Annotated in this window: 54 protein-coding genes and 3 tRNA genes (2 of these 57 running past the window's edge); 17 read left to right on the forward strand and 40 right to left on the reverse strand. The window is 68.0% G+C overall.

The features are described 5' to 3' along the window. From AC731_RS02710 to AC731_RS02785, 16 genes are all read right to left on the reverse strand, one after another. Positions 1 to 248: the 5' end (the start) of a sigma-54 interaction domain-containing protein gene (locus tag AC731_RS02710; RefSeq protein WP_048709084.1), read on the reverse strand. It extends 853 nt beyond the left edge of the window; the window shows 248 of its 1,101 coding nt (coding positions 1–248); it begins with the start codon at positions 246 to 248; its stop codon lies off the left edge, out of view. Positions 249 to 482: 234 nt separating this feature from the next. After that, positions 483 to 1,436, reverse strand: a complete 954-nt coding sequence (locus AC731_RS02715; RefSeq protein WP_048709085.1) for a hypothetical protein — start codon at positions 1,434 to 1,436, stop codon at positions 483 to 485. Further along, complete coding sequence (locus AC731_RS02720; protein ID WP_048709087.1) at positions 1,433 to 1,948, reverse strand: thioredoxin family protein; 516 nt, start codon at positions 1,946 to 1,948, stop codon at positions 1,433 to 1,435. Before AC731_RS02720 ends, AC731_RS02715 begins: the two co-directional genes overlap by 4 nt. 51 nt (positions 1,949 to 1,999) lie before the next feature. Beyond that, complete coding sequence (soxX, locus tag AC731_RS02725) at positions 2,000 to 2,500, reverse strand: sulfur oxidation c-type cytochrome SoxX (RefSeq protein WP_048709088.1); 501 nt, start codon at positions 2,498 to 2,500, stop codon at positions 2,000 to 2,002. Positions 2,501 to 2,513: 13 nt separating this feature from the next. Beyond that, positions 2,514 to 3,491: a sulfur oxidation c-type cytochrome SoxA gene (soxA, locus tag AC731_RS02730; protein WP_048709089.1), complete on the reverse strand. Its 978-nt coding sequence runs from the start codon at positions 3,489 to 3,491 to the stop codon at positions 2,514 to 2,516. 27 nt (positions 3,492 to 3,518) lie between these two features. Further along, the gene (gene soxZ / locus AC731_RS02735; RefSeq protein WP_048709091.1) at positions 3,519 to 3,836 is read right to left on the reverse strand and encodes a thiosulfate oxidation carrier complex protein SoxZ; all 318 of its coding nucleotides are present in this window, start codon (positions 3,834 to 3,836) and stop codon (positions 3,519 to 3,521) included. Positions 3,837 to 3,854: 18 nt separating this feature from the next. Beyond that, positions 3,855 to 4,316, reverse strand: a complete 462-nt coding sequence (gene soxY / locus AC731_RS02740; protein WP_048709092.1) for a thiosulfate oxidation carrier protein SoxY — start codon at positions 4,314 to 4,316, stop codon at positions 3,855 to 3,857. Positions 4,317 to 4,541: 225 nt separating this feature from the next. Continuing rightward, the gene (locus AC731_RS02745) at positions 4,542 to 5,228 is read right to left on the reverse strand and encodes an RBBP9/YdeN family alpha/beta hydrolase (RefSeq protein ID WP_048709093.1); all 687 of its coding nucleotides are present in this window, start codon (positions 5,226 to 5,228) and stop codon (positions 4,542 to 4,544) included. A gap of 8 nt (positions 5,229 to 5,236) precedes the next feature. Then, positions 5,237 to 5,452, reverse strand: a complete 216-nt coding sequence (locus tag AC731_RS02750) for a TOBE domain-containing protein (protein WP_048709096.1) — start codon at positions 5,450 to 5,452, stop codon at positions 5,237 to 5,239. An 18-nt stretch (positions 5,453 to 5,470) separates the two neighbouring features. Further along, positions 5,471 to 6,490 (reverse strand): sulfate ABC transporter substrate-binding protein, encoded by a 1,020-nt coding sequence (locus AC731_RS02755; protein WP_062450042.1) that lies wholly within the window; start codon positions 6,488 to 6,490, stop codon positions 5,471 to 5,473. Between the two features lie 547 nt (positions 6,491 to 7,037). Continuing rightward, positions 7,038 to 7,113 (reverse strand) — tRNA-His (locus AC731_RS02760). A gap of 43 nt (positions 7,114 to 7,156) precedes the next feature. Further along, positions 7,157 to 7,233: transfer RNA gene (locus tag AC731_RS02765), tRNA-Arg, on the reverse strand. Between the two features lie 27 nt (positions 7,234 to 7,260). Continuing rightward, positions 7,261 to 7,337, reverse strand: a tRNA-Pro gene (locus tag AC731_RS02770). Between the two features lie 58 nt (positions 7,338 to 7,395). Continuing rightward, on the reverse strand, positions 7,396 to 8,667 hold the full coding sequence (locus AC731_RS02775; protein ID WP_048709099.1) for a hypothetical protein: 1,272 nt from the start codon (positions 8,665 to 8,667) through the stop codon (positions 7,396 to 7,398). Continuing rightward, on the reverse strand, positions 8,664 to 8,882 hold the full coding sequence (locus AC731_RS02780) for a DUF2249 domain-containing protein (protein ID WP_048709101.1): 219 nt from the start codon (positions 8,880 to 8,882) through the stop codon (positions 8,664 to 8,666). Before AC731_RS02780 ends, AC731_RS02775 begins: the two co-directional genes overlap by 4 nt. After that, the gene (locus tag AC731_RS02785; RefSeq protein WP_004253227.1) at positions 8,879 to 9,334 is read right to left on the reverse strand and encodes a hemerythrin domain-containing protein; all 456 of its coding nucleotides are present in this window, start codon (positions 9,332 to 9,334) and stop codon (positions 8,879 to 8,881) included. The genes AC731_RS02780 and AC731_RS02785 overlap by 4 nt, the downstream gene beginning before the upstream one ends. 150 nt (positions 9,335 to 9,484) lie before the next feature. On the opposite strand from AC731_RS02785, the gene AC731_RS02790 reads away from it, so the two are divergent. Then, positions 9,485 to 10,708, forward strand: a complete 1,224-nt coding sequence (locus AC731_RS02790) for an MFS transporter (RefSeq protein WP_048709103.1) — start codon at positions 9,485 to 9,487, stop codon at positions 10,706 to 10,708. A 16-nt stretch (positions 10,709 to 10,724) separates the two neighbouring features. On the opposite strand, the gene AC731_RS02795 is transcribed toward AC731_RS02790, so the two are convergent. After that, positions 10,725 to 11,963, reverse strand: coding sequence for a BaiN/RdsA family NAD(P)/FAD-dependent oxidoreductase (locus AC731_RS02795; protein WP_048709105.1), 1,239 nt, complete (start codon positions 11,961 to 11,963; stop codon positions 10,725 to 10,727). A gap of 135 nt (positions 11,964 to 12,098) precedes the next feature. Between AC731_RS02795 and AC731_RS02800 the strand changes: the two genes are divergently transcribed. Together AC731_RS02800 and AC731_RS02805 are read left to right on the forward strand one after the other, a co-directional pair. Further along, positions 12,099 to 15,806 (forward strand): DUF748 domain-containing protein, encoded by a 3,708-nt coding sequence (locus tag AC731_RS02800; protein WP_048709107.1) that lies wholly within the window; start codon positions 12,099 to 12,101, stop codon positions 15,804 to 15,806. Between the two features lie 106 nt (positions 15,807 to 15,912). Next, positions 15,913 to 16,971 (forward strand): toll/interleukin-1 receptor domain-containing protein, encoded by a 1,059-nt coding sequence (locus AC731_RS02805; protein WP_004253239.1) that lies wholly within the window; start codon positions 15,913 to 15,915, stop codon positions 16,969 to 16,971. A 54-nt stretch (positions 16,972 to 17,025) separates the two neighbouring features. Here the strand turns inward: AC731_RS02805 and AC731_RS02810 are convergent, their stop codons facing one another. The 8 genes from AC731_RS02810 to AC731_RS02845 all read right to left on the reverse strand — a co-directional run bounded on the left by AC731_RS02810 (position 17,026) and on the right by AC731_RS02845 (position 24,146). Beyond that, positions 17,026 to 17,547, reverse strand: coding sequence for a DUF3617 domain-containing protein (locus AC731_RS02810; protein ID WP_004253241.1), 522 nt, complete (start codon positions 17,545 to 17,547; stop codon positions 17,026 to 17,028). 142 nt (positions 17,548 to 17,689) lie between these two features. Beyond that, complete coding sequence (gene sufT / locus AC731_RS02815) at positions 17,690 to 18,259, reverse strand: putative Fe-S cluster assembly protein SufT (RefSeq protein ID WP_004253244.1); 570 nt, start codon at positions 18,257 to 18,259, stop codon at positions 17,690 to 17,692. Between the two features lie 29 nt (positions 18,260 to 18,288). Next, the gene (gene sufU / locus AC731_RS02820) at positions 18,289 to 18,744 is read right to left on the reverse strand and encodes a Fe-S cluster assembly sulfur transfer protein SufU (protein ID WP_004253246.1); all 456 of its coding nucleotides are present in this window, start codon (positions 18,742 to 18,744) and stop codon (positions 18,289 to 18,291) included. A 17-nt stretch (positions 18,745 to 18,761) separates the two neighbouring features. After that, entirely contained in the window at positions 18,762 to 20,042 is a 1,281-nt protein-coding gene (locus AC731_RS02825; protein ID WP_048709110.1) for a cysteine desulfurase, read from the reverse strand. After that, the gene (gene sufD / locus AC731_RS02830) at positions 20,039 to 21,364 is read right to left on the reverse strand and encodes a Fe-S cluster assembly protein SufD (RefSeq protein ID WP_048709112.1); all 1,326 of its coding nucleotides are present in this window, start codon (positions 21,362 to 21,364) and stop codon (positions 20,039 to 20,041) included. Before sufD ends, AC731_RS02825 begins: the two co-directional genes overlap by 4 nt. Further along, the gene (gene sufC / locus AC731_RS02835; RefSeq protein WP_004253254.1) at positions 21,361 to 22,140 is read right to left on the reverse strand and encodes a Fe-S cluster assembly ATPase SufC; all 780 of its coding nucleotides are present in this window, start codon (positions 22,138 to 22,140) and stop codon (positions 21,361 to 21,363) included. The genes sufD and sufC overlap by 4 nt, the downstream gene beginning before the upstream one ends. A 21-nt stretch (positions 22,141 to 22,161) precedes the next feature. Next, positions 22,162 to 23,646 carry a Fe-S cluster assembly protein SufB gene (gene sufB, locus AC731_RS02840; protein WP_048709115.1) on the reverse strand — a complete coding sequence of 495 codons (1,485 nt, stop codon included), beginning with the start codon at positions 23,644 to 23,646 and terminating at the stop codon, positions 22,162 to 22,164. A gap of 20 nt (positions 23,647 to 23,666) precedes the next feature. Then, complete coding sequence (locus AC731_RS02845; protein ID WP_004253259.1) at positions 23,667 to 24,146, reverse strand: SUF system Fe-S cluster assembly regulator; 480 nt, start codon at positions 24,144 to 24,146, stop codon at positions 23,667 to 23,669. Between the two features lie 144 nt (positions 24,147 to 24,290). On the opposite strand from AC731_RS02845, the gene AC731_RS02850 reads away from it, so the two are divergent. Together AC731_RS02850 and AC731_RS02855 are read left to right on the forward strand one after the other, a co-directional pair. Next, positions 24,291 to 24,479, forward strand: a complete 189-nt coding sequence (locus tag AC731_RS02850) for a hypothetical protein (protein ID WP_004253261.1) — start codon at positions 24,291 to 24,293, stop codon at positions 24,477 to 24,479. Then, positions 24,472 to 25,014: a sterol desaturase family protein gene (locus AC731_RS02855; RefSeq protein WP_048709116.1), complete on the forward strand. Its 543-nt coding sequence runs from the start codon at positions 24,472 to 24,474 to the stop codon at positions 25,012 to 25,014. The genes AC731_RS02850 and AC731_RS02855 overlap by 8 nt, the downstream gene beginning before the upstream one ends. A 28-nt stretch (positions 25,015 to 25,042) precedes the next feature. Here the strand turns inward: AC731_RS02855 and AC731_RS02860 are convergent, their stop codons facing one another. Further along, positions 25,043 to 25,426: a DUF423 domain-containing protein gene (locus AC731_RS02860; RefSeq protein ID WP_048709117.1), complete on the reverse strand. Its 384-nt coding sequence runs from the start codon at positions 25,424 to 25,426 to the stop codon at positions 25,043 to 25,045. A 138-nt stretch (positions 25,427 to 25,564) separates the two neighbouring features. Between AC731_RS02860 and AC731_RS20310 the strand changes: the two genes are divergently transcribed. Together AC731_RS20310 and AC731_RS02865 are read left to right on the forward strand one after the other, a co-directional pair. Beyond that, positions 25,565 to 25,690, forward strand: a complete 126-nt coding sequence (locus tag AC731_RS20310; protein WP_257721759.1) for a hypothetical protein — start codon at positions 25,565 to 25,567, stop codon at positions 25,688 to 25,690. Further along, positions 25,687 to 27,129, forward strand: a complete 1,443-nt coding sequence (locus AC731_RS02865) for an MATE family efflux transporter (protein ID WP_048709120.1) — start codon at positions 25,687 to 25,689, stop codon at positions 27,127 to 27,129. The genes AC731_RS20310 and AC731_RS02865 overlap by 4 nt, the downstream gene beginning before the upstream one ends. 18 nt (positions 27,130 to 27,147) lie before the next feature. Here the strand turns inward: AC731_RS02865 and dtd are convergent, their stop codons facing one another. After that, a complete protein-coding gene (gene dtd / locus AC731_RS02870; protein WP_048709121.1) occupies positions 27,148 to 27,597 on the reverse strand; it encodes a D-aminoacyl-tRNA deacylase in 450 nt (149 codons plus the stop codon). Between the two features lie 84 nt (positions 27,598 to 27,681). Then, a complete protein-coding gene (locus AC731_RS02875; protein WP_004253274.1) occupies positions 27,682 to 28,953 on the reverse strand; it encodes a bifunctional O-acetylhomoserine aminocarboxypropyltransferase/cysteine synthase in 1,272 nt (423 codons plus the stop codon). 173 nt (positions 28,954 to 29,126) lie between these two features. On the opposite strand from AC731_RS02875, the gene AC731_RS02880 reads away from it, so the two are divergent. The 3 genes from AC731_RS02880 to AC731_RS02890 all read left to right on the forward strand — a co-directional run bounded on the left by AC731_RS02880 (position 29,127) and on the right by AC731_RS02890 (position 31,333). Further along, entirely contained in the window at positions 29,127 to 30,317 is a 1,191-nt protein-coding gene (locus tag AC731_RS02880; protein ID WP_048709123.1) for a class I SAM-dependent rRNA methyltransferase, read from the forward strand. Positions 30,318 to 30,429: 112 nt separating this feature from the next. Continuing rightward, positions 30,430 to 30,918: a hypothetical protein gene (locus AC731_RS02885; protein ID WP_048709125.1), complete on the forward strand. Its 489-nt coding sequence runs from the start codon at positions 30,430 to 30,432 to the stop codon at positions 30,916 to 30,918. Between the two features lie 31 nt (positions 30,919 to 30,949). After that, the gene (locus tag AC731_RS02890; protein WP_048709126.1) at positions 30,950 to 31,333 is read left to right on the forward strand and encodes a hypothetical protein; all 384 of its coding nucleotides are present in this window, start codon (positions 30,950 to 30,952) and stop codon (positions 31,331 to 31,333) included. Positions 31,334 to 31,349: 16 nt separating this feature from the next. Here the strand turns inward: AC731_RS02890 and AC731_RS02895 are convergent, their stop codons facing one another. Next, positions 31,350 to 31,985 (reverse strand): pyridoxamine 5'-phosphate oxidase family protein, encoded by a 636-nt coding sequence (locus AC731_RS02895; RefSeq protein ID WP_048709128.1) that lies wholly within the window; start codon positions 31,983 to 31,985, stop codon positions 31,350 to 31,352. Between the two features lie 93 nt (positions 31,986 to 32,078). On the opposite strand from AC731_RS02895, the gene pdxR reads away from it, so the two are divergent. Continuing rightward, positions 32,079 to 33,527, forward strand: a complete 1,449-nt coding sequence (gene pdxR / locus AC731_RS02900) for a MocR-like pyridoxine biosynthesis transcription factor PdxR (RefSeq protein ID WP_048709130.1) — start codon at positions 32,079 to 32,081, stop codon at positions 33,525 to 33,527. 21 nt (positions 33,528 to 33,548) lie between these two features. On the opposite strand, the gene AC731_RS02905 is transcribed toward pdxR, so the two are convergent. The 4 genes from AC731_RS02905 to AC731_RS02920 are packed head-to-tail and all read right to left on the reverse strand — an operon-like array spanning position 33,549 to position 39,527. Further along, the gene (locus tag AC731_RS02905) at positions 33,549 to 35,021 is read right to left on the reverse strand and encodes an efflux transporter outer membrane subunit (RefSeq protein ID WP_048710523.1); all 1,473 of its coding nucleotides are present in this window, start codon (positions 35,019 to 35,021) and stop codon (positions 33,549 to 33,551) included. A gap of 11 nt (positions 35,022 to 35,032) precedes the next feature. Next, complete coding sequence (locus AC731_RS02910) at positions 35,033 to 38,116, reverse strand: efflux RND transporter permease subunit (protein ID WP_048709131.1); 3,084 nt, start codon at positions 38,114 to 38,116, stop codon at positions 35,033 to 35,035. Positions 38,117 to 38,131: 15 nt separating this feature from the next. Beyond that, on the reverse strand, positions 38,132 to 39,295 hold the full coding sequence (locus tag AC731_RS02915; RefSeq protein WP_048709134.1) for an efflux RND transporter periplasmic adaptor subunit: 1,164 nt from the start codon (positions 39,293 to 39,295) through the stop codon (positions 38,132 to 38,134). Beyond that, positions 39,288 to 39,527 (reverse strand): RNA recognition motif domain-containing protein, encoded by a 240-nt coding sequence (locus tag AC731_RS02920; protein WP_004253299.1) that lies wholly within the window; start codon positions 39,525 to 39,527, stop codon positions 39,288 to 39,290. Before AC731_RS02920 ends, AC731_RS02915 begins: the two co-directional genes overlap by 8 nt. Before the next feature lie 222 nt (positions 39,528 to 39,749). Between AC731_RS02920 and AC731_RS02925 the strand changes: the two genes are divergently transcribed. Then, positions 39,750 to 40,478, forward strand: coding sequence for a hypothetical protein (locus tag AC731_RS02925; RefSeq protein WP_048709136.1), 729 nt, complete (start codon positions 39,750 to 39,752; stop codon positions 40,476 to 40,478). 29 nt (positions 40,479 to 40,507) lie between these two features. Here the strand turns inward: AC731_RS02925 and AC731_RS02930 are convergent, their stop codons facing one another. From AC731_RS02930 to AC731_RS02945, 4 genes are all read right to left on the reverse strand, one after another. Beyond that, positions 40,508 to 41,710 carry a GGDEF domain-containing protein gene (locus tag AC731_RS02930; protein ID WP_048709137.1) on the reverse strand — a complete coding sequence of 401 codons (1,203 nt, stop codon included), beginning with the start codon at positions 41,708 to 41,710 and terminating at the stop codon, positions 40,508 to 40,510. A 278-nt stretch (positions 41,711 to 41,988) separates the two neighbouring features. Beyond that, the gene (locus AC731_RS02935) at positions 41,989 to 43,086 is read right to left on the reverse strand and encodes an NADH:flavin oxidoreductase/NADH oxidase (RefSeq protein ID WP_048709139.1); all 1,098 of its coding nucleotides are present in this window, start codon (positions 43,084 to 43,086) and stop codon (positions 41,989 to 41,991) included. 59 nt (positions 43,087 to 43,145) lie between these two features. Next, the gene (locus AC731_RS02940; RefSeq protein WP_048709141.1) at positions 43,146 to 44,303 is read right to left on the reverse strand and encodes an iron-containing alcohol dehydrogenase; all 1,158 of its coding nucleotides are present in this window, start codon (positions 44,301 to 44,303) and stop codon (positions 43,146 to 43,148) included. Between the two features lie 79 nt (positions 44,304 to 44,382). Next, positions 44,383 to 44,970 carry a TetR/AcrR family transcriptional regulator gene (locus AC731_RS02945; RefSeq protein ID WP_048709143.1) on the reverse strand — a complete coding sequence of 196 codons (588 nt, stop codon included), beginning with the start codon at positions 44,968 to 44,970 and terminating at the stop codon, positions 44,383 to 44,385. Positions 44,971 to 45,099: 129 nt separating this feature from the next. Between AC731_RS02945 and AC731_RS02950 the strand changes: the two genes are divergently transcribed. Then, entirely contained in the window at positions 45,100 to 46,275 is a 1,176-nt protein-coding gene (locus AC731_RS02950) for an MFS transporter (protein ID WP_048709145.1), read from the forward strand. Between the two features lie 25 nt (positions 46,276 to 46,300). Here AC731_RS02950 and AC731_RS02955 read toward each other — a convergent pair whose 3' ends face one another. From AC731_RS02955 to AC731_RS02965, 3 genes are read right to left on the reverse strand one after another with little or no spacing between them, the layout of a single operon-like run. After that, on the reverse strand, positions 46,301 to 47,440 hold the full coding sequence (locus AC731_RS02955) for an ABC transporter permease (RefSeq protein WP_048709147.1): 1,140 nt from the start codon (positions 47,438 to 47,440) through the stop codon (positions 46,301 to 46,303). 12 nt (positions 47,441 to 47,452) lie between these two features. After that, complete coding sequence (gene rbbA / locus AC731_RS02960) at positions 47,453 to 50,233, reverse strand: ribosome-associated ATPase/putative transporter RbbA (protein ID WP_156480632.1); 2,781 nt, start codon at positions 50,231 to 50,233, stop codon at positions 47,453 to 47,455. Positions 50,234 to 50,250: 17 nt separating this feature from the next. Further along, positions 50,251 to 51,318 carry an HlyD family secretion protein gene (locus AC731_RS02965; RefSeq protein ID WP_048709151.1) on the reverse strand — a complete coding sequence of 356 codons (1,068 nt, stop codon included), beginning with the start codon at positions 51,316 to 51,318 and terminating at the stop codon, positions 50,251 to 50,253. A 228-nt stretch (positions 51,319 to 51,546) separates the two neighbouring features. Between AC731_RS02965 and AC731_RS02970 the strand changes: the two genes are divergently transcribed. The 4 genes from AC731_RS02970 to AC731_RS02985 all read left to right on the forward strand — a co-directional run. Next, on the forward strand, positions 51,547 to 52,686 hold the full coding sequence (locus AC731_RS02970; RefSeq protein ID WP_048709153.1) for an ABC transporter permease: 1,140 nt from the start codon (positions 51,547 to 51,549) through the stop codon (positions 52,684 to 52,686). Continuing rightward, complete coding sequence (locus tag AC731_RS02975; protein ID WP_048709155.1) at positions 52,683 to 53,498, forward strand: ABC transporter ATP-binding protein; 816 nt, start codon at positions 52,683 to 52,685, stop codon at positions 53,496 to 53,498. The genes AC731_RS02970 and AC731_RS02975 overlap by 4 nt, the downstream gene beginning before the upstream one ends. Before the next feature lie 86 nt (positions 53,499 to 53,584). Next, a complete protein-coding gene (locus AC731_RS02980) occupies positions 53,585 to 54,529 on the forward strand; it encodes an MlaD family protein (protein ID WP_048709158.1) in 945 nt (314 codons plus the stop codon). Next, positions 54,526 to 54,715, forward strand: the beginning of a protein-coding gene (locus AC731_RS02985) for an ABC-type transport auxiliary lipoprotein family protein (protein ID WP_048709159.1). Its footprint extends 485 nt past the window's final position; 190 of the gene's 675 nt are visible here — the first part of the coding sequence; the start codon lies at positions 54,526 to 54,528; its stop codon lies off the right edge, out of view. Before AC731_RS02980 ends, AC731_RS02985 begins: the two co-directional genes overlap by 4 nt.

Consider the following 54,715-nt stretch of genomic DNA (forward strand, 5'->3'; position numbering starts at 1 on the left):
CAATTGACCGCCACGAAGGGGCCGTTGCGTCCGCTCTGCGCGTGGATATGGCGTGCCACCAGCTCCTTGCCGGTACCGGTTTCGCCGATGATCAGGACGTTGGCCTCGGTCGGCGCGATCAGCTCGACCTGGCGCAGCAGGCGGAGCGACTTGATGTCATGGAAGATCAGCGCCTTGGCGCGGATCGAGAGCGCACCTTGCCCTGCGTTGGGCAAGGTCAGCAGCTTTGCGGTGTTTGACTCGTGCATGTGTTTCTCATGTGCTGAGGGATCCCTGCGCCCCTGGCAGGGACTGGATTCCGGCTCCGGGCGACAAGCGCCGGAGGGCGGAAAGGCATTGCGCAGCACGAGCTTATTCAGGGCAGGTTGAAACCGGAACGAAGGATTTCTGCTTTGGTTTCCACGATGGTGTCGATGCCGCGATCTGCGCCTTGCATGCGATCACTGTATGTCCGGGCAATGGGTGGCGGCCCGTCGTAACGTTCAGTTCGGGCTCGCTTGGCGCAAGTGATCGCGTTCCATCTCCAGGAGCAAGATCTCGTGCTGAACGACCCTGAACGCCGCTTGGGCCAGCACCGTGCCGGTCATGGCGCGGTACATCGACAGCGTCGGGTCGGCTCCGCTTCGAGCAAGATCCAGCACGGCCTCGGCGGCCGCAAGTTCGGCTGCCGCCGCGGGAAGACCGTGCGTCCGCAGCGTGTCGATTCGATGCGTCAGCGTCGCCAGTTGCACCGTCAGTTCCAACCTGATGGCCGTGGCCCCTTGCTCGAGCGCCGAAAGGCAGGATGCGCGATGGCGTGCGTCGTCCGGGGATGCGTGTTGCCACCAGCGTTTCAGCGTCTCGACGGCGGCCAACTTGGGGTGCGCGTCAGAGAGTGCTGGGGTAATTGGAGCCGCATCGGCTGCCGTTGAAGGATGCGCCAGCTGGCTGGGTGGCGCGTCTTCCATCCCGACTCGTTCGGCAAGCCGCAGGAGCGCCCGCCGCAGGTCGGTGAGTGTCAGTTCGCGATGTGCGAGCGCGTGCTGATAGTCCGCAAAAGCGCGAGCGAGGGCAGCTGATGCGGCCAGGTCGGAGGGCGTCGATTCTCCACCGAGCCGTTGCCAGGCCGCGTGCGTCTCGGCAACCGACTCCCGCGCTGCGAGTAGCACATCTTCCTTTTGCAGGGCGGTTACGAAGTGTCGTGCGACGTCGAGGGTGTGCTGCTGTCGCGCAAAGCGTTCGGCATGACTGAGGATCGATGCCTCGGCGGCAGGGGGGACACAGCGGTTAGGCACGATCTGGTCCGCTTCAAGCATGGTGACCGGGTTATGTGCGCGGAGGGGCCGCTGCCCTGCGGCGTGCACGGCGTTCTCGAGTGTGAATGGCGTATCAGCGAGGGCAACTGGCGATGCCGCCGCCGTGAGCGCGAGGAGAACGAAGGTTCTGACCCGCTTCATTTCTCACCCCGTCGGCGGGCCTTGTAATGCGAGAAGCTCCCTGAAGTTGCAGCGCCGGATGCGGCGTAGTCGGCAAACAACAGGTACTCATCCGCATTGATGGGGGCGCCGGGCAGCCGCGCAAGCTCGGTTCCATCCACGCTCAATGCAATCGAGTAGGGCGTGCCATAGGCCTTCGAGAGGCGTGCGTAGTCGCGTTCGGTGAGTGTCTGGCCGCTGGGTGACACGATCTCGTCGAGGCTGTCAGACTCGATGCGGATGATGTTGAAGTGTTCTCTGAAGGCGTCCTGCACGGCCACCTGGTTGATCACCGTGTCGTGCATGCGCTTGCAATAAGGGCATTCATCCAGCTCGAAAACGAGCAGGATGCCTCGCTTGCCCTCCCCGCGCGCGGTCTCGAGTTCGGCGCGCAGATCCCCGAAGCTGGTCTGAAAGAAGTGCTGCCCGGGATCGCGAACGGCTTGGGACTTTGCGTGCTGCGGCACCAGCATGGCGCCCAGCAGCAGCGCCATCAGGCAGAAACGTTGAAGAGCAGTGCGTGCCATGCTGGTGTGTCCCCGTGGTCAGCGTTGATGGATGAAGACCATGACGTCGAGGATCTCGTCCTCCGTGAGGACGCTGTTGGTGCCGAACAGCGGCATGTGTGCATCAGGGTTGAAGACACGGGTGTCCCAGATGCGCTGGTAGGTGTATTCCAGCGAAGGCGCACGCGAAGCGTAGTCCTCCAGGCTGGGGCCCACGGTTCCGCCCTTGTGCCCCGGCAGACTGTGGCACGTTGCACAGTTGCCCCAGCGGACGTCCAGGGCGATCTTTTCTCCCCGCTTGGCGTCGCCCTTCAGCGCTCCCTTGAAGCTGACCTTTTGCACCGCAGGCGGCGGCAGTTGTCCGCAAGGCAGCTCCTCGCTATGGCAGGGGTAGAGGGGCAGGAACTCGGTCAGCATCGGCGTACCCGGGATCCATTTCTCCCGGATGGCTTTCAGGCGCTCATCGGCCGCGGCTAGATGCGGCTGGAGCAGCGCCGCCGCAAGCGCCAGCGTGGCCATTCGCTTGAGTTTCTTGGTCATGGAGTGTTCTTCCTCACTGCTCGAGGTAATCGGTGTCCAGGTTGTACTGCTGGGTCGGAATGCTCATGGGGTAGCCGTTGGCGCTGGCTTTCAGGAACACCTCGATGGCCGTCATGCTCGGACTGCCTTCCTTGCCCTGGTGCATGCGCGAGAGCTGCTGGCAGGACCGGATCTGGTGCTGCAATGTAAATACGTGCGCCAGATCGTCACCCGGCAGTGCGTACGGGAAGTGGTAGATCGGATACTGCGCGGCGTCGCCAAAGAAGGTCGTCGGACGTTGCCCGCGCAAGTAGTTTCCGACCGAGGGCGGGGTGTGGCAGCTGGCGCAGGCGTAATGGAACTGGCCGGTGCGCTTGAAGAACAGGTCACGGCCCTTCAGGTATGCCGCCTTGAGCGGTCCCTCGGAGGCGACATCGACGTCCACGACGGCGCCGTCGGAGAGTGAAGCCACGTACATGTCCAGCACGGAGTTCGCCCGTGTATCGACACGCCAGTCCTGCTGTCCCAGGCGTTCGGTGGCGCATGCTTCGATCTGTGTCGGACCGACTACGACGCGGCCGAGGCGCGTGTTGAACTTGGGCAGTCTTGCGTACACGCCCTTGAGCTTCTCGCCGTTGTCGCCATGGCAGGAGGCACAGGATTGACCGTCGGCATTCTTGCGGTGGAACACCTCCCGCCCTTCGTCGATCACCAGCTCGGCATCGAGACTTTTCGTCAGCCAGCGGAAGTCCTTGAAGTTGATTTCGTGCGACTGCTTGCCGGCGGCGCGCGCCGCGGCTATCGCTGCGGCGTCCTTCCAGTTCTCATAGGTGTCTGAGTAGCGGCCGTCGCCCGAGACGTGAGGAACGGCCTTGTCGCGTCCGGGCCAGTAGTCATGCTGTACGGATGGCGCTTGACCGGCGGAGGTGGGCTGCGCCACGGCGATGCTGGTCGTAGCCCACAATGCGGCCACGAGGCCCGTCCGTGCCGCCAGCAGTGTCAGTTTCTGCATTCTCGTTTTTCTCCCTGAAGCAGCGGCTCAGACGACCGGAAAGTCGCCGGCGTCGCTCTTGCCCTGGTTGTCTCGCCAGCGGATGCCGATCACGTCGCCGGTCTTGACACTTCGCAACTCGAAAGACACCAGTGGATTGGTCGACACCGCCTGCCCGCACTCGAGGCTGACGGCCGTCTTGCCGTTGAGGGTGACCTCGACCTCCTCGATGAAGTGCGCCGGAAGGCGGGCGCCGGTCTTCGGATCGTTGCGCTCGATCAGCATCGGATGGGCGATCAGGGTACGAACCGTGGCGACGCCGTTGTCGCCGAGTTGAATGCGGGCCTTGATGCTTGGGGTCGTCATGTGCTTTCTCCCTGTGTGTCAGCCGCCGCAGCCGCCGACGCTGACCTGGATGTGCCGGGTGCTGCTGTAGAGCTTGCCGTCCGCTCGAGCGATGACGACCACGTCCTGCGTCTTGCCGAGCTTGACGCGCAGGCTGAGCGGCGGCGCGGTGAGCTCGGTCAGCTTGTAGGCGGCCGTCAGCGCCCACGGATTGCCGGTGGCGAAAACGGCGACGTAGTCGATGTTCTCGAGCGTCGAGCGGATGGTGAGCGGGACTGCCGTGCCGTTCTCGGCGATATCGGGTGCGATGAGGGTCAGCGCTTCGCTCGGCTGCACCTCGGCATCAGGGAACAGCGCGGCAAGGGCCTCCTGGGTGGTCTTCGCTTCGAAGGCAGCCGCTACCCGCGCATTTGCCGTGGCTGGGGTTAGCCCGGCGAGCGCACCCAGGAGCGGCAGCAGGCTGGCGCCTGTCAGATTGCGGATCGCGTCTCGTCTTTTCATGTCAGGTTTCCTTGTGTGCGGTGTGCTGTCGTGGTGTCATGCAGTAGTAGCGGAGCACTATAAGAATCTGATGAACGCAATAGAACTAATTAATTCTGCGTTCGAAATCAGGAATTGCGATAAGGCTTAACGTGAAGCCGACGTCGCCGGCAGGGGGGGCGCCGGTCTGGCGCGGTGCCTCAGGCGCAAGCGTGCGAGATCACGAATCCGCTGCCCATCGACCGCTTAAGGTCGAACCAACGCGCGCACCTGTCCGTTCATGGCCCGCCGGGTCTGATGGCGCAGTCTTGCCAGCACTCCGTTGCGCCCGCGTCGCGGTTCTGCGCGCGGTGGAAGGGGGCCGAGCGGAACATCGGCCGCGGTCGCACGCAATTGCGCCAGCAGCGTCAACACCAAGGGCCACGCGCCATGGCCCGAATCGACATTGATGTGTCCGGCGCGGCCGACATCGACGAGGTGGCTGCCCCAGCGTTCCGCCCAGCGTCGCGCTGCGTCGAAGCCGAGCCAGGGATCGCTGCGGCTGGCCACGAGAATGCTGGGGCAGTTGAAGCTCGTCGCCGGCAGATGTTCTGCGACGCTGGCGCCGGCCTGCTGATCCCGCCGCAGGCCGAGCAGGTCGAAACGCTCCGGGTCCGCGGGGGCCACCAGGAGCAGACCGGCGACCTTGTGCGGGCGGTCTGCCGCGGCGACCACGCTCGCCAGGCAGCCGAAGCTGTGCGCCACGATCCACACCGCCCCCGGCGCCTCGTCGATCTCGCGTCGGACCTCACCAGCCCAGCGGGCGAGCAGGGGGTCCTCCCAGTCGATGCCGCTGACGCGACGCGCTTCGGGAACCTCCTGCTCGAGCCAGGTCTGCCAGTGCCCGGCACCGCTGCCGCGGTAGCCGGGGACGATGAGTACCGTCTGGCGCACGAGCCGCCTCAGAGCGTCGCGATCGATACTTCGGTGGACTTCACCAGCGCCACGACTTCGGAACCGGGCTTGAGCCCAAGTTCGTCGACCGAGCGTGTGGTGATCACCGAGGTGACGATGCCCGAGGAGGTTTCGACATCTACTTCGCTGACGACGTCGCCGCGGATGATTTCCTTCACCCGCCCGCGGAACTGGTTTCGTACATTGATTGCCTGGATGGCCATGCTTTTTCTCCGTTCTGCTTACTTGGCGTAGATCTGGTCGAACACGCCGCCGTCGGCGAAGTGCTTCTTCTGCACGGTCTGCCAGCCGCCGAGGTCGTCGATGGTGATCAGGCTCACCTTGGGGAAGCGGGCGACGTCGGCCGGGTCGGCATGCTCGGGTTTGATCGGGCGGTAGTAGTGCTTCGCGGCGATCTTCTGGCCGACCGACGAGTACAGGTACTCGAGATAGGCCTGGGCGACCTTTTCGGTGCCGCGCTTCTTCGCCACGCCGTCGACGACCGTGACCGGCGGTTCGGCGAGGATCGAGATCGATGGCACGACGATCTCGAACTTGTCCGGCCCCAGCTCGTTGATCGACAGGAAGGCCTCGTTCTCCCACGCCAGCAGCACGTCGCCGATGCCGCGCTGGACGAAGGTGTTGGTGGCGCCGCGGGCGCCGGAGTCGAGCACCGGCACGTGCTTGAGCAGTTCGGTGACGAAGGTCTGCGCGGTCTGCTCGTTGCCGCCGGGCTGCTTGAGCGCGTAGCCCCAGGCGGCGAGGTAGTTCCAGCGTGCGCCGCCCGAGGTCTTCGGGTTGGGCGTGATGACCTCGACACCCGGCTTGACCAGGTCGCCCCAGTCCTTGATGCCCTTGGGGTTGCCCTTGCGCACCAGGAAGACGATGGTCGAGGTGTAGGGCGCGCTGTTGTGCGCCAGGCGCTTCTGCCAGTCGGCCGGGATCTTGCCGGTCTGCTCGGCGATGGCGTCGATGTCGTAGGCCAGCGCCAGCGTGACGACGTCGGCCTCGAGCCCGTCGATCACCGCGCGCGCCTGCTTGCCGGCGCCGCCGTGCGACTGCTTGATGACGAGGTCTTCGCCGGTCTGTGCTTTCCAGTGTTTGGCGAACTCGGGGTTGAAGGCCTGGTAGAGCTCGCGCGTCGGATCGTAGGAGACGTTGAGCAGCGTGGTCTGCGCCTGTGCGCTGGCAACGAAACCGGTTGCCAGGGCCGGGGCTAGGACAAGCGCGAGCAGGCCGCGGCGGATGGGGCTGAACTTCATGAATTTCTCCGTCAGGGGTGATTGCGATGGAGAAAATCTATCCCTCTGGCTTCATAACCTGAACGAAGAAAAAACGGATTGCTTATTCATGCCCGTCAGTGATTCACTCACCTCGGATCGCTCGGGAATTCGGCGTCATCTTGGTACGGCGCGCGAGCATCTCTGCTTACGCCCCTCGCGTAACTACGGTGCAGCCTAGGGCTAAGAGGCGACAGGCCTCACCCTCGCCTTGGCGCGAAGGCCGGATCCTTGATAGCAAGTCGGATGGGTTTTCAGAGGTGCAAGGGCTTCATGATCAAACTGGAGGCGTGCAAGCCGCTCAGTCTGCCGAAGAGGTGCTCGTCGCCTCGATGCGGAACAGTGGTGCCAATGAGGCCTCTTCGCCCGAGTGCCGGCCCTTGTTAGATAGCGTTGTTGTGTGGATGCGACAGCCAGGAGGGTGTCCAGAAACGACAAAGCCCGCCATTTCGGGCGGGCTTGTCTGCTTACTATGTGCTTACTGAGACTTTTCGCGTCCTGAATAATCTGCGCTAAGTCTTTGAATTTTTGGGGCGACATACCGGGATCGAACCGGTGACACCTGGAGCCACAATCCAGTGCTCTACCAACTGAGCTAATGCCGCCACTACAGGACCCCGGTAAAACCGAAGCCCTCAAAACTTGTCCTGGCCTGCCCGGCAGGGATCGAACCTGCAACCCCCGGCTTAGAAGGCCGGTGCTCTATCCAATTGAGCTACGGGCAGATCCCGCGGGCATTTCGGAGTGTGAGCTGGTCGGGGTGGAGGGATTCGAACCCCCGACATCTTGCTCCCAAAGCAAGCGCGCTACCGGACTGCGCTACACCCCGAGAGCCGCGAACTATACAGATCTCTCCCGGAGGCGTCAAACATAAATAACAAAATTTTTTATGCGCGCCGGGCGCGTTGCCAGGCGCGGATCACGCGCAGCAGGTTGAGCAGCAGCCAGGTGAATTCGGCGGCCATCAGAAGTCCGGCCAGACGTGCGAGCAGCGGCTCGAAAATGCCGGCTACGAGTACGACGAGCACGACGAGATGGAGGCGGAGTTGCTGGCGGACCGGCGGGTCGGGGAGCAGCTTCTTCATGTTGGGCGCCTTCACGCCGGACTGGGTCAGATGCAGCCAGGTGAGGAAGGGGACGATCTTGTAGAGCATGGCACTGATTGCGCCACCGAAGCCGCCGTGCAGGATGAGGACGCCGGCGAGCACGCTCCAGTGGTCGGCGTCGTGTACGGCAGAGATGGCAAGGGCGACGAGCCCGAGGATCAGCGCCACCATCGCGCCGCGGAAACTGCGAAAGGGCGCGTCGGGTGCACTGCGGCGGGTGCGCGATTGCAGGTGGAGCGTGAGCGCGGCAAAGCCGGCGACCACGCCGAGCAAGAGGAGACCGAGTGCGATTGCAGTCATCCCTGCATCGGTGACGCGCGCGAGCGACCACAGCATCAAGCCGCCAAGCACGGCCGGGGCCCACATCATCGAGAAGCGCTGGGGGTAGCCGGGCGTGATCTGGAACATGGGGACCACGACCCAGCTCGTCGCCGCCAGCAGGACGCCGCCCCAGCCCAGCCAGCCCCACGCGGCGTGGAGGTCGACGACAGTGTTCAGGGAGACCGGAAGGGCCAGGCCGCGACCGAGGGCGAGGGCGAGCACGAGACCGAGTGTGGCCGTGATGGCCAGGCCGGTCAGGGCGAGGCGAAGATCGCGCGGAGCCCGTGTCGTACCGACGACCGAGGGGGCGCCGATGAGCGCCAGCAGGCCGGCGCCAAGAAAGATCGCGATGCCGCTGACCAGGAGCAGGCCGCCGCTGACGATGGCGCCCGGCTGACCAAACCCGAGCCCGGTCGCGAGTCCGGCGGCGCCGAGCGTGGCCAGCGCATGCGTCGCCGAGGCGACGCCCAGCGGTGCGGGGAAGCGTGCGCCGGCAACGACGGGCAGGATCTGCTGGAGTGCGCCCAGCATCACCTGCAGCATGAAGCCGGCGGCGATGAGGTGGACGAGCGCGAGCGCGCCCGGCGTCCAGCGCGACGCGAGGACGCCGTCACCGAGCGCCAGCACCACGCCTGCCGCAATCCCGAACACGGGCGCGGTCAGGAAGAAGCGCAGCGGTGCCGAAAGCGGCGGGGTGTCCTCGTAAGCCAGTCCGGGGTTGGCCGAACTCATGGCCTGCCGATCAGGATCGCCACAGTGCCATCGTCATGAAAATTGACCTCATGCCGATAACCGTCGCGATCGAGCAGCCGGATCAGCGGATGCGGCATGCGGTCCAGCAATAGTGTGAACTGCTCGCCAGCCTTGAGGTTGGCCAGCGCGTCCATGGCGCGCTCGAAGGGCTCGGGAGGCTCCAGGCCGCGTGCGTCGACGGTCGTGATGTTCATGTTGCGTGTTCCGCTGCAAGGGAGTTGGAAAGCTCGGCACAGAGTGTTGCACTGACGGCGCCGAGTCGGGCATCGCACATCGGATAGAGGATGTTCTCTTCCTTCATGTTGTGCTGCTGCATCATGATCAGCAGTGTCTCGGCCTCGCCAGCAAACTCATCGGCGTCTCGCGCCGCCAGCGCCTGCTGAAGGTGGGCGAGCGCGGCGCGCATGTCTGCATGTTCGGCCCGCATCACCTGGGTTGGCCCCTGGGTCATGCCGGTTGCCGCTTCGAAGGCGGGGAAGAGTCGCTGTTCCTCTGCGTCGAAGTGGGCGTTCAGTGCGCGGGAGAAGGCTGCGAGCGCGTCGGCCGCGCCGGGCCAGTCACCTTTTGCGGCAAGTGCCTCGGCGCGGGCGAAGTCATGGTCGCACGCGCGGTGGTCGTGGGTCATCAAGTCGGCAATCGTGCTCATGTTCGGCTCCGGTGGGCATGAGGGCATTCTCCGCGGCGGGCGGCAGGCAGCATTGATGCGAGTCAAGTTGGTCGCCAACGCGGTGGACGGGAGTTGGGTAATCCGGGGCCGCCGGGGCACAATCCGGGCTTTCGTTCCGCTGGAGTCCGCATGCCGCGTGCTGTTCCGGCCGGCGCGTGGGTACGCATCTTCATCCCGTTCGCGCTCGGCTATTACCTGTCCTACCTGTTGCGCACGGTGAATGCGGTGATCTCGCCGGCGATCACCGGAGAGCTCGACCTGAGCGCCGCGCAACTGGGCTTGCTGACGAGCATGTACTTCCTCGCCTTCGGCCTTGCGCAGATTCCGGTCGGCATCGCGCTCGATCGCTACGGGCCGCGCCGGGTGGAGAGCGCCTTGCTGCTGCTTGCCGGCCTGGGTGCCGTGCTGTTCGCGCTGGGCGACTCCATCGGTGGGCTGGGCGTGGCGCGCGCCCTGATCGGCCTGGGCGTGTCGGCCTGCCTGATGGGCGCGCTGAAGGGGTTCGCGCTGTGGTATCCACCCGAGCGGCAGAGTTCGATGACCGGTTTCGTCATGGCTTGCGGTGCGATGGGAGCGCTCACCGCAAGTGCACCGCTCGAAGCGGCGATGCCCTTGCTGGGCTGGCGCGGCGTGTTCTGGGGCATTGCCGCAGCGGCGCTGGCGACCTCGGTCATCCTGTGGCGCAGCCTGCCGCAGGAGGCTGCAGCGGGCGGGCAGGGGAGCCTTGGCGCGGTCTTGAAGAGCGTGGGCGCCGTCTTCGTGGCGCCCGCCTTCCTGCGCTTTGCCGGCTCCTCGCTGTTCTTCGTCGGTGGCTTCATGGCGTTGCAGAGTCTGTGGGCCGTGCCCTGGCTGATGCACGTCGAAGGGCTGGCGCTGGCCGATGCGGCGCGCACGCTGCTCCTGCTCAACCTGGGCATGCTGACCGGCCAGTTGTCGATCGGCGTGTTCGGTGTGCGCATGGCGCGCCATGGCGTGCGGCCGCTGCAGATGCTGCATGTGGGCTACGGTGCGCTGCTGCTGGTGCAGGCGGCGATCCTGTTCGGTGTGGGGCCGGTATCGCTGCTCTGGTTCCTGATCGGCGCGCTGTCGGCGGTCAATTCGCAGGCCTACCTGGCGGCGTCGAACGACTTTCCGCGCGAAATGTTCGGCCGCGTCAGCACCTCGATCAATCTCATGGTCTTTCTGGGGGCCTTCGTCGTGCAGTGGGGCTTCGGTCTTGCACTGGATCTGCTGCGCACCTGGGGCTGGGCGATGCCGCAGGCCCTGCGCTTCACTTTCGCCGCGTTGCTGGTGCTGCAGGTGCTGAGCTATCTCCCGCTGTTCCCGCGCCTGTGGCGGCGTGGGCAGGGCTGAGGCCGGCGTGGCAGGTTCAGGCTGCCTGGCCGCAGGCGACGCCCGACGACCAGGCCCACTGGAAGTTGTAGCCGCCGAGGTGGCCAGTGACGTCCATGACCTCGCCGACAAAGTACAGCCCGGGGAGCGCTCGTGCCTCCATCGTGCGCGAGGACAGCGCGTTCGTATCGACGCCGCCGAGCGTGACCTCCGCTTTCGCGTACCCCTGGGTGCCGGAGGGCGTCAGTGCCCATCCCGACAGCGTGGCGGCAATGCTGCGCAGATCGGCGTGACGGAACTCGTTCATCGGGCGGGTCCAGCCGTGCAGTTCGCACCATGCGTGGGCGAAACGGCGCGGCAGGCGCTCGGACAGCAGGTTGGCGAGCAGGGTGCGTTCGGCTGCGTGCGCCAGCAGCCAGGCTTCGGCATCGACACCCGGCAGCAGGTCGAGGGTGACTGGTGCCCAGTCCGCGTCCTCGTAGGCCTGGGCCTGCCAGTAGCTCGAGACCTGCAGGATCGACGGGCCCGACAGGCCGCGGTGGGTGACCAGCGCCGCCTCGCGGAACACGGGCCCGCGGCAATGGGCCTCCACTTCGAGCGAGATGCCCGCAAGTGGGGCGAGTCGCGACAGGGTCTCGGGCGGCAGCGTCAGCGGCACCAGCGCCGGGCGGGGGGCGACGACCGCCAGGCCGAACTGCTCGGCGAGGCGGTAACCGAGCGGACTGGCGCCGATCTTCGGAATCGACAGGCCGCCGGTGGCCACGACCAGGCTGTGCGCGGTGAAGCGGCCGATGCTGGTGTTGACGATGAAGCGCTCGCTATCGGCATCGGTGCGCGACACCTCGAGCACCGTCGCCGGCATGGCCCAGTCGACGCCACCGTCGCTGCATTCGGCCTGCAGCATGTCGATGATCTGCTGGGCGGAATCGTCGCAGAACAGTTGGCCCCAATCCCTTTCGTGGAAATCGATGCCGTGGTGCTGTACAAGCTCGATAAAATCCGCCGCCGTGTAACGCGACAGGGCGGAGCGCACGAAGTGCGGATTGCGGCAGAGGTAGTTGTCTGCGGCGACGCGGCGGTTGGTGAAGTTGCAGCGACCTCCGCCGGAGATGCGGATCTTCTCGGCCAGCTTCTCCGCGTGGTCGACCAGCAGCACCTTGCGTCCGCGCTGGCCGGCCGTTGCGGCGCACATCATGCCGGCCGCACCGGCACCGATCACGATGACATCGTAACTTTGCTTTGCAGGGCGGGCGATCGGGGCCTTCAAGTGCGCCACATGGATACCTTCGACGACGAAAGCGGCGCAGAATACGCGGTGTGCTGCAAAGCGGCAAATTACGGCCTTTTGCGCCGCGATGACGCTGCCTGATGGCAAAACGAGACCAAGAATATCAGCTTGTTGGAGCGCTTTATGACTGAAACCACCACCGGCACGACCATGCCACCCCGCAAACGGGGTCTGGTCCGTCCGGCGTTGTGGGCTGCGGGTGCGGTGATCGTCATCGGAGCGGCGGGCTTCTTTGCCGCGCCGCCGGTGGCCAGGCACTATGCCGTTAAGATTCTGGGCGAGACCCTGGGCCGGACGGTGACGATCGACGGGGTGGTGATCAACCCCTTCTCGGTCACCGCGGAGATCCAGGGGCTCAAGGTGATGTCGGCGGACGGGCAGTCGGAGGCCTTCGGCTTCGACGCCTTGCGCACCAACGTCGAGGTCGTCGAGTCGCTGATGCAGCGCGGCCTCGTGCTGCACGAGGTGGCGCTGAGCGGGCCGCGGCTGAACGTTGCGCTCGAGGGTGGCGGGCGGCACAGCTGGAGCGACGTTGCCGAGCGCATCGCGGCGCTGGCGAATTCGGGCGGGGAGGATGACGCCGAGGCCGGCAAGCCCGGCACGCTGTTCTCGGTCGGCAATATCCGCGTCGCCGGCGGCCGTGTTTCGGTCGAGGACAAGCCGCGCGGGCTCAAGCATGAACTGGCGGAGCTCGAGGTGGGCGTGCCCTTCGTGTCGAACCTGCCGGTGAAGGTGGACGTCTTCGTCGAGCCGACACTGTCGGCCGTGCTCGATGGCAACCCGCTCAAGATGAGCGCGCGCACCAAGCCGTTCCAGGACACGCACGAGACCATCCTCGACGTCGTGCTCGACAAGTTCGACCTCACGCCCTGGCTGGCCTATGCCCCGTTCGAGCCAGCCTTCCGCCTGCCGTCGGCGCAGCTCACGACGAACATCGAGGTGTCCTTCCGGCAACCGGCCGACGCTGCGCCCGAGCTGGTCCTGCGCGGCCCGCTGCGGCTCGACCAGTTCGTGCTGCAGGACAAGGCGGGCGAGCCGGTGGCGACGGTGCCTGAATTCGAACTCGAGTTCGCCGACGTTCAGCCGCTGATCGGGCGCTGGCATTTCACGCGCATGCGGGTCGCCCAGCCGGAGCTCGACCTGGTGCGGCTGAAGGAGGGCGGGCTCAACCTCGCCATGCTGCTGCCGGCTGCCGAGCCGGAAGCGAAACCCGCAAAGGCGAAAGGCGCAGGCAAGGGCGCGGCGGCCAACGATCAGGCCAGGCCCGCGGCCGAAGCGGCCAAGGCGTCCGGCGCCGAGCCCGATTTCCTGCTCGCCCATGCGCGCATCCGCGATGGCGTGGTGCGCTTCGAGGACCGCAGCCTGGCCGAGCCGTTCAAGGCGCGTATCGAGGCCATCAACCTCGACCTGCGCGACCTCGCGACCGAGGCCGACATGCCGGCTGAGATCCGCCTCGACTACGCCACCGACGGTGGCGAGAAGTTCGTGCATGAGGACCGCCTGCGGCTGGAGCCCTTCGAGTACGAAGGCATGCTCAACTTCGAGGCGGTCAAGGCAGCGCGTTATGCCCCTTACCTGGCGGCGGCCCTGCCGGGGGGCGAGGTGCGCGACGGCAGCCTGAGCGGCAATCTGCGCTATCGCGTCGCCCTGGATGACAAGGGCGAGGCGGACATCGACCTCAGCGCCGATGCGCTCGCCGTGCGCGACTTTGCGCTGGCGCTCAAGGGCGCCAAGGATGCCGCGGTCAAGGTGCCTGAGCTGGATGTGCGCGAGGCGGTCCTCGATCTCGGCGCGCAGCGCGTGAAGCTGGCCGAACTCGGCGTCAAGGGCGCTGCGGTGTCGGCCGTGCGGCTGAAGAACGGCGACATCGATCTGCTCGGCCTGACCGGTCCGGCGAAGAAGAACGCGCCGGCCGGTGCGCCGTGGGTCGTCGCAGTGGACAAGCTGGCCCTGCAGGGCGTTTCGGTGCGCGTCGAGGACCGCAGCGTTTCGCGCCCGGTGGTGATGGCGGCGGACAACATCGACTTCGAGCTCGACGGTTTTTCCACCGAGAAGGGCAACCTCAGCCAGCTCAAACTCGACTCCCGCATCAACAAGAACGGCAAGCTGGGCGTTTCCGGCAGTCTGGGCCTGGAGCCGCTCAAGGCGGATCTCAAGCTCGACCTGCGCAACGTCGACCTGCTGCCGATCCAGCCCTATGTGCTGCAGCAGACCAAGATCGCGATCTCGCGCGGCAACCTCACCACGCAGGGCCAGCTCAAGCTCGGCACCGGACGCCGTGGCGACCTGCTGGCGGACTTTCGCGGCGACGTCGCGGTGGGCAACTTCGCTTCCATCGACCGCCTGAACGCGACCGACTTCCTGCGCTGGCGCACGCTGCGCGTGGGCGGCATCAATGCGCGGCTCGAGCCGTTCTCGCTGGCGGTCAGGCAGGTCGCGCTGGATGATTTCTACACCCGCCTGATCCTCGACGAGGAGGGACGCCTGAACCTGCGCGAGATCCAGGGCACCGACGGCAAGGTGGCCGCCGCGAAGCTGGAGCCCGTCGCCGCAGCCGCCGATCCCTTTGCCGACCCGGCCATGGCCGGCAACGCGCCGCGGGTGAAGGAGGGCGAACGCACCACCGAGTTGCCGCCGCCGAGCGCGCCCCCGCCGCCGATCCGCGTCGACCGCATCGAGATCAAGCGCGGCAACATCGCGTTCAGCGACCGCTTCATCCGGCCGAACTACGACGTCAACCTCACCGACATGACGGGCACGCTCGTTGGCCTGTCGACCGATCCCAGCACCATCGCCAAGCTCGACCTGAGCGGCAGGGTCGACAAGGCGGCGCCGGTCAAGGTGACGGGTGAGCTCAATCCCTTCCGTCAGGATGCGCACCTCGACATCCTCGCTTCGGTGAAGGACTTCGAACTCACCGGCCTGTCGAGCTACTCCGGCAAGTACGTCGGCTACGGCATCGCCAAGGGCAAGCTGTCGGCCGAGCTCAACTACAAGATCGAGGAGCGCAAGCTCACCGCCACCAACCAGATCTTCCTCGACCAGCTCACCTTCGGCGACAAGGTCGACAGCCCCGACGCGGTGAACCTGCCGGTGCAGCTGGCGGTGTCGCTGCTGAAGAACGGCCGCGGCGAGATCGATCTGCATCTGCCGGTCACCGGCACGCTGGACGACCCGGAGTTCAGCGTGTTCGGCCTGGTGGTGAAGATGCTGTTCAACCTGATCGGCAAGGCCATCACCTCGCCGTTCGCGTTGCTCGGCTCGGTGATCGGCGGCGGTGAAGAATTGTCGCAGCTCGAACTGGCGCCGGGTGTCGCGGCGCCGGCCGAGGCGCAGCGTGAGAAGCTCGCGACGCTGGCCACGGCGCTGGTCGACCGCCCGGCGCTCAAGCTCGACATCACCGGCCGTGCAGATCCGGCGGTCGATACCGACGGACTCAAGCAGGCGGCGTTGCAGCGCATGGTCAAGGCGCAGAAGCTCAAGGCGCTGGTGGCGCAGGGGAAGGAAGCGCCCTCGCTCGACGAGATCCAGGTCGAGGACGCCGAGTATCCCGAACTGCTGAAGAAGGCGTACCGCGACACCGACTTCAAGAAGCCGCGCAACGTCATCGGCATGGTCAAGGACGTCCCGGTGCCCGAGATGGAGGCCCTGATCCTCGCCAACACGTCGGTCGACGAGCAGGCGCTGCGCACGCTGGCGCAGCAGCGCGCACAGGCGGTGCGTGACTGGCTGGTGGGCGAAGGCAAGGTGCCGGGCGAGCGCATCTTCGTGCTCGAGCCCAAGGTCGAGGCAGCGGGCGAGGCAGGGCAGGTCCAGTTCTCGCTGCGCTGAAGATTGGCGCGAATGCGGCAGGGACGGGGGCTTCGGCCCCCGTCGTCGTTTCGCGGGACTATGATGAAAACGCGAGCTTCAGTGCTGTGGCAAAGGGGAGGCCAGCATGGGCAACGTCTTCATCAGCTACCGGCGTGACGATGCGGCGGGTTACGCGCGTGCCATCTACGACCAGCTCACCGAGCGCTTCGACACGGCGCAGGTGTTCATGGACGTCGATGCGATCGAGCCCGGCCTGCCCTTCGACGAGGTGATCCGCAATGCGGTCGGCAAGTGCGAGGTGCTGCTGGTGCTGATCGGTTCGCGCTGGATGGAGGTGCAGCCGGATGGCCGCCGGCGACTCGACGACGAGCGCGATTTCGTGCGGCTGGAGATCGCCGCGGCGCTGGCGCGCAACATCCGTGTCATACCGGTCTTGCTCGATGGCGTGCAGATGCCGGCGGAGGAGCTCCTGCCCGAGCCGATGCGCGGCCTGGTCTGGCGCAATGCGCTCGAGGTCAGCAACACGCGCTTCACCTCCGATGTGAACCGGCTCGGCGATGTCCTGGCCAGGGTACTGGGCGAGGCGGAGGAAGGGCCGGCGGAGAGGGGTCAGGCAGAGAGGCCTGCGTCGGCCAGCGCGGAGGTGGTGACCACGCCTGCCCCGACGGGCGCGGACAGGGGGGACGCAGTGAAAGGGGCGCTTCCGACCGGTTCAGTGACGGCCGCAGCTGGTGAGGCACGGGATGTCGGTGGAAAGGGGGGCAAGGGTTCGCGCATCGCGCTGGTCGCGGGTGCCGTCGTGGTCGCGGGTGCGATCGCCGCGGTGCTGCTGTGGCCGGACAGGCGACCGCCGGTCGTCGTCCCGGACAAGCCGAAGCCGGCGCTGGCATTGGGCCTGCCGGACTACGGCGTGGTGTTCGGCAGTGACCGTACGCTGGATGCCGCGCGTGACGAGATCCGGCGCGCGAGCCGCAGCAGCGTTCAGGGGGCGGCCATCTATTTTCGCAACGGCTATTACGCCAGCATCGCGCCCGCCGATACGCGGGCCGAGGCGGATCGCATTCTTGGCATCGTTCGTGCCTTTCGCAGCGACGCCTACGCGACGCGGATGGAAACGTGGTGCAGGCAACCGACGGGGCGGGAAGGCTATATCGAGTGCGCCAGTACCGCCGGAGCCCCTTGAGCGGGCGAGCGCGACAATTCGCTGCGCGCGCTGCCAGGGCGCGGCGTTCGGATGTCAGCGTGCCGGCTGGCGGATCGGCTCGGCCAGGTTCAGGTTGCCGACTCCGTTCTGGCCCTTGATCAGGAAGGTGCCCACCGGCTGGTCGCTGCGGCACGGCGCGAGGCGACGGCCGTCGATCTCGGTGCGCTCCGTGCTCACGCCGTTCAGCGCCGGCGCGTAAGACGTGCTGAGTTCGCCCTGGAAGTTGTACTGGAAGTCGCCGGCGAATCTGCCTTCCACGGTCGCGATGCTGCCCTTCGCGTCGCATACCGCGCGGTAATACGTGTAGGCACCTTCTTTCGACCAGGCCTGATCGCGGCAATTGCCGAGTGCGTTGCCCGGTGTCGCCAGTACGTCGTCGCCGCCCTGCTTGCCGACGCAGATGTGAAAGCTCGAGGCCTTGGCCCTCTCCCCGGTGGGCCCGTGGTTGACGAGCCACAGCCCCGGCATTCGTTGAGGCGCCTCGGTCGGCGTCGGGCTTGCAAGCGCAGCCTGGGGAAGGGTGGCGATGATCAGCAGCGGGAGGAGGGCGCGCATGGTGACATCCGGCAGTGGGTTGGGGGCAAAGTCGGGGTCTCGCGGCGTTCGTCCTGACGCCCGCGAAACCCGGTGGCCAGACTAGCGCCTCGACGCGGCCCGGGCCTTGAGCAGGGACAATAATCGCCCGCGGCGGCGGGCTTCAGAACATTCCCATCTCGAGCCGCGCCGCTTCACTCATCATCTCGCGGCTCCAGGGCGGGTCCCACACCAACTCCACGCTCGCATCCTTCACGCCGGGCAGTTCAAGCAGCCGCGCGCGCGCCTCGTCGGCGATCAGCGTGCCCATGCCGCAACCCGGCGCAGTCAAGGTCATGCGTACCGCGAGGCGGTAGCCGCCCTCGGGCAGCGGTTCGGCCGTGCAGCCGTAGACCAGGCCGAGATTGACGATGTCGATCGGGATCTCGGGGTCGTAGCAGGTGCCCAGCAGCGTCCACGCGCTCTGCTCGACGGCCTCGGCGCTCAACTCGCCCGCGGCCGGTTCGGGCATCGGTGGCGGAAGCTGCGGCTCCAGTCCGAGGGCGTCGGCGTCGCGTTCGGCAATGCGGTAGAGGTTGCCGCCGCACATCACCGTGATCGAGCCGCCCAGACGCTGCGTGATCAGCGCGTAGGCGCCTTCGGGCAGGGTCTCGGGCTTGCCCCAGGGCACGCTCACCGCGTCGCAGTCGCGCGCGAGGACGCGGGATTCGGTTTCACCGTAGTGGTCACCCATGGTGCGGATCTCCGTTCAATCCAATCGGTTCATTCGGTGCGCGCCGGGTCCTGCGCGCCGACGATGGCGTTGTGCAGGGTGTGCCAGGCCAGCGTGGCGCACTTCACCCGCACCGGAAACTCGCGCACGCCGGCCAGCACCGCCAGCTTGCCGAAGTCGCGCTCGGGTGGCGGTGTCTCGGTGAGCAGCGCATGGAAGTCGTGGAACAGCGCCTCCACCTCGGCCACGGGCTTGCCCTTGATCGCCTCGGTCATCAGCGAGGCCGATGCGGTGGAGATGGCGCAGCCGTGGCCGACGAAGCTCACGTCCCTGACCACGCCGTCCTCGATACGCAGGAACACGGTGAGCTGGTCGCCGCACAGCGGGTTGTGGCCGTCGGCCTGGTGGTCGGCCTCCGGCATGGGGCGATAGTTACGCGGCTGGCGGTTGTGATCGAAGATGACCTCCTGGTACAGCTCGCGCAGATCGGGTCCGGTGTCGTTCATTGGATTGGTCTCCGCCTTCATCCGTGTTTGCGCGTGCCGAACAGGTCCTGCGCCTTGTCGATGGCGGCGACCAGCGCGTCGATGTCGGCACGGGTGTTGTACATGGCCAGCGAGGCGCGCGCCGTGCCGGGAATGCCGAAGCGCGTCATCAGCGGCATCGCGCAATGGTGGCCGGCGCGGATCGCCACGCCCTCGGCGTCGAGGATGGTGCCCAGGTCGTGCGGGTGGATGCCATCGACCAGGAAGGACAGGATGCCGGCCTTGTGCCGTGCCGTGCCCACCAGGCGGACGCCCGGGATGGCGCCGACCGCCGCCGTGGCGTAGTCGAGCAGAGCGTGCTCGTGCGCCGCGATCCGTTCGATACCGACCGCGCGCACGTAGTCGATGGCTGCCGCCAGGCCGATGGCGCCGGCGATGTTGGGGGTGCCGGCCTCGAAGCGCTGCGGGGCATCGGCCCAGGTGCTGCGCTCGAAGGAGACCGTGCGGATCATGTCGCCACCGCCCTGCCAGGGCGGCATGGCCTTCAGGATGCCGCTGCGGCCATACAGCACGCCGATGCCGGTGGGGCCGTAGAGCTTGTGGCCCGAGAAGGCGTAGAAGTCGCAGCCGATCGCCTGCACGTCCACCGCCTGGTGCGCCACGGCTTGCGCGCCGTCTACCAGCACCACCGCACCGGCGGCATGGGCGCGGGCGGTGAGTTCGGCCACCGGGTTGATGCTGCCGAGCGCGTTCGACACATGCGTGATCGCAACCAGCTGGGTGCGATGGTTGAGCAGGGCGTCGAAGGCCGCGAGGTCGAGCTCGCCCGCGTCGCTGACCGGCACCACCTTCAGCACCGCGCCGGTCTGCTCGCACAGCAGTTGCCAGGGCACGATGTTGGAGTGGTGTTCCATCGTCGTGACGAGGATCTCGTCTCCCGCGCGCAGCTCGGCGCGCCCCCAGCTTTGCGCGACGAGGTTGATCGCCTCGGTGGTGCCGCGGGTGAAGACGATCTCGTCGGCGTGCGCAGCGTTGATGAAGCGCTGCACGGTGGCACGCGCGCCGTCGTACAGCTCGGTCGCGTGCTGCGACAGCCAGTGCACGCCGCGGTGGATGTTGGCGTTGGACTCGAGGTAGAAACGTCGCTCGGCTTCGATGACGGCCAGCGGCTTCTGCGTGGTGGCACCGTTGTCCAGGTAGGCGAGGCGGCGGCCGTGCACCGGGCGCGCGAGGATGGGAAAGTCCGCCGCGACGTCGAGCGCAGTCACGCCAAGGCCCTGGCCGGTGCCGGAAACGGGAAGGTCGGTGAGCAGGGTCACAGCAGTTCCTCCAGCGTGGCGCCGCCGGGCAGGCGGGCGAGCAGGGCGGTGCGCGCATGCTTGCGCAGCGCGTCGTGGCCGATGCGCTCGATGACTTCCGCGGCGAAGGCGTAGGTCAGCAGCTGGCGTGCATGGACCTCGTCGATGCCGCGCGCGCGCAGGTAGAACAGCGCGTCCTCGTCGATCTGGCCGACGGTGGCGCCGTGGGCGCACTTCACGTCGTCGGCGTAGATCTCGAGTTCCGGACGGGCATCGGCCTCGGCCAGCTTCGACAGCAGCAGGTTGTCGCAGCGCTGCACGGCATCGGTGCGCTGGGCGTCCTGGGCGACGATGATGCGCCCGGCGAACACCCCGCGCGCGTTGCCATCGACCAGGCCGCGGTAGTACTCGCGACTGGTGCCGAGCGGCCTGGCGTGCTCGATCAGCGTGTGGTGGTCGACGTGGCGCCGGCCATCGACGTGGTACAGGCCGTTGAACAGCGTCTCGCAGCCTTCGCCATCGAAGCGGGTACGGATGTCGTTGCGCGCCAGGCGGGCGCCGAAGGACAGCGAGTGCGAGGCGAAATGCGATCCGCGCGCCTGCTCGGCCTCGATCTGCGCCACATGGATGGCCTGCGCGTCCTGCTGCTGCAGCTTGACGTGGGTGATACGCGCGTCCTGCGCCGCCTGCACCCGGGTGACGACGGTGCCGAGCGTGGCGCCGCCGCCGACATGGTGTTCGACGATGCTCGCCGCCGAATTGGCGTCCGCGACGATCAGGTTGCGCAGGTGGCTGTCGGCCGCGCCGGTGGCGCCGATGAAGACGAGGTGCAGGGGCTGTTCCAGCGCGGTGCCGCGTGCCAGGCGCACGAAGGCACCGTCGCTGCACAGCGCCAGATTCAGCGCGTAAGGGCTGGCGCTGTCGTCGGCGCTGCCGAAGGCGGCCTCGACGGCGTCGGGCACGGTGTTCAGCGCATCCGACAGCGCGCCGGCCGTCACGCCGGCCGGCAGCGTGCCGATGGCCGACAGCGTCGGCGCAAACTGCCCGTCCACGAACACCAGCCAGTGGCCGCCGTCATCGAAGGCGGCGCGCAACGTCGCCAGCGTGGCGGCCGGGTGGGCGGCGTCCGGGTAAGAGTCGGAGTCCGGCGAGGCCAGCGTCTGCTGCTCGAGGAAGGCGAGCGAGGTGTGGCGCCAGGCCTCCAGACGGCTCGTCGGCCAGCCGAGGTCGGCGAAACGGGCGATCGCGTCGGTGCGGCGGCGAGTCAGCCAGGGCAGGGCAGCGCCGGGCAGGTGGGCGGCGCGCTCGCGCTGGCGGGCGACCCAGGTGTCGATCCCGCTCATGGCCGTGCTCCTGCCGCAGCCGTAGCGGCCTTGCCTTCGGCGTCGATCCAGCCGTAGCCGTGCTCTTCCAGTTCCAGCGCCAGTTCGCGACCGCCCGAGCGCACGATGCGGCCCTGCGACAGCACGTGCACCTTGTCCGGCACGATGTAGTCGAGCAGGCGCTGGTAGTGGGTGATGACGATCATCGAGCGTTCGGGTGAGCGCAGGCGATTGACGCCTTCGGCGACGATCTTCAGCGCGTCGATGTCCAGGCCCGAGTCGGTCTCGTCCAGCACCGCCAGCCTGGGTTCGAGCAGCGCCATCTGCAGCACCTCGTTGCGCTTCTTCTCGCCGCCCGAGAAGCCCTCATTGACCGAGCGGTAGAGGAATTCCTCCTTCATGCCGACCGCCTTCATCTCGGCCTTTACCCGCGCGAGGAAGTCCATCGCGTCGTATTCGGGCAGGCCGCGGTGGCGGCGCACGGCGTTGACCGCGGCCTTGAGGAAGTAGGCGTTGGACACGCCGGGAATCTCGACCGGGTACTGGAAGGCGAGGAAGAGGCCAGCACGCGCGCGTTCCTCGGCGGGCAGGGCGAGCAGGTCGGTGCCGTCCCAGTCCACGCTGCCGTCGGTCACGGTGAAGGTGTCGCGGCCGGCCAGCACCTGGGCCAGCGTGCTCTTGCCCGAGCCGTTGGGGCCCATGATGGCGTGCACCTCGCCGCTGCCCACCTCCAGGTTCAGGCCCTTGAGGATTGCCTTGCCGTCGACGGCCGCGTGCAGGTTGTTGATCTTCAGCATCTTGGTTCTCCTTGGGGTCTCTCAGCCGACGCTGCCTTCGAGGCTCACGCCCAACAGTTTCTGCGCTTCCACCGCGAACTCCATCGGCAGTTCCTTGAACACCTCGCGGCAGAAGCCATTGACGATCATCGACACCGCGTCCTCGGCACTGATGCCGCGCTGCATCGCATAGAAAAGCTGGTCCTCGCCGATGCGCGAGGTGGTGGCCTCGTGCTCGACGTGGGCGCTGGGGTGGCGCACCTCGATGGTGGGGAAGGTGTGCGCCGCGCAACGGTCGCCGATCAGCAGCGAGTCGCACTGCGTGTAGTTGCGCGCGCCCTCGGCCTTGGGCGTGACGCGCACCAGACCGCGGAAGGTGTTGCTGCCGCGCCCTGCCGCGATGCCCTTGCTGAGGATGGTGCTGCGGGTGTTGCGCCCCATGTGGATCATCTTGGTACCGGTGTCGGCCTGCTGCAGGTTGTTGGTCAGCGCCACCGAGTGGAAGTCGCCCACCGAATCGTCGCCGCGCAGGATCACGCTCGGGTACTTCCAGGTGATCGCCGAACCGGTCTCGACCTGCGTCCACGAGATGTGCGAGCGTGCGCCGCGACAGTCGCCGCGCTTGGTGACGAAGTTGTAGATGCCGCCCTTGCCGTCCTTGTCGCCCGGGTACCAGTTCTGCACGGTGGAGTACTTGATCTTCGCGTCGTCGAGCGCGATCAGCTCCACCACTGCGGCGTGGAGCTGGTTCTCGTCGCGCATCGGCGCGGTACAGCCCTCGAGATAACTGACGGACGCGCCTTCCTCCGCGATGATCAGCGTGCGCTCGAACTGGCCTGTGTCGCGAGCGTTGATGCGGAAGTAGGTCGACAGCTCCATCGGGCACTTCACGCCCTTGGGGATGAAGACGAAGGAGCCGTCGGAGAACACCGCGGAGTTGAGCGCGGCGTAGAAGTTGTCGCCCGGCGGTACCACCGTGCCGAGGTACTGGCGCACGAGCTCAGGGTGTTCCTTCACCGCCTCGGAGAACGAACAGAAGACGATGCCGTGCTCGCCCAGTTCCTTCTTGAAGGTGGTGGCCACGCTCACCGAGTCGAACACCGCATCCACCGCCACGCCGGCGAGGCGCGCGCGCTCGTGCAGGGGCACGCCGAGCTTCTCGAAGGTGCGCAGCAGTTCGGGATCGACTTCGTCCAGGCTCTTGGGTCCGTCCTTCTTCGACTTGGGCGCGGAGTAGTAGACGATGTCCTGGAAGTCGACCGGCGGAAACTGCACCGCGGCCCAGGTCGGCGGTGTCATCGTCAGCCAGTGGCGATAGGCCTCGAGCCGCCAGTCGAGCAGCCATTCCGGCTCGCCCTTGCGCGCCGAGATCGTGCGGATGACGTCTTCGGACAAGCCCTTGGGCACGGTGTCGGTCTCGAGTCGCGTCTCGAAGCCCGCGGCGTATTCCTGCTCGAGGAAAGCACCGATCGCGTCGCCGCGCTTGGCGGGTGCCTGCGGCGGGGAGGTCAGGGTAGGGGCGTTCATCTTGCGTTCTCCTTTTTGCTTCAGCCGGCGTGGCGGGCGAGGCGGTCGGGGCCGCGCATGCGGTGTTCGGTGGCGGGGGCGGCGCTCCCCGGCGAAGGGGCGGGTGTCATCTCGGCGACGCTGACGGTCTGCAGTGCCTGGCGCACCACGGTGTTGATGCGGAGCCAGCTGTCGCGGATGCGGCAGCCGGTCTCGAGGTTGCAGGTGCCGCTGTTGGCGCTGCACTCGGTGAGCCCGAAGGGCTGCTCCTCGAGCGCGTCGATGAGGTCGGCGATGCTGATCTGCGCCGGCGGGCGCGCCAGCACGTAGCCGCCCCGCGTGCCGCGCTGGCTCAGCACCAGCCCGTGGCGACCGAGCGCCTTCAGGATCTTGCTGACGGTCGCCAGGCCCAGGCCGAGCGCGTCGGCGAGCTCCGTGGCGCTGATCACGCGCTCGGGCGTGGTCGCCATGTGCGTGACGATCAGGGTGCCGTAGTCGGTGAGCTTGCTGATGCGAAGCATGATGGGCGTCTCCGCGTTGAGGTGCTTATACTGTACTAAAACAGTACTGTATTTACAAGCGGCAGGCAGGCCCGGGCTGGCAGGCCCATTGGTCGCGCCCTGGCCTAAGATGAAGTGCGAGCAGTCAGGAACGAAGGCAGCGCGATGGAACTGGAATGCGGTCGTACCTACGTGATCCGCCTGTGCAGCGGCGAGCTCCGGGAATGGCGCTTCGACGGCAGGGATGCGCGTGGCCTCGCGTGGTGGCGGGATGTCGAAACCGGTTTGGGCTTTTCGGAGGCCGGGCTGCTCTATGCGTGGGAGATCCTGCCTGCGGGAGAGGGCGATGGCTGAGCCGGTCCTGCTTCGTTGCGCGCTGCCGTATCCCGCTTCGCTCGCGGCGCCGGCGCTGGGGGTGCTTGCCGCGGGGCTCGGGTGGCCGGCCGGTGCAGGTGGGTGGGAGGTGGCGGTGGCCGTGCTCGCCGGCCTGATCGCCTGGACCCTGCTGGAGTATGTGCTGCACCGCTTCGTGCTGCATGGCGTGGAGCCTTTCCGCGCCTGGCATCTCGTCCATCACCGCGATCCGAGCCAGCCGATCCGGGTGCCACTGGCATTCAGCGCGGCGCTGGTGGTGACCGTGCTCGGCCTGTCGACTGCCCTGCTCGGGACCGACAGCCTCGCCGCGCCCCTGTCAGTGGGCCTGCTGATCGGCGACATGCTGCAGGAGACGGTGCATCAGGGTTTGCACGCGCAGGGTGTGTTCGGCCTGAGCCTGGTCCGCCTGAGTGCCCACCACGGCCATCATCACCATGTCGATGAGCGGGCCGCGTTCGGCACGATCACCACCTTCTGGGACCGTTGCTTCGGCACGATGCCGCGGAGCGGTTGAGGCAACCGGCCTCGCGCGCCGATCCGCGTCACAATCCGCGCGGCGCTCCGCGCAGTACCCGCCAGGCCAGCATCAGCCAGCCCAGGATCATCAGGCTTCCGCCCACCGGCGTCACCGCCCCCAGCCAGCGCGGCCCACCCAGCGCTATCGCATACAGTGTGCCGGCGAAGATCACCGTGCCTGCCGCCAGCATCGCGGCGGGCAGCAGGCTGCGCGGCAGCCGCGCCGCGCCCAGCGCCACCAGGCCGATGGCGTGCCACATCTGGTACTGCACCGCGGTCTGCCACCAGGCGAGCGCGGCATCGTCGAGCAGGCTGCGCAGCCCGTGAGCGCCGAAGGCGCCCAGTGCGACGCCCAGCGCCGCGAGCACGGCGCCAGCGAAGAGCGGAAAGCGTGGGAAGTCGTTGTGCATGGGGGTAAAGGAGGGGGCTGAGGCAAAGGCGGACACTTTAAACGATGGCCGGACATCGCTGGCCGTACGAAGCCGAATCGACATTGCTACCATCCCGGTGCCCGGGTTCGCGATTGCGGACGTTGACGGAGACATTCCATGAAATCAGGGACCGGAATCATGACCGATGGTATGCGGCAATCGAAAGCCTTTTGCATCCTGCCGCTCGCATCTGCGGCGGCCTTGCAAGGGGCGGTTGACGTGCTGGGGCGGGCGGGCGCATGACCTCACGCGACACGGCGCCCACGACCGAGGCGCAAGCGATTTCCGGCAGGGCCTCCACCAAGCTGTGGGCCGAGCTGCGCGCGGCGCTGCGCGGCACGAACGCCGATTACACGCGCATTCCCCTCAAGCGCGCGGTGTTCCTGCTGGCCGTGCCGATGATGCTGGAGCTGGTGCTCGAATCCACCTTCGCGGTGGTCGACATCTTCTTCGTCGCCAAGCTCGGATCGTCCGCGGTGGCCACGGTCGGGCTGACCGAGACCTATCTGTTCCTGCTCTATTCGATCGCGATGGGGCTGGCGATGGCGGTGACGGCGATCGTCGCGCGCCGGGTCGGCGAGCATCGGGGCGAAGAGGCCGCGTTGTCGGCGGTGCAGGCCATTCTGGTCGCGATCCTCGTCTCGCTGCCCTTTGCCGTGGGGGGCATCGTCTGGGCGCAGGATCTGCTGCGGTTGATGGGAGCGGACGCCTGGGCCATCGAACACGGCTACCGCTACACCCAGTGGATGCTCGGCGGCAACGCGGTGATCCTGCTGCTGTTCGTCATCAACGCGATCTTCCGCGGCGCAGGCGACGCAGCGACGGCGATGCGTGTGCTGTGGGTCGCCAATGCGCTGAACATCGTGCTCGACCCGATCCTGATCTTCGGCCTGGGGCCGATCCCGCCACTCGGCATCGAGGGCGCGGCGATCGCGACCAATATCGGGCGTGGCGCGGGCGTGCTGATGCAGTTGTGGATCCTCGTGCGCGGCAGCGAACATCTGCGCATCCGCCGCGCCAACCTGCGCTGGCATGGCGCGACCCTGATGCAGATCGTGCGTACCTCGCTCGGTGGCATCGGACAGATGATCGTCTCGATGACCGCCTGGATCTTCCTGATGCGCATCCTCGCGAGCGTGTCGACCGAGGCGGTCGCCGGGGCGACGATCACGATGCGCATCATGATGTTCACGCTGATGCCGGCCTGGGGCATGTCCAACGCCGCCGCCACGCTGGTCGGCCAGAACCTCGGCGCGGGCGAGCCCGAGCGCGCCGAGGCCGCCGTGTGGCGCATCGGCTGGATGAACATGGCCTTCACGCTCGCCGTGTCGGTGGTGTTCTTCTTCCTGCACGACGAACTTGTCGCGCTGTTTTCCGATGACCCGCAGGTCATCGCCATCGGCGGCGAATGGCTCGCCATCCTGGCGTATTCCTACTTCGTCTACGGCTGGTGGATGGTGTCGGTGCAGGCCTTCAACGGCGCGGGCGACACGATGACGCCCACCTGGATCAACCTCGTGTTCTTCTGGCTGATCCAGATCCCGCTTGCGTGGGCGCTTGCGCTGCCCCTGGGGTGGGCGCACTCGGGCGTGTTCTGGGGGGTGTTCATCTCCGAGACCGCGGTCGGCCTGTTCACGCTGTGGCTGTTCAGCCGGGGGCGCTGGAAGACGGCACAGGTCTGACCGCGGCAGGCCGGATGCTCAGGCGGACGGGGCAATCCGCAGTGGAATCGTGACCGGTCCGTCATTGACCAGTTGCACCTTCATGTCGGCGGCGAAGCGCCCGGTCTGGACGACGGGGTGCGCGACCTGCGCCCGGGCGACGAAGTGTTCGTACAGCGCCTGCCCGGTCTGCGGGTCGGCGGCGTTGGTGAAGCTGGGGCGATTGCCGCCCGTGGTGTCGGCCGCGAGGGTGAACTGGCTGACGATGAGCAGGCCGCCTTTCACGTCCTGCAGCGAGCGGTTCATCTTGCCGGCCTCGTCGGAAAAGATGCGCAGCTTCAGCAGCTTGGCGAGCAGTTTGTCGGCCTCGGCGGGGGTGTCGCCGCGCTCGGCGCACACCAGCGCGAGCAGGCCGGGGCCGATCTCGCCGATGGTTTCGCCATCGACGATCACGCGTGCTTCGGAAACGCGTTGCAGCACTGCGAGCATTCGGGCTCCTTCACAAGAAAGACGCCACCCGCAGGTGGCGTCGAGAACGATGGCGGCCGTCGCGCGGGCGACGGCGGCTGGGGGTCAGACCGCGGCCAGCGCCTGCTCGAGGTCGGCGATGATGTCGTCGATGTGCTCGATGCCGATCGACAGGCGCACCATGTCGGGCGACACGCCGGCCTTGGCCAGTTCCGCCGGCGACAGCTGGCGGTGGGTGGTCGAGGCGGGGTGGCAGGCGAGCGACTTGGCGTCGCCGATGTTGACCAGGCGGGTGATGAGCTTGAGTGCGTCCTGGAAGCGGCCGCCGGCTTCCAGCCCACCCTTCACGCCAAACGACAGGATGCCCGAGGCACGGCCGCCCATGTACTTCTGCACCAGGCCGTGGTCGGCGTGGTCGGGCAGGCCGGCGTAGTTCACCCACTCGACCTTGGCGTGCTTCTTCAGGTACTCGGCGACCTTGATCGTGTTGGTGCAGATGCGGTCCATGCGCAGCGCCAGCGTTTCGATGCCCTGCAGGATCAAGAAGCTGTTGAAGGGCGAGATCGCCGCGCCGGTGTTGCGCAGCGGCACCACCCGCGCGCGGCCGATGAAGGCGGCGGCACCGAGCGCCTCGGTGTAGACCACGCCGTGGTAGGACACGTCCGGCTCGTTCAGGCGCTTGAAGCGCGCCTTGTGCTCGGCCCAGGGGAACTTGCCCGAATCGACGATCACGCCGCCGATGGAGTTGCCGTGGCCGCCGAGGTACTTGGTGAGCGCATGCACCACGATGTCGGCGCCGTGTTCGAAGGGGCGGCACAGGTAGGGCGAGGGCACGGTGTTGTCGACGATCAGCGGCACGCCGGCCTTGTGTGCGATTTCGGCCAGGCGGCCGATGTCGGTGACGTTGCCCAGCGGGTTGCCGACCGATTCGCAGAAGATCGCCTTGGTGCGCTCGTCGATGAGCGCGGCGAAGCTGTCCGGGTCGCGGTAGTCGGCGAAGCGCACCTGGATGCCGAACTGCGGCAGGGTGTGGGCGAAGAGGTTGTAGGTGCCGCCGTACAGCGTCGACGCCGAGATGATGTTGTCGCCGGCTTCGGCGATGGTCTGGATCGCGTAGGTGATCGCCGACATGCCCGAGGCCACGGCCAGCGCGCCGATGCCGCCTTCCAGTTCGGCGACGCGCTGCTCGAGCACCGCGGTGGTCGGGTTCATGATGCGGGTGTAGATGTTGCCCTGCACCTTGAGGTCGAACAGGTCCGCGCCGTGCTGGGTGTCGTCGAAGGCGTAGGAGGTGGTCTGGTAGATCGGCACCGCGACGGCCTTGGTGGTCGGATCGGGCGAATAGCCGCCGTGCACGGCGATGGTTTCGAGCTTCATGTGTCAGGTCTCCCCTTCGGTGAAAGTGCCGGGGAGTATAGCCAGCGCGCGGGGGATATCGAAATAACCGAACAATCCAAGCCGCGGCTTCAAGCTTGCGCTGACTATGGGCCTGCGGGGCCCGAGCCGGTAAACTCCGCGGCCTTACTTACGTGATATCGCCCGGGAAGCTCATGGCCCAACTCATCCTCAACCCCGGCAAGGAACGCTCCTTGTTCCGCCGCCATCCCTGGATCTTCGCCGGTTCGGTCGACCGCCTCGACGGCCGCGCGCGGCCGGGCGACACGGTGACGGTGGTCACGGCCGAGGGCAAGGCGCTGGCGCGCGCGGCGTGGTCGCCCGAATCGCAGATCCGCGCACGGGTGTGGAGCTTCGACGCCGAGGCGGCGATCGACCACGCCTTCTTCAAGCGCGCGGTGGCGGCCTCGATCGCGCGGCGCGCGGCGATTCCGGCGCTGCACGGGCAGGAGGGCGTGCGCCTGATCCACGGCGAGTCCGACGGGCTGCCCGGCGTGATCGCCGACCGCTACGGCGACGTGGTGGTGCTCCAGCTCACCAGTGCCGGCGCGGACAAATGGCGCGAGGCCATCGTCGCCGGGCTGGTCCAGGCCACCGGCTGTGCAGTGATCTACGAGCGATCGGATTCCGAAGTGCGCGGGCTGGAAGGTCTGGCGCCGCGCACCGGCTGCGTGCATGGCGAACTGCCGGCGGGGGGGCTGACCATCGTCGAGAACGGCGTGTGCATGGAGGTGGATGTGGAGGGCGGCCACAAGACCGGCTTCTACCTCGACCAGCGCGACAACCGCCTGCTGACCGGCCAGCTGGCCGCCGGGCGCGACGTGCTCAACTGCTTCTGCTACACCGGCGGTTTTTCGCTGCAGGCGCTGGCCGGCGGGGCGAAGTCGGTGCTGTCGATCGATTCCTCCGGGCCGGCGCTGGAGTCGGCGCGGCGCAACCTCGCGCTCAACCCGCAACTGGACGCCAGCCGTGCCGACTGGCACGAGGCCGACGTGTTCAAGGCGCTGCGCAATCTCAAGGACGAAGGCCAGCGCTTCGACCTGATCGTGCTCGATCCGCCCAAGTTCGCGCCCTCGGCCGCGCACGCGGATCGTGCCGCACGCGCCTACAAGGACATCAACCTGTTCGGTTTTCGCCTGCTCAACCCGGGCGGCATCCTGATGACCTATTCCTGCTCGGGCGGCATCGGCCAGGAGCTGTTCCAGAAGATCGTCGCCGGCGCCGCCACCGATGCCGGCGTCGATGCGCGCATCATCTACCGCCTGTCGGCCGCGCCGGACCATCCGATCGGGCTGGCGGTGCCGGAGGGCGAGTACCTCAAGGGCCTGGCCTGCCAGGTGGGTTGAGCTGCGCCGCGACCGCCAGATCCCGAGGCAAGGACACGCTGCCGTGCCCGATCGTCCGGCCTCAGGCATCATGGCGCCCCTCGCACTCCGATAACCGCAAACAAGGCCCCGCATGTACCCCATCCACGATACCGACGCCCAGTTGCTGCTGGCCACCCTGATTGCCTCGAAGCGGCGGCCTGCTGCGCTGGCGGAGATCGTGGCCGCCGCTGAATTCATGGGCTGCCCCGTGACCGCGCCCAAGGCCTGGGCGAGCGCGTTCGAACGCTTCTCCACACACGGCCTGCTGGTGGCCGAGGGCGAGGGCTACGTGCTCACGGCGGTTGCGCAGGCGATGGCCGGCGGTTTGCCGAAGAAGGCGGAAACCGACGAGCGCGTCTTCCTGGTGCGCGAAAAGCTGTCCGCCTACAAGCCGCTCGCCGAAAGTGCGCCGATCGAGATGAGCGCCGAGCAGTTCGAGGCCGCCCTCGCGGAACATGCCGCGCTGTCGCAGCAGGGTGGCAAGAACCTGCTGATGCCCAAGCCCAAGCGCGATGACGACGACCGTCCGCGCCGCCCGCAAGGCCGTCGCCCCTTTGGCAACGCCCGCCGCCGTTCGTGATGGCGCACCGCTTGCGCGAGACCAGCCTGCAATGATCCCGTCCGCTGCATCGCCTCCGCCTGCCGACAGTCGCGGTTCGCGCGTGGCACTGATCTTCGCGCTGACGGCGGAGCGACTGTCGATCTGGTACGAGCACGGCCAATGGCCGACCGAGGCCCAGGGCGCCACGCTGGCGGCGGACTGGCTGGCGCGCACCAGGCGTACCCTGCCGCTGGTCGAGCGCCGCCATCTGTCCGACCTCAGCGACCAGCTCGCGCGCCAGATCGCCGGCACCTTGTCGCGCGAGGCGGGGCTGTACACCACCCACGAAATGATGGAAGCACTGGACCCGAACTACGAGTCCGAGTTGGCCCAGTCGCTGATGGCCGAGTGTCAACGTCTGCTCGATGCCGATCCCGGTCCGGGGCAGGCGTAGGCCGGGCACTTCAGGATCAGTCGAAGCGGGTCAGCGGCACCTCTTCAACCACGCTATCGGCTTCCGTCATCGGCTCGCCCGCCACCGTGTGCAGCGGGATCACGCCGGCCCAGACCGGCCAGTCCAGATCCTCCGCGTCGTCCTTCACCCCCCAGTCGCGCACCTTGGCGGCGGCTTCGCTCAGTGCGATGCGCAGCAGGCCGGTGGCGTTCAGCTCCTTGTCGGTGATCGGGCGCAAGGTGTCCCAGCGGCCCGGGTAGAGGCCGTCGACGAAGGCGCGCAGGCTGCCGAGCTTGTGCGCGGGATCGGTCACCAGCTCGAAGCGGCCGTAGATGACGACCGAGCGGTAGTTCATCGAGTGGTGCATCGCCGAACGCGCCAGCACCAGCCCGTCGGCCAGTGCGATCGTCACGCAGGCTTCGCCTTCGGTCAGCGCCTTGAGCATGCGCGAGGCCTTGGCGCCGTGGATGTAGAGATGATCGCCCTCGCGCCAGTGGATAGTGGGGATCGCATGCACCATGCCGTCGATCTGGAAGGCGACGGTGCAGATCATCGCGGCGTCGACGATGGCAGCGACAGTGGCGGCGTCGTAATGCGCGCGCTCCGGCAGGCGGCGGATGCGGGAGCGCGGAGAGGGAGCGGACGGGGGCATGGCGAGGCGACTCCGGTGGTTTCGATGGTGTCATCGTAGGGTCTCGGTGGTACCTTACATAGCGCCACAAAAGTCATGATTCATGGAGCCACGATGGAACTCGACTGGCTGCTGTCCCCGCCCCTGCCCGCGGCCGTGCCGCGCCAGCGCGTGCTCTACCTGCGCCTGCGCGAGGGCGTGCTGTCGGGACGGCTACCCGCCGGTATGCGCCTTCCTGCCAGCCGCAGCCTGGCCGCGACGCTGGGGGTCGCGCGCAACACGGTGCTGTTCGCGTACGAGCAGCTGGTCGCCGAGGGTTGTCTGGTCGCGGACCGCCAGGGCACCTGCGTGGCGCCGCTGCCGGCGCGGGGCGCGGCATGTGTGACGACGGCCGCGTCATCGACGGCGCCGCCCGGGCTTTCCGTACGCGCCTCGGCAGCATGCCAGCGCGAGCCCGCGCGTGATGCCGAGGCGCTGCCGTTCTCGCCCGGTGTGCCGGATTTCGGTGCATTCCCTTTCCGCAGCTGGCGCGCCTGCCTCGAGCGCGTGTGGCGCGATGCCGGCTGGCGTCAGCTGGGCTATGCCGCGCATGGCGGCGACCCGCAGTTGCGCGAGGCCCTGGCGGATCATCTGACCGCCGTGCGCGGGCTGGCCGTGACGCCCGGGCAGATCGTCGTCACCAGTGGCACGCAGGCCGCGCTCGACCTCTGCGCCCGGCTGCTGGCCGATCATGGCGACACCGCGTGGGTGGAGAATCCCGGTTATCTTGCTGCCCGCGTCGCCTTCGGGCTGGCCGGCCTGCAGGTGCATGACGTCACCGTCGATGCGCAAGGCTTGGCGCCGGACGAGGAGGACTGGGGCCGCCATCGCCCGCGGCTGATCATGGTGACGCCCTCGCACCAGTACCCCACTGGCGGCGTGATGCCGCTGTCGCGCCGCCTGGCCCTGATCGAGCGTGCCCGCGACGCTGGTGCCTGGATCGTCGAGGATGACTACGACAGCGAGTTCCGCCGCGGCGGCCCGGCGCCGCCCGCGCTGTTCGGCCTGCAGCCCGATGCGCCGGTCGTCTATGCCGGCACCTTCAGCAAGACGCTCTATCCCGGGCTGCGACTCGGCTATCTGGTGCTGCCGCGGGCGATTGCCGACGACTTCGTCCATGCCGCGGCACTGGCCACGCGCGCCGGGCAGGGCATCGAGCAGCGTGCGCTGGCCGACTTCATCCGGCGCGGCCACTACATCACCCACCTGCGTCACATGCGCGCACGCTACAACAGCCGGCAGGCGGCACTGCGCACGGCCCTGCAGCAGGCCTTCGGGCCGGATGTGGCCTTGTCCGGCGGGGAGGCCGGACTGCATCTGGTGATGTGGTTGCCTGATCAGGTGCGCGACGTGACCGTGGCGCAACGCGCTGCCGCGCTGGGCCTGGGCGTGCGGGCGCTGTCCGCCTACGCCCGGCCGCCGGTGCGCTGCAACGGCCTGGTGCTGGGCTACGGCAATCTGGACGAGGGCAATGTCGGCGAGGCAGTGCGGCGCCTGAAGCGGGCGCTGGACGACCGGCCCTGAGACCGCATTGCCGGGCCAGTTTCAGCCCTGCGCGGTGCTCGATCCGCCGCCCAGCGCCCGGTAGAGCTGCACGACCGACTGATGCAGCAGGCGACTGGTCTGCGACAGCGCCAGCTCGCTGTCGAAAAGCTGACGTTCGGCGTCGATTACCTCGAAATAGCTGGAGATGCCAGCGAGGTAGCGCGCGTTGGTGACACGCAGGCGCTCCCGGTTGGCGTGAACGACCTTGCGCGTGGCGTCGCGTTGCCGGCTGAGCTGCTCGAAGGCGACCAGTGCGTCACTGACCTCGCGGAAGGCCTGGCGAATCGTGGCCTTGTACTGTTCCACCTGGATGCGCTGCTGCGCTTCGGCGGCGGCCACGCCCGAGCGCAGGCGTCCGGCGTCGAACAGGGGCAGGCCGACGGCAGGCTGGAGCGACCATGCCTGGCGGCCGCTGTCGAACAGCTGGGCAAGGTCGGTGGTGGCGAACCCCAGCAGCGTGGTCAGGGTGATGCGCGGCAGGAAGGCCTTGCGTGCGGCGTCCAGATTCGCGCCCGCGCCACGAAGCGACGCTTCCGCGGCGCGGATGTCCGGGCGTCGCTGCAGCAGCTCGGACGGCAGCCCGGTGGTGACCTGCGCAGGCGGCGTGAGCGTATCGAGGTGTGACGCGCGCCTGATGGTGCCCGGATTGCGCCCGAGCAGGACGGCGAGTGCGTTTTCGGTCTGGGCAATGCGTCGCGCCTGGTCGGCAAGCGCCTGCTCGGAGCCCGCCAGCAGCGATTCCGCCTGACGCACGTCGAGAATGGACGAGACGCCCTCGTCGAAGCGCGCACGGGTCAGGCGCAGCGCCTTGCGCCGGCCATCGATCGTGCGGCGGGTGATCTCGTGCTGGGCGTCCAGATCGAGGAGCTCGAGGTACAGCGAGGAGACTTGGGCGATCAGGCTGGTGCGCACGCCATCTGCCAGGGCCGCGTTGGCCAGCACCTCGCGCCGTGCCGCTTCGGTGCGTGCCTCGAGCCGCCCCCACAGGTCGATCTCCCACGCGGGCATCGTCAGGCCGACCGAGGCATTCTCGCTGATCGTGTTCTCGCGCGGATCGAAGCCTGGCAAGCGTTCGCGGGATGCGCTCGCAGAAGCATCGATGCCCGGGAACAGGGCGGCGCGCTCGATGCCGTACTGCGCGCGGGCAAGCTCGATGCGTTCGATCGCGATGCGCAGGTCGGCATTGGCGGCGAGGGCTGCGTCGATGAGCGCGTGCAGCTCGGGAATGGGCAGCAGGGCGTGCCAGGGCAGGGTGGCGAGACTGTCCGGCAGCGCGTCGGGGTTCGGAAGGAGACGGGCTTCGCCCGTCCTCGCGTCGCCCGGCTGAGCTTCCGGGGGCCGGTGCCAGGTTTCCGGCAGGTCGATTGCCGGCGCGACGAAGGGGGCCGACTGGCAGCCGCAGAGCATTGCCACGGCAATCAGGGGCAGGCTGCGCCGCTTCAGCATGGTGAGGGCGATGGGGGACCGGGACATGCGCGTCGGACTCATGCTGCGCTCTCCGGGCCGGGCGTGCTGCAGGCGGTCGTGCGCGTCTCGTCCTCGCGGATGCGGAAGAAGCTGGCGTACAGCAGGGGCACCACCACGAGCGTGAGGCCGGTCGCGAAGATCAGGCCGAACATGATCGTCACCGCCATGCTGCGGAAGAAGGGGTCGACCAGCAGCGGCGCCACGCCGAGCACCGTGGTCGCTGCGCCGAGGAAGACCGGGCGCGCACGGCTGGCCGAGGCGTCGAGCAGCGCGAGCAGGCGCGGCTTGCCGTCGCGGATCTCGACGTCGATCTGGTCCACCAGCACGATCGCGTTCTTGATCAGCATGCCGGTCAGGCTCAGGAAGCCGAGGATGGCCATGAACTCGAAGGGCGCCTGGAACACCAGCAGTCCGACCGCCACGCCGACGACCGCCAGCGGCACGGTGAGCCAGATCACCGCGGTCTGGCGCAGACCGTTGAACATCACGATCACCGCCACCACCATCGCTGCGAAGCCGAAGGGCGCAGCGGCTGCGAGTCCGGCATTGGCCTCGGCCGAGGCCTTGTACTCGCCATGCCATTCCAGCGCGTAGCCCGGCGGCAGGGCGATGGCCTCGATCCGAGGCCGCAGGCGCTCGAAAAGCGGCGCGGACAACTGACCCGCAGGCGGGTCGCACTGCGCCTTGATGGTCGGGAAGCGGTTCTCGCGCCGGATCAGTGCGTCTTCCCACACCGTGTCGATGCGCTCGATGAACTGGCTCACCGGCACGTACTTGCCGGCGGTGGCGCTGAACACCTGGGCGTTGCCGAGATCCTCCACGCCGCGGCGCTCGTCCGCCGGCGAACGGGCGAGGATGGGAATCAGACGCTCGTTCTCGCGATACATGCCGATCTGCTGGCCGACGTAGTTGCGCTCGAGCGCGGCCGCGATGTCCGAGGGCAGCACGCCGGCGCGCTGTGCCGCCTCGACCGAGAAGCGTGGGCGCACCACCGGTACCGACTGGCGCCAGTCGTCCTGGATGGCCACGGCATCGGGGTCGGCGGCCATGATCGCCTTGGCCTCGTCCGCCAGCCGGCGCAGCACCGCCGGGTCGGGGCCGCGGAATGCGGCTTCGATCTTCTTCCCTCCGCCGCGGCCAAGCATGAACTTCCACACCTTCACGCTCGCGTCCGGAAAGGCGGCTTCTAGCTCGGGCTGCAGGCGTTCGATCAGGCCGGCGATGTCCTCGAGGCGCTCGACGTCGACCAGCAGCTGCCCGTAGGCGGGGTTGGGGTCCTCGGGGCTGTAGGTCAGCATGAAGCGCAGCCCGCCCTGGCCGATGAAGCTCGAAACGTGGGTGACGCCGGGCGCCGCGCGCACCTTCGCCTCGGCCTGGCCGACGACCGCCGCGGTGGCGTGGATGTCGGTGCCCTGCGGCAGCGTCAGGTCGACCACGAACTGCGGCCGCGCCGAATCGGGCATGAAGCCCGCCGGCACGTGGCCGAACGCGACGACGCCAGCGGCGAGCAGGCCGGCCAGCGCAATCCCGCTCACGACACGGTGGGCCAGCACGCCCTCCAGCAGGCGGCGATAGGCGCGCAGCAGCCGGCTTTCGCGGTCGGCCGCCTGCACCTTCACCTTCAGGAAGGCGGCGCACAGCAGCGGGGTCAGCGTGATGGCGAACAGCCACGACAACAGCATCGAATACAGGATTACCCAGAACAGTGAGCCTGCGTATTCGCCCATGTCGGAGGGGGAGAGGCCGATTGCGCTGAAGGCGAGGATGCCGACCACCGTGCCGCCCAGCAGCGGCCATACCGTCGCGCGCACCACCGCGCCCGCCGCGGCGGCCACCTGCTCGCCCTTTTGCAGCCGCACCAGAATGCCGTCGGTAACCACGATGGCGTTGTCCACCAGCATCCCCAGCGCGATGATCAGCGCGCCGAGCGAGATGCGCTGCATGGCGATGCCGTCCAACAGCATCGCGATCAGGGTGCCGGCCACGGTCAGGACCAGCACCGCGCCGATGATGAGCCCGCTGCGCAGTCCCATGAACAGCAACAGCACTACCACCACGATCACCACCGCGGCCACCAGGTTGTCGACGAAACCCGACACCGCGGCGCGCACGGAGTCCGACTGGAAGGAGACCACGTTCAGCTCCATCCCGATCGGGCGCTGGCCTTCCAGCTCGGCCAGCCTGCGCTTGACCGCATCGCCCATCTCGACGACGTTGCCGCCCTGCACGTTGGAGATGCCCAGCCCGATTGCCGGCCGGCCGTCATGGCGCATCAGCGCGGCGGGCGGGTCGACGTACTCGCGGCGGATGTCGGCCACGTCGCGCAGGCGCAGCAGGCCGCTGTTGGCGTCACCGGCCACCACGAGCTGACCGAGGGCTTCCACCGAGACGACGTCATCGGCCGGCTGGATCTGCAGTCGCAGCGGGCCGGCGCCGACCGCCCCCGCAGGCGCGATCAGGTTCTGCGCGCGCAGTGAGGCATGGATCCGGTCCAGCGGCACGCCCAGTTGCGCGGCGCGGGCGCTGGACACCTCGACGTAGATCGCCTCCTTGCGCTCGCCCAGCAGCGCAACCCGCGCCACACCGGGCACCAGCACCAGCTCGCGGCGCAGGAGGTCCGCGTAGTCCCACAGCTGGCGCGGGCTGTAGCCGTCGCCGGTGAGGGCGTAGAAGAGCGCGAAGACGTCGCCGAAGTCACTCTTCACCACCGGCTCCGCTGCGCCTGGCGGCAGCGCGCGCGCGGCCTCGGCGATCTTGCTGCGCAGCTTGTCCCACACCTGGTCGAGTTCGGCCTGGGTGCGCGAGAAGGCCAGTCTGGCCTCGACCTTCACCAGCGATTCACCGGCGCGCGACACCGAGGTGATCTCCTCCACCTCCTGCATCTGCTGCACCGCGCCCTCGATCAGGTCGGTGATCTCCTCGGCCACCTGTGCCGGCGAGGCGCCCGGGTAGGCAGTGACGACCACCGCCTGGCGGATGACGAACTCCGGGTCCTCGAAGCGTCCCAGCCGCTCATAGGACAGCCAGCCGCCCACCAGCACCAGCAGCGTGACCATCCAGGCGACGACCGCCTTGCGGATCGTGTATTCGGCGATGTTCATGTCTGCGTCCCGGACTCAGCGGGATTCGAGCGGGCGCACCGGCATACCCTCGCGCAGCGCGCCGATGCCGGCGGCGACGATGCGATCGCCCGGGGCGAGGCCGGCGTCCACGGCGATCTCGGCGCCGACGATGGCGCCGGTGCGGATCGCCCGGCGTGCGACCCGCCCGTCGTTCCCGACCACCCATACACCCGGCTGGCCGTGTCCGTCGGCGGCGACGGCGGCGAGCGGCACGGTGATTGCGGCGCTCGCTCCGGAGGCGTCGGTCGTTTCAGCCGTATTCGCCGCCGGCTCCACGCTTACCGCCATCCCCGGCAGCAGGTTCGTGCCTGGCGGCGCCGAGCGCACCGCAAGCACCACCACATAGGTCTGCGTCAGCGGATCGGCCTCGGCTGCGAAGGACTTCAGTTCGAGCGTCAGCGCCTGCTCCGGGGCGCCAGTGCCGTTCTCCACCGCGCGGTCGCCTTCCAGAAAGGCGACCGCGCCTTGCTGCGGCCGCATGTGGCGCACCAGGCGCTCCGGCACGTTCACCACCACCTCGAGCGCGCGCAGGTCCTGCAGCTCGGCGATCGGCTGCTTGGCCTGCACGTTGGTAAAGGGTTCGACACGGCGGCGGGTGATCACACCCTCGAAAGGCGCCTTGATGACCGTGTCGGCGAGGTCGCGCTCGGCAGCGGCGAGGCTGGTTCGCGCGGTTTCGAGGCGGGCGCGCCGGTCATCGACCTCGGAGCGCGCGACCGCCATCTCGGTGTCCCACAGCCGCTGGTAGCGCGCGAGGTCGCTGCGCGCGCGCTCGAACTCGGCACGTGCAGCGTCGAGCCGCGATCGGTAGATGCGGTCGTCCAGGTGCGCAACGACCTCCCCGGCCTTCACCCGCCGCCCTTCCTCGAGGCTGAAGCGGTCGACGAAGCCGGGCACGTCGAACGAGAGCTCGGCGCGCTTGGCCGCGCGGATGCGTCCTGGCAAGCGGAGTCCGCCTTCCGTGGCCGCTTGCGGACCAACCGCGAGGATCAGGGCCGGGCGTACCGGGTCGAGCGTTGGCTCGGGGGCTGGGGGCTCACTGCATCCTGTCAGCACTGCGAGCAGGATCGTGCCGCCCAGCGCAGCGACGCGTGCCCGCTGGCGGTGTCGCTGAGAGGACACGGCGGTGGACGATGGACTGCGTCGGGTCTCAACCATGGAGCAGCACTCGTGCGTGGATGAAGCGGTCGTGGAAATAGATCCCGTCGATCCGTCGCGCAACGTCGTTGGCGGCGCCGGGCGGCAGGTCGAGTTCGACGATGAACCACGGCGTGTCGGGGTCGCCCTCGCGGATGACCTCAATCGTACCGACCGGGCCGAAATGACTCATGCGCTCGCGCAGCGTGTCGAGGTTCGTTTCGGGACTCAGGCCCGACAGGAGCAGCTTCATTCTGGCACTCCGGCGTTGCACCGGGGCACCCCGGCCGCGTCCCCGAAGGATAGCCCAGCTGCGCTGAGAATCGGGGGCGGTCGGCCCATTTCGGGTCGGCGAGATGGCGCCGTCCGGCCTTCACGAGGACGAGAAGGCCGACTAGAGTCAGAGCGGGGCGCAGGCGCGACCCTCACGCTGCCCCGATCGGCGGCCCCTGATGGACGAATGGAGGTTTGAGCGATGCCGGTTCCGAACGAAACGTCCGTGTTGATCCAGACTCTGTCGCCCGATACCGAACGTGAGCTGGCGGATGCCGTCGAGGACCTCGAGGCGGCGGGCCTTGGGTGCTCTGTCGAGCATCAGGACCTGGGGCCACAGGCCTTTGTCGAATGGCTCTTCCCGACCGCGGTTCTGATCTGGGTGGGGGAAAAGTACTTCGGTGCCATGCTGGCCGAGGCCGGCAAGGATCACTACCAGATACTCAAGCGCGGCCTGGGCAGGCTCTACGACAAGGCCCTGAGTCGCGGTGCCTCGGTGATCCGTCGCTTGCGAAGGCAGGACGGTTCGCTGGTGGCCGACGCGTATTTCTCGGGCAACCTGTCTTTCGCCTATGCCTCTCCCGAGGGCTGGACGGTGAAGCTGCTGTTTCCGCTGGATGTCTCGGCCTCGCAATACGAGCGGGCCTGCGTGGCCTTCGCCGGCCTGATCGCGGACCATGCGCGCGACCGCGCCGGATCGGCGCTGGAGGCCGAGGTCCAGGCGCTTGCAGAGGAGAAGGCCGCGATCCTGCCGGACGAAATCACGGCCGCACACCTGCGCGGCAGCGTGCGGCTGCTGGTGTTCTGGAATTCCGGAGAGGGCTGCTTCCATGTGCCGGACCCGGCCGAATCCGGCTACCGCGGCGAACTGGTGTCGCGTCCTTTGGGGGGCGCGGGCCAGGCTTGCGCGGCACCCGGGACGCGCGGGTAGCGCGCATCACTTCCCGCTGCGAATTCCCATTAGCGGCCCGCCTGCGGCAAAGCCGCATGTTGGGGCAGGCGCAGACCGGATTCCTGATCCAGGGTTTCGACCCGGTTGCGACCCTTGTGCTTTGCGGCGTACATCGCCTTGTCTGCGCGGTCGAGCATGGCGTCGGCGTCGTCGTGCCTGCACGAGCTTGCGACGCCGATGCTGACCGTCAGCACCATCGTGGCGCCACCGAGCTGCAATGGGTTCGCTTCGATCGCTGCACGCAGACGCTCGGCGGTTGCGAGGGCGTCATGGAGTCCGCTGCCGGCCAGGAGGATGGCGAACTCCTCGCCCCCGAACCGGCCGATCACATCTTCGTTGCGCAGCGTCGCCACGGCAGTGCGGACGAAATGGCGCAGGGCTTCGTCACCCCCCTTGTGGCCCACGCTGTCGTTGATGGACTTGAAGCGGTCCAGGTCGACGAGCAGCACCGCGACGGACCGGGCGCTGCGCGCGCCCTGGCTGAGGGCCTTGTCGAACAGGTTCAGGAAGGAGCGCCGGTTGAAGACATCGGTCAGTGGGTCACGCTCGGCCAGACGGCGCAGTTTCGCCGCGCTGTGCTCGTTGGCCAGCATCAGGATGCAAAAGGCCATCAGCATCAATGCGACGATCGACTCCAACACGACGAACTGCGAAATCGTCAGCATGTTCGTCGCGTCGAACAGGCCTGCGCTGCCCGGGCTGAAAAGCAGCGGTCGCAGCAACAGGAAAACACCATGTGCGCCGCTGGCGAGCGCGAACAGGTAGCGCGCCGGATAGTGCGCGATGCTGCCCGTCGCCAAGGCTCGGCCGCTCAGCAGGAAGAGACTGCCGGCCGCAAGGCTCGATACGGCAAACCGTGCGCCCGGATGGGCTTGTCCGATCGTGAAATACAGAGACAGGGCGACAACGCCGGTGAGGGCTCCGGCGACGTAGCGGCGCGGCAGCGGGGGGCGGCCGGCATAGGCGCGCGCACTGGCAAGATTGAGATAGGCGACGAGGAAGGTCAGCGTCTGCACCGCGGCGACAAAAACCGCTTCGTGCAGGCGGCCGTGCGCAAGGAGCAGACCGCAGAGCGCGAAGCCGCTCAGGTAGGCCAGCCCCCAGCTGCCGAGGCCGGGAATGCGGCGGTTGAAGTGCCACATCACCGCGAGCACCATCGTGACGATGCACATCAGGATCGCAGCCATGACCAGCAGGGTGTGGCTATGCACTCGGCTTCCTTCTATTTTTTCTTCGGGATCTGCGATTCAGCCGGGTCGCCGCCCGGCTCGTCTGGCGGCTCGACTGTGGTGTGCCAACCCGGCGGGCGGCGACGCACGGCGGTCTGCGACGGGTGGGTGTTCAGTAAAAAGACATCATTTGTGGCGATACAGATTAAAAGAACAAAAAGACGGAAAGGGAGAAAACACGCATTTCTGCGTGTGAAATTGCACGGGGCCGAGGTGGAATCCACCCCGGCCCCGCTTCAGTGTACCCGCGGCAATCGCGATCAGCGTGCGCCGTAGCGTTCAAGCCAGTGTGCGTACGGCGCCGGCAGCACCCAGGTCGGGCGATCGATCTTCAGTGCGCGGGCCGCCTGCATCGGCCAGTGCGGGTTGGCGAGGTGGGCGCGGCCGACCATGACGAGGTCGAGCTGGCCCTTGGCGACCGTGCTGTCAGCCACTTGCGGATCGTCGATGCCCCAGGCGGAGGCGACGGGCAGGCCGGCTTCGGCACGCACGCGGCCGGCGATGGGGGCGAGGAAGGCCGGCCCCCAGGGGATGTTGGCCTGCAGGGTCGAGAAGCCGACGCTGACGCTCAGCAGGTCGAGCCCGCCCTGCTTGAAGTTGCGCGCCAGCTCGATCGATTCCGCCAGCGTTTCCTCGTCGCGGCCGTCGTACTCGATGACGCCGAAGCGGGCGGTCAGAGGCAGGTGCTCCGGCCACTCCTCGCGCACGGCGGCCAGCGTCTCGAGCAGGAAGCGGCTGCGGTTCTCCAGGCTGCCGCCGTAGGCGTCGTCGCGCTGGTTGGCGTGCACCGAGAAGAAGCTCTGGCCGAGGTAGCCGTGGGCGAAGTGCAGTTCCAGCCACTCGAAACCGGCGTCGCGCGCCCGCCGGGCGGCAGCCACGAAGTCGGCGCGCACGCGGGCGATGTCGTCCAGCGTCATCGCCTTGGGCACCTTGGGCAGGTTGGCGCCGAAGGCGATCGCCGAGGGCGAGATCGTGCCCCAGGCGCGCGGGTCGCCCTCGGGGATGTGGTCGTCGCCTTCCCACGGGCGGTTGGCATTGGCCTTGCGGCCGGCGTGGCCGATCTGGATGCCGGGCACGGCGCCGGCGGCCTTGATCGACGCGGCGATGGGGGCCAGTGCCGCAGCCTGGGTGTCGTTCCACAGGCCCAGGCAGGCCGGACTGATGCGACCCTCGGGCGAGACGGCCGTGGCTTCGACGATGACGAGGCCGGCGCCGCCGCGGGCGAGCGCCGGGTAATGCACCTGGTGCCAGTCGTTGGCGACGCCGTCGGTGGCCATGTACTGGCACATCGGCGGAATGGCGATGCGGTTGCGCAGGGTGACGTCCTTGAGCTTCAAGGGTTGAAACAGTGCGGTCATGCGTGATCCTTTTTCGGGGTTCTTGTGCGAGTCGGTCGGGGTTGAGGGTGGGGCCGTGCTTACACGCAGGCTTCGAGGATGCGGCGGCTGGTGGCGAGGTCGATGTCGCGGTGTTCGCCGAGCTTCTTCATGCCGTGGGCCTCGAGCTGGGCGACGATGCGGTCGACCGCGTCGGCGCCGATGCCGTAGTCGGACAGGCGGGTCTTGACGCCGAGCGACTCGAAGAAGGCGCGCATGCGGGCGATGGCCGCGTCGATGCGCTCGTCCTCGGTGCCGGTGTGGATGTCCCACACGCGTGCGGCGAACTGCAGCAGCTTGGCGCGCTTGGCGTCGCGACGCTGCTGGAGCAGGTTGGGCAGCACGATGGCCAGCGTCTGCGCGTGGTCGAGACCGTACAAGGCGGTGATCTCGTGGCCGATCATGTGCGTCGCCCAGTCCTGCGGCACGCCGGCGCCGATCAGGCCGTTGAGCGCCTGCGTGGCGGTCCACATCAGGTTGGCACGCACCTCGTAGTCCTCGGGCGTGGCCAGCGCCTGCGGTCCGACTTCGATCAGCGTCTGCAGCAGGCTTTCTGCGTAGCGATCCTGCACCGGTGCATTGACCGGGTAGGTCATGTACTGCTCCATCACATGCACGAAGGCATCGACCGCGCCATTGGCGATCTGGCGCGGGGGCAGCGTGAAGGTCTTGACCGGGTCCAGCACCGAGAAACGCGGGAACACCAGCGGGCTGGCGAAGCTGAGCTTGGCCTGCAGCGACTTGCGGGTGACGACCGAGAAGCAGTTCATCTCCGAACCGGTGGCGGGCAGCGTCAGCACACAGCCCATCGGCAGGGCCTGGGTGACGTGCTTGCCACCGGTCTCGAGGATGTTCCACGGTTCGCCGGCGTAGTTCACCGCTGCGGCGACGAACTTGGTGCCGTCGATGACGGAGCCGCCGCCGACGGCGAGCAGGAAGTCGAGCTTCTCGCGGCGGATCTGCTCGACCGCGCCCATCAGGGTCTCGTAGGCCGGGTTGGGTTCGATGCCGCCGAAGCGCTGCACGGTACGTGCGCCGAGCGCGGCCTCGACCTCGGCCAGGGTGCCGTTGCGTTCGGCGCTGCCGCCGCCGTACAGCACCATCACGCGGGCGTCGGCCGGCACGAGTTCGTCGAGGCGGGCGATGCTGTCCTTGCCGAAGACGATGCGGGTGGGGTTGTAGTAATCGAAGTTCAGCATGTCGGCTCCTTGCGCCGCCGTGTCGGCGGCCTCTGGGATGGAGAAATTAGACTGGTCGTCTAGCGTTCGGGCAAAAAAATCAGGGTTCGAGCAGATGCTGGGTGGCCGCCCAGGCATGCTCGAGCGGGCTTTCGTCGCGGTGCAGCTTGGCCAGCAGGCTGGCGCCGAGCCAGAGCTGGTACAGCGTGCGTGCCGTGGGCAGGGGCTCGAGCGCCGGCAGCGAGCCGTCGGCGACGCCGCTCTCCACGCAGTCGGCGAGGCGGCTGATGATGCGGTCGGTGCCGTCGCGCAGCGTGAGCCGCATCGCTTCCGACAGGTCCGCAACCTCGGCGCCGAGCTTGACCACGAGGCACTTCTGTTCGTTGCAGTTTTCCTGCGCCTGGGTGCTGCGCCACTGGCCGAAATAGCGCAGGAGCTGCGTCCTGCCATCCAGCCCGGGCGTGCCGAACAGGGTGTCCAACTGGCCCAGGTAGTTGTCGAAGTAGTCCTGCAGCAAGGCCTGGCCGAAGGCCTCCTTCGACTTGAAGTAATGATAGAACGAGCCCTTGGGCACGTCCGAGGCCTGCAGCAGTTCCGCGAGACCGACGCAGGAGAAGCCCTTGGCCGCGATCATGCGGTTACCGGTGTCGAGGATGTGCTGGCGGGTATCGGTGTGGCGAGAACTCATGGCGGCGGATCATACGCGCAAATTAGACCGGTCGTCTAGTCTTGCTGGCCGCGAAGGTGAACGCGGGTGGAACCTCGATCCCTTAAAGCGGTACATTTCAGTCTCGCATCAGAAAACAAGAAACTGCTCATGAAGAAGAACCTCTGGCTGCTGGCCATCGCCCAGGGCCTGTTCCTGACCAACAACGTGGTCTTCATCGCCATCAACGGCCTGGTGGGCCTGACCCTGGCGCCGCTCGCGTGGATGGCAACCCTGCCGGTGATGGGCTACGTGGTCGGCGGTGCGATGTCCACCGGCCTGGTGGCGCGCAGCCAGCAGCGCTGGGGACGCAAGACCTCCTTCCAGCTCGGCCTGCTGGTGGCGCTGCTGACGGCGCTGCTGTGCGCGCTGGCCCTGTACCTGCGCAGCTTCTGGCTGCTGGTGGCGGGCACGTTGATCGCCGGCTACTACAGCGCCAACGGCCAGCTCTACCGCTTCGCCGCCGGCGAGCTGGCGCCGGCGTCCTTCCGCGAGAAGGCGGTATCGCTGGTGCTGGCGGGCGGATTGCTGGGCGCGGTGGTCGGCCCCAACCTGGCCAATTACACGCGCGAGTCGATGGGCGCGCCTTTCCTCGGTTCCTATCTCGCGCTGGCCGTCGTCGCCCTGGTCTCGATGGTGGTGATGGCCGGTATCCGGTTTCCGCCCGAGCCGCCCAAGGCCGCGGGCAGCGATGGGGGGCGTCCGCTGGGCGAGATCATGCGCCAGCCGGTGTTCATCGTCTCCACCGTGGGCGCGGCGCTGGGCTATGGCGTGATGAACCTGCTGATGGCGGCAACGCCGCTGGCGATGGACGTGTGCGGCATGCCGTTCTCGGATGCGGCGCTGGTGCTGGAATGGCACGTGATCGGCATGTTCGCGCCGGGCTTCTTCACCGGCCACCTGATCAAGCGCTTCGGCGTGCTGCAGGTCATGGGCGTGGGCGTCGCGCTGAATTTCGCCTGCATCGCGGTCGCGCTGTCGGGGCAGGACCTGCACCAGTTCCTGATCGGTCTGTTCCTGCTCGGCGTGGGCTGGAACTTCCTCTTCACCGGCAGCACCACGCTGGCGATGCAGGCCTATCGCCCCGAGGAAAAGGACAAGGCGCAGGCGGCGATCAACTTTGCGGTGTTTGCCACCATGGCGGTGACCTCGTTCGCGTCCGGCGCGCTGGTCACGACCCAGGGCTGGACGCTGTTGAACGTGGGTTCGCTGGTGCCGGTGGTGCTGACCGGCGTGGCGCTGATCTGGCTGGCGATGCGTCGCCGGCGCGAGGCGGCCAGCGCCTGAGCCGGGCAGCGGGGGCGGCCCGCGTTCAGCTCTGCATCTTGCCGATGGTGCTGCGCAGGCGGTGGTGGGCGAGGGCGAAGAAGAGTGTGCCGATGGCTGCCACCATCAGGAATTCCGGCCACACGACGTCGATGCCGGCGCCTCGGAACAGCACGCCCTGTGCGAGGCTGACGAAGTGGGTGGTCGGCGTCAGCGACATCAGCCCGCTGACGACGTCGGGCATGCTCTCGCGCGGCGTCAGTGCGCCGGACAGGATCTGCAGCGGCAGCAGCACCAGGATGCTCATCAGCCCGAATTGCGGCATGTTGCGCGCCAGCGTGCCCATGAAGACGCCGATCGAGGCCGCCGCGAACAGGTAGAGCAGGGTGGCCGCGCCGAACAGCACGGCCGAACCCGGCACGACGACGCCGAGCACGCCCTTCACCACCACCTGCAGCGAGAAGGACGAGGCGATCAGCACCACGACGCCCATCGACCACACCTTGGACAGCATGATCTCGAAGGGCGTCACCGGCATCACCAGCAGGTGCTCGATGGTGCCGTGCTCGCGCTCGCGGATCAGCGCAGCGCCGGTCAGCAGGATGCCGAGCAGGGTGATGTTGTTGATGATCGCGGTGACCGCGGCGAACCAGCTTTCGGTGAGGTTGGGGTTGAACATCGCGCGCTCGACCAGTTGCACCGGCTGCACCGCGGTGCTGCGGTAACGCTGCACGAAGGCGCGGATCTCGTCATTGACGATGTTCTGGATGTAGCCGGTGCCGGTCTGCGCCTGGCTCTGGCGCGTGGCGTCGACGTTGAGCTGCAGCGCGGGCGCGCGCCCGGCCAGCACGTCGCGCTGGAAGTTGGGCGGGATGTCGAGCACGAAAGTGTGCAGGCCGGCGTCCATGCCCTTGTCGATGTCGGCCAGCGCCACGTGTTCGGGCGGGATGAACTGCGGCGGCTGCAGCGCGGCGATGATGCGGGTGGAGAGTTGCGACTGGTCCTCGTCGACGACCGCGATCGAGGCGCGGTGCAGGCTCTCGGGCTTGGCGCGGGCGTCGGCATACACCGACACGGTGAACATGAACACGATCAGGAACAGCATCGTCCAGTCGCCGAGCAGGCTGTGGAATTCCTTGATGCCGAGGTGCCAGGTGTTGTGCAGCGTGCGCTTGCGCGTGGCCATGGTCCGTCCTCCTCAGCGCGCCTGTTTCTTCAGCAGCAGCGCCGAAGCCACTGTCAGCACCGGAATCGCCACCAGCAGTGGCACGAAGGAGGCGCCCAGGTCGCCGAAATCGAGCGCCTTGGCGAAGGTGCCGCGGCTGATGGTGAGGAAGTGCGTCGTCGGGTAGATCTGGCCGAGCACTGCGCCCGCGCCTTCGAGCGAAGACACCGGGTCGAGCATGCCGGAGAACTGGATCGCCGGCAGCAGGGTGCCGATCGAGGTGCCGGCCATTGCCGCGACCTGGCTGTTGGTCAGCGTCGACATCAGCAGGCCCAGGCCAGTGGTGGCGGTGACGTAGATCAGGGCGCCGAGGAAGAACGCTGCCAGGCTGCCCTTGAACGGCACGTCGAAGAGCGTGACTGCGAGCACGAACATCAGCATGCAGTTGAGCATCGACAAGCCGATGTAGGGCAGCTGCTTGCCGAGCAGGAATTCGAGCTTGGTCACCGGCGTGGTGTAAACGTTGAGGATGGAGCCGAGCTCCTTCTCGCGCACCACGCCCAGCGCGGTGAGCATGGAGGGGATGAAGACCAGCAGCATCGGGATCACCGCCGGCACCATGGCGATGAGGCTGCGCATCTCGGGGTTGTAGCGATAGCGCACGGCGATGTCGGCCAGCGCGGCGGGCCGCGTACCGGTGGAGGCGGTGACCGCCTCGGTCAGCGTCTGCGCATGCACGCCCATCACGTAGCCGCGCGCCACCTCGGCGCGCATCGGCATGGCGCCGTCCAGCCACACGCCGATCTCCGGTCGCGCGCCGCGCGCCAGGTCGCGACCGAAGCCGGGCGGGATCTCGATGGCCATCGCCAGCTCGCCCGCGCGCATGCGGCGGTCGATGTCGGCATGGCTTTCCAGCGGCGGCTTCTCGAGGAAATAGCGCGAGCCGGCGATGTTGAGCGTATAGCTTTCGCTCGCCGTGCTGCGGTCGAGGTCGAGCACCGCGTAGCTCAGGTCCTCGACGTCGGTGCTGATGCCGTAGCCCATCACCAGCATCAGGATCACGGTGCCGAGCAGCGCCAGCGTCAGGCGGAAGGGGTCGCGCCGCAGCTCGGTGGCCTCGCGCATGCTGAAACTGAACAGGCGGCCAAGGCTGAAGCGGGCGGCGCGGGCGGGGGCCGTCGGGTGGGGCGCAGGGGCGGCGGCAGTGCCGTCGGACACGGTCGCCGGGGCGTCGGGCGGCAGCAGTTGCACGCCGCTCGCTTCGGCCAGATAGCCGACGAAGGCGTCTTCCAGGCTGTCGGCGCCGCGCCGCGCCATCAGCGCGGCCGGCGTGTCGCTGGCGAGGATGCGGCCGGCGTGCATCAGCGAGATGCGGTCGCAGCGCTGGGCCTCGTTCATGAAGTGGGTGGTGATGAAGATCGTCACGCCGTCCTTGCGCGACAGGTCGACGATCAGCGCCCAGAAATGGTCGCGCGCCACCGGATCGACGCCGGAGGTCGGCTCGTCGAGGATCAGCACGTCGGGCCGGTGCAGCACCGCCACCGCCAGTTGCAGGCGCTGGCGGATGCCCAGCGGCAGCGCGTCGGGCAGGGCGTCCATGATCGGCTCGAGATCGAAACGGCGGGCCAGCTCGGCGATGCGCGCATCGCCCGCGGCCTGCGACAGCTCGAACAGGCGTGCATGCAGTTGCAGGTTGCGCCGGACCGACAGTTCTCCATACAGCGAGAAGGCCTGCGACATGTAGCCGACGCGGCGGCGGGTGTCGATGTTGCGTGCGTCGAGCACCTCGCCGAGCAGGCGCGCCTCGCCGCGGCTGGGCGGCAGCAGGCCGGTGAGCATCTTCATGGTGGTGGACTTGCCGCAGCCGTTCGAGCCGAGGAAGCCGAAGATCTCGCCACGCCGCACCTGCAGATTGACGTCGTCGACCGCGATGAAATCACCGAAGCGCATCTGCAGGTCGCGCGCCTCGATGACGACCTCGCCGGCGGTGAGCGGCGGAATCGTCAGCGCCTCGTGGTCGCCGCGGCGCTCGGGCGGCAGCAGCGCGAGGAAGGCTTCTTCCAGCGTGTCGGTGCCGGTCTGGCCGCGCAGTGCGGCCGGCGTGCCGGTGGCGAGCACGCGGCCGGCGTCGACCGCCACCAGCCAGTCGTATTGCTCGGCCTCTTCCATGTAGGCGGTGGCGACCAGCACGCTCATGCCCGGACGGCGCGCGCGGATGCGTCCGATCAGTTCCCAGAACTGGCGCCGCGACAGCGGATCGACGCCGGTGGTGGGTTCGTCGAGGATCAGCAGGTCGGGATCGTGGATCAGCGCGCAGCACAGGCCGAGCTTCTGCTTCATGCCGCCGGACAGCTTGTTGGCCGGGCGGTCGGCGAAGTCGGCGAGGCCGGTGGAGGCGAGCAGTTCGGCGATGCGCTCATCGCGTTCGGCGCGTGACTGGCCGAACAGGCGGCCGAAGAAATCGATGTTCTCGAACACCGACAGTGTCGGATAGAGGTTCTTGCCCAGGCCCTGCGGCATGTAGGCGATGCGCGGACACACGGCGCCGCGGTGGCGCGCGCTGGCCATGTCGCCGCCCAGCACCTCGACCGTGCCGTGCTGGATCTGGCGCGCGCCTGCGATCAGCCCGAGCCAGGTCGACTTGCCGACGCCATCGGGGCCGATGAAGCCGACCATGCGGCCAGCGGGGATGTCGAGCGTGACGCCGTCCGCGGCGAGCACGTCGCCGTAGCGATGCGTGAGCTCTGCGAGGCGCACGACCGGCGGTTGGGCGTCGCCACCGGGCATCACGTGCTGGCGGGTATCCGTTCCCATCGCGCCGCCCTCCCGGGTCACGGCAGCTTCACCTGCAGCGTCTCGGGCCAGGGCTGGGTGTCGTTCAGCCGCACGTGGGCGACGCCAGGCAGGCCGGTCTTGACCTGCTCGGGGTACTTCGCCAGCAACTCGGGATCGACGCGCGCCTTGACGCGGAACACCATCTTCTGGCGCTCGCTCTGGGTCTCGACTGCCTTCGGCGTGAACTGGGCGACGCTGGCAACGTAGGACACGTTCGCGGGAATCACGTAGTGCTGGGCGGCATCGAGCACGATGCGCGCCTCGCTGCCCATCGCCACCCGTCCGGCGGCCATCTCGGGCAGGAAGAAGGTCATGTACACGTCGCCGACATCGACCAGGCTGACGACCTTGCCGCCGCCGGCGACCACCTCGCCCGGCTGCACCACGCGGTACTGCACGCGACCGCTGCGCGGCGCCTTCAGCACGCTGTCCTCGATCTCGGTTTCCAGCCGGGCGACGACGGCCTTGGCCGCCTCGATCGCGGCGCTGGCTTGCGCCACCTGGGCGTCGGCGGCGCGCACGCCGGCCTGCGCGGCGGCGATCTGGGCGTGAGCCACGCTGATGTTGGCCTCGGCGTTGCGCACGCGCGCGGCGTTGTCGTCGGCCACCTGCTCGGAGATCGCGCGATCGGCGCGCAGGGCCTGCGAGCGCGCGCTGGTCTTGCGCGCGATGTCGAGTTCGGAGCGGCGCTGCACCAGCACCGCCTCGGCCATCGCCACGTCGGCCTTGCGCTGGGCGACCTGGGCGAGCGCGGTCTCGCGCGCGCTCCCGGCATTGGCGACTTCGGCCCGGGCCTGGGCGAGCTGGGCCTCGAGCGCCTTGGCGTCCATGCGGGCCACGATGTCGCCGGCCTGCACGAAGTCGCCTTCATTGACGAGGATGTCCTGCACCCGACCGGCCACCTTCGCGGCCACGTCGACCTCGGTGGCTTCGATACGGCCATTGCCACGGACGACGTTGCCGTCCTCGTCCTGCGGGCGCAGGAATGACCACGCGACGATGGCGGCGAGGGCAAGACCTGCAGCGAGGATCCATGCTGTCTTGCGTCTGTTTTGGTTTTTCATGGCATCTTTCCGGTCTGTGGGCCGCGGCACATGGCCGTGGCCGGGTCGTCGGGCCGCTGCAGACGGGGCGCGGCGCGCGTGACGGTGATGACACTCTAACAAGATTTGCTGCACTGCACCTTGATTCGCCCGCTTGACGGCGCCTGCGGTGTGACAATCTGTGCGTGATGACGAATTGGTGAGGATCTCGATGGACGCAAGGCGGGTCAGGAAGGAGTGCGGAGCGCGATGACGAGCGCAGGCGAAGGCGCGGTCGAGTTGTCCCGCAGCGCGGGCGAGAGCCGTCTGGCGCTGAGCGGCGACTGGACGATCGCCCATTACGGTGCGCTCGCGTCGCGCGTCGCGGCCTTGCGGTCGCAGGTCGAGCCCGGCACGCGCATCGAGGTCGCCGCGCTGGGCGCGCTCGACACCGCCGGCGTGGCCTTGCTGCACGATCTGCTGGGCGCCATGCACCTCGCGCACCTGGCCGGCGATGCGAGTCCGCTGGGCGCGGAACGGCGCGCGCTGCTCAAGGCCGTGGCGGATGCCCTCGCGAGCGAACCCGCTGCGCCCGTGCGTCGGGGCTACGCGCTGGGCGACGTGCTCGAGCATGTCGGCCGCACGACGGTGGTGTTCTGGCGCCATGTCGTGGATATCGCCGGCTTCATCGGCATCACGCTGCAGACGGCCTTCGCTGTGCTGCTGCGGCCGCGATGCTGGCGCATGACCTCGCTGGTCGCCAACCTCGAGCGCACGGCGCTGGATGCCGTGCCCATCGTCGCGTTGCTGACCTTCCTGGTCGGTGCGGTGGTGGCCTTTCTCGGCGCCACGGTGCTGGCGGAGTTCGGCGCCAGCATCTTTACCGTCGACCTGGTGGCCTATTCCTTCCTGCGCGAGTTCGGCGTGCTGCTGACCGCGATCATCGTCGCCGGCCGCACCGCGAGTTCCTTCACCGCGCAGATCGGCTCGATGCGCGCCAACGAGGAGGTGGACGCGATCCGCGTGCTCGGGCTCGACCCGGTCGAACTGCTGGTGCTGCCGCGGGTGGCGGCCTTGCTGATCGCGCTGCCTATGCTCACCTTCGTCGCGATGATCTCCGGCATCGTCGGCGGCATGCTGGTGTGCGCCGCGAAGCTCGACATCTCGCCGGTGATGTTCCTGTCGGTGGTGGAGAACAACGTCGGCATCACGCATTTCCTGGTCGGCATGGCCAAGGCGCCGATCTTCGCCTTCCTCATCGGCATCATCGGCTGCCTCGAGGGCTTTCGCGTCAGCGGCAGCGCGCAGTCGGTGGGCGAGCACACGACCTCGGCGGTGGTGCAGTCGATCTTCACCGTGATCGTGGTCGATGCGGTGGCGGCGCTGTTCTGCATGGAGATGGGCTGGTGAAACGCCCTGGCGAGAACATCATCGAGGTGCGCGGCGTGCGCAACCAGTTCGGTGCCCAGGTGGTGCACGACGGGCTGGACCTGGACGTGCGCCGTGGCGAGATCCTGAGCGTGGTGGGCGGGTCGGGCACCGGCAAGTCGGTCCTGCTGCGCACCATCGTCGGCCTCAACCGGCCGGCGGCGGGCACGGTCAGCGTGTTCGGCGAGGACCTGCTGACGCTGCCACCCGCGCGTCGCAGCGCGGTCGAGCGTCGCTTCGGCGTGCTGTTCCAGAAGGGGGCGCTGTTCTCGTCGCTGACAGTGGCCGAGAACGTGGCGCTGCCGCTGATCGAGCATGCCGGGCTGAAGGCGGCCGATGCCGCGCGGCTGGCGCGGCTCAAGATCGCGCTCGCCGGGCTGCCGGCCAATGCCGGCGACAAGTATCCGTCGGACCTGTCGGGCGGCATGGTCAAGCGCGCGGCGCTGGCGCGCGCGCTGGCGCTCGACCCGGACATCCTGTTCCTCGACGAGCCCACCGCCGGCCTCGACCCGATCGGCGCGGCGGCCTTCGACCAGCTGATCCTCACTTTGCGCGACGCGCTCGGGCTGACGGTGTTCATCGTCACCCACGATCTCGACACCATCTACACCATCACCGACCGCATCGCCGTGCTGGCGCAGAAGAAGGTGCTGATCAACGACACGCTCGCGGCGGTGGCCGCCACCGACGATGCGTGGATCCGCGAATACTTTCACGGGCCGCGCGGCCGTGCCGCTGCGGACGCAGCACAGGCGAGCGGCTGCGAACCCGAATCCACACCGGAGCAAACCTGAGATGAAACGATCCCCACGCACATTGCGTTCGCTGTTCACCAAGGAGGCGCAGGCCGCCCTTGGGTCGACCCGGCGGGAGGCCTGACATGGAAACGCGTGCCCATCACGTGCTGATCGGCTTCTTCACCGTGCTGGTGGTCGGCGCGGCGTTGCTGTTCGCGCTGTGGCTCGGCAAGGCCGACGCCGACAAGCAGTTCCAGAGCTACGACATCGTTTTCCAGGAGGCGGTGAGCGGCCTGTCCAAGGGCAGCACGGTCGAGTTCAACGGCATCAAGATCGGTGACGTCTCCAGCCTGCGGCTGGACCCGCAGGACCCGCGCCGGGTCATCGCCCGCGTGCGCGTCGATAGCGCCGCGCCGGTGCGCACCGACACCCAGGCCCGGCTGGTGCCGGCGGGCATCACCGGGATGTCGATCATCCGCCTGAGCAGCGGCGAGAACATGGCGAGCCCGCCGCTGACCGCCGCATCGGGAGACGAAGTGCCGGTCATCATCGCCACGCCGTCACCGCTGACCAAGCTCCTGGCCGACGGCGAGGACGTGGTGCTGAACGTCAACGAACTGCTGATCCAGGCACGCGAGCTGTTCTCGGCCGACAACGTCGACAGCATCGGCCGCACCCTGCACAACCTGGAACAGGCGACCGGCACGATCGCAGCCGAGCGCGAGGAGATCTCGCTGGCGCTGCGCGAGCTGGCGCGCGCCAGCGGGCAGGCCAACGCCGCACTGGTCGAGGCGACGAAGCTCGTCGGCGCAGCCAACCGGCTGGTGGACGTGCATGGCGCGCAAACACTGAAGAGCGCGCAGCAGTCGATGGCGGCGTTCGAGCGCGCCATGCTGACGGTGGATGCGCTGGTCAGCGACAACCGCGGCGCGCTCGACAGCGGCGTGCGCGGTGTGGCCGAACTCGGCCCGGCACTGGCCGAGCTGCGCGACACGCTGGCCTCGCTGCGCGCCATCACACGTCAGCTCGAGAACAGACCGACCGACTATCTGCTCGGCCTCGAGCCAGTGAAGGAGTTCACGCCATGAGCGTCCGCAAAGCCCATGTTTCGTCCCTGAACCGGATCGCGGCCCGTGCCGGCCTCGTTGCCGTGATCGTGCTGTCCTCGGCCTGCTCGGTGCTGCCACGGCCCGAGCCCGTCGACACCTATCTGCTGCCGGGCGCGCCGGCGAGTCGCATGGCTGCGCAAGGGCAGGGGGAGCAGGCCCTGCCCG

Origin of the sequence: Thauera humireducens, from assembly GCF_001051995.2 — a bacterium.
Classification (GTDB): Bacteria; Pseudomonadota; Gammaproteobacteria; order Burkholderiales; family Rhodocyclaceae; genus Thauera; species Thauera humireducens.

Excerpts from the sequence above, each read along its gene's own strand:
- AC731_RS02715 (WP_048709085.1), bottom strand. The coding sequence starts at position 1,436 with ATGAAGCGGGTCAGAACCTTCGTTCTCCTCGCGCTCACGGCGGCGGCA.
- AC731_RS02720 (WP_048709087.1), bottom strand. The coding sequence starts at position 1,948 with ATGGCGCTGCTGCTGGGCGCCATGCTGGTGCCGCAGCACGCAAAGTCC.
- soxX (WP_048709088.1), bottom strand. The coding sequence starts at position 2,500 with ATGACCAAGAAACTCAAGCGAATGGCCACGCTGGCGCTTGCGGCGGCG.
- soxA (WP_048709089.1), bottom strand. The coding sequence starts at position 3,491 with ATGCAGAAACTGACACTGCTGGCGGCACGGACGGGCCTCGTGGCCGCA.
- soxZ (WP_048709091.1), bottom strand. The coding sequence starts at position 3,836 with ATGACGACCCCAAGCATCAAGGCCCGCATTCAACTCGGCGACAACGGC.
- soxY (WP_048709092.1), bottom strand. The coding sequence starts at position 4,316 with ATGAAAAGACGAGACGCGATCCGCAATCTGACAGGCGCCAGCCTGCTG.
- AC731_RS02750 (WP_048709096.1), bottom strand. The coding sequence starts at position 5,452 with ATGGCCATCCAGGCAATCAATGTACGAAACCAGTTCCGCGGGCGGGTG.
- AC731_RS02755 (WP_062450042.1), bottom strand. The coding sequence starts at position 6,490 with ATGAAGTTCAGCCCCATCCGCCGCGGCCTGCTCGCGCTTGTCCTAGCC.
- AC731_RS02775 (WP_048709099.1), bottom strand. The coding sequence starts at position 8,667 with ATGAGTTCGGCCAACCCCGGACTGGCTTACGAGGACACCCCGCCGCTT.
- AC731_RS02780 (WP_048709101.1), bottom strand. The coding sequence starts at position 8,882 with ATGAACATCACGACCGTCGACGCACGCGGCCTGGAGCCTCCCGAGCCC.
- AC731_RS02785 (WP_004253227.1), bottom strand. The coding sequence starts at position 9,334 with ATGAGCACGATTGCCGACTTGATGACCCACGACCACCGCGCGTGCGAC.
- AC731_RS02790 (WP_048709103.1), top strand. The coding sequence starts at position 9,485 with ATGCCGCGTGCTGTTCCGGCCGGCGCGTGGGTACGCATCTTCATCCCG.
- AC731_RS02800 (WP_048709107.1), top strand. The coding sequence starts at position 12,099 with ATGACTGAAACCACCACCGGCACGACCATGCCACCCCGCAAACGGGGT.
- AC731_RS02805 (WP_004253239.1), top strand. The coding sequence starts at position 15,913 with ATGGGCAACGTCTTCATCAGCTACCGGCGTGACGATGCGGCGGGTTAC.
- AC731_RS02810 (WP_004253241.1), bottom strand. The coding sequence starts at position 17,547 with ATGCGCGCCCTCCTCCCGCTGCTGATCATCGCCACCCTTCCCCAGGCT.
- sufT (WP_004253244.1), bottom strand. The coding sequence starts at position 18,259 with ATGGGTGACCACTACGGTGAAACCGAATCCCGCGTCCTCGCGCGCGAC.
- sufU (WP_004253246.1), bottom strand. The coding sequence starts at position 18,744 with ATGAACGACACCGGACCCGATCTGCGCGAGCTGTACCAGGAGGTCATC.
- sufD (WP_048709112.1), bottom strand. The coding sequence starts at position 21,364 with ATGAGCGGGATCGACACCTGGGTCGCCCGCCAGCGCGAGCGCGCCGCC.
- sufC (WP_004253254.1), bottom strand. The coding sequence starts at position 22,140 with ATGCTGAAGATCAACAACCTGCACGCGGCCGTCGACGGCAAGGCAATC.
- sufB (WP_048709115.1), bottom strand. The coding sequence starts at position 23,646 with ATGAACGCCCCTACCCTGACCTCCCCGCCGCAGGCACCCGCCAAGCGC.
- AC731_RS02845 (WP_004253259.1), bottom strand. The coding sequence starts at position 24,146 with ATGCTTCGCATCAGCAAGCTCACCGACTACGGCACCCTGATCGTCACG.
- AC731_RS02850 (WP_004253261.1), top strand. The coding sequence starts at position 24,291 with ATGGAACTGGAATGCGGTCGTACCTACGTGATCCGCCTGTGCAGCGGC.
- AC731_RS02855 (WP_048709116.1), top strand. The coding sequence starts at position 24,472 with ATGGCTGAGCCGGTCCTGCTTCGTTGCGCGCTGCCGTATCCCGCTTCG.
- AC731_RS02860 (WP_048709117.1), bottom strand. The coding sequence starts at position 25,426 with ATGCACAACGACTTCCCACGCTTTCCGCTCTTCGCTGGCGCCGTGCTC.
- AC731_RS20310 (WP_257721759.1), top strand. The coding sequence starts at position 25,565 with ATGAAATCAGGGACCGGAATCATGACCGATGGTATGCGGCAATCGAAA.
- AC731_RS02865 (WP_048709120.1), top strand. The coding sequence starts at position 25,687 with ATGACCTCACGCGACACGGCGCCCACGACCGAGGCGCAAGCGATTTCC.
- dtd (WP_048709121.1), bottom strand. The coding sequence starts at position 27,597 with ATGCTCGCAGTGCTGCAACGCGTTTCCGAAGCACGCGTGATCGTCGAT.
- AC731_RS02875 (WP_004253274.1), bottom strand. The coding sequence starts at position 28,953 with ATGAAGCTCGAAACCATCGCCGTGCACGGCGGCTATTCGCCCGATCCG.
- AC731_RS02880 (WP_048709123.1), top strand. The coding sequence starts at position 29,127 with ATGGCCCAACTCATCCTCAACCCCGGCAAGGAACGCTCCTTGTTCCGC.
- AC731_RS02885 (WP_048709125.1), top strand. The coding sequence starts at position 30,430 with ATGTACCCCATCCACGATACCGACGCCCAGTTGCTGCTGGCCACCCTG.
- AC731_RS02890 (WP_048709126.1), top strand. The coding sequence starts at position 30,950 with ATGATCCCGTCCGCTGCATCGCCTCCGCCTGCCGACAGTCGCGGTTCG.
- AC731_RS02895 (WP_048709128.1), bottom strand. The coding sequence starts at position 31,985 with ATGCCCCCGTCCGCTCCCTCTCCGCGCTCCCGCATCCGCCGCCTGCCG.
- pdxR (WP_048709130.1), top strand. The coding sequence starts at position 32,079 with ATGGAACTCGACTGGCTGCTGTCCCCGCCCCTGCCCGCGGCCGTGCCG.
- AC731_RS02905 (WP_048710523.1), bottom strand. The coding sequence starts at position 35,021 with ATGTCCCGGTCCCCCATCGCCCTCACCATGCTGAAGCGGCGCAGCCTG.
- AC731_RS02910 (WP_048709131.1), bottom strand. The coding sequence starts at position 38,116 with ATGAACATCGCCGAATACACGATCCGCAAGGCGGTCGTCGCCTGGATG.
- AC731_RS02915 (WP_048709134.1), bottom strand. The coding sequence starts at position 39,295 with ATGGTTGAGACCCGACGCAGTCCATCGTCCACCGCCGTGTCCTCTCAG.
- AC731_RS02920 (WP_004253299.1), bottom strand. The coding sequence starts at position 39,527 with ATGAAGCTGCTCCTGTCGGGCCTGAGTCCCGAAACGAACCTCGACACG.
- AC731_RS02925 (WP_048709136.1), top strand. The coding sequence starts at position 39,750 with ATGCCGGTTCCGAACGAAACGTCCGTGTTGATCCAGACTCTGTCGCCC.
- AC731_RS02935 (WP_048709139.1), bottom strand. The coding sequence starts at position 43,086 with ATGACCGCACTGTTTCAACCCTTGAAGCTCAAGGACGTCACCCTGCGC.
- AC731_RS02940 (WP_048709141.1), bottom strand. The coding sequence starts at position 44,303 with ATGCTGAACTTCGATTACTACAACCCCACCCGCATCGTCTTCGGCAAG.
- AC731_RS02945 (WP_048709143.1), bottom strand. The coding sequence starts at position 44,970 with ATGAGTTCTCGCCACACCGATACCCGCCAGCACATCCTCGACACCGGT.
- AC731_RS02950 (WP_048709145.1), top strand. The coding sequence starts at position 45,100 with ATGAAGAAGAACCTCTGGCTGCTGGCCATCGCCCAGGGCCTGTTCCTG.
- AC731_RS02955 (WP_048709147.1), bottom strand. The coding sequence starts at position 47,440 with ATGGCCACGCGCAAGCGCACGCTGCACAACACCTGGCACCTCGGCATC.
- rbbA (WP_156480632.1), bottom strand. The coding sequence starts at position 50,233 with ATGGGAACGGATACCCGCCAGCACGTGATGCCCGGTGGCGACGCCCAA.
- AC731_RS02965 (WP_048709151.1), bottom strand. The coding sequence starts at position 51,318 with ATGAAAAACCAAAACAGACGCAAGACAGCATGGATCCTCGCTGCAGGT.
- AC731_RS02970 (WP_048709153.1), top strand. The coding sequence starts at position 51,547 with ATGACGAGCGCAGGCGAAGGCGCGGTCGAGTTGTCCCGCAGCGCGGGC.
- AC731_RS02980 (WP_048709158.1), top strand. The coding sequence starts at position 53,585 with ATGGAAACGCGTGCCCATCACGTGCTGATCGGCTTCTTCACCGTGCTG.